A 56986-nucleotide genomic window follows, 5' to 3' on the forward strand; every position below is an offset into this window, starting at 1 on the left:
AGGCGCGCCGCATCGTTGTGGGTTTCGGTGAGCGCGATGCGCAGGGTGGCGACTGCCGCCGCGTAGGCGCCCTCCGCTTTGCCGATCGCCTCTCCCGCATCCTTGTCCGCTTTGCGGGCCTCCCGCTGCCGCTGCTTGCACGCCTCGATCCGGGCATGCGCTTCCTCGAGTTGAGCATCGATGTGTTCGGCGCTGGCGCCGAGGCTCTCGCGAAGGGTGTCCAGCCGTTGGACCTGTGTTGCGAGACTCTCTTCGGCGATAGCCGCCTCCTCGGCGAACTCCTCCGCGTTGCCGCGTGCTTCCGCGAGCCGCTCGTGCGTTTCGCGGGTGTGCTCGAGTTCCTTGAGATGCTCACGCCGACAGCGCAATACCAGCTCGCCCTGCTTCTCGAAGTGCCGGATGGCTGCGGCCAGTGAGTCGATCTCGCGTGCCACGTGTGGAGTTCGGTGCGTGACGGCCGCGGTGCGCAGCTGCTTCTCTTTGCCCGACAGGTCGGCGATGGCCTGATCGAGATCACGATCCGCCGCCGCAGACGCCTCGGTGCGTGAGCGGAGCATCCCCGCATTCTCGGTCACCGTTTTGAGTGCGCGGAGAACCGATGCGGTGCGGGGCAGTGACCGACTGGTCGTGGCGACCTGCGCGGACAGCGCGACGGCCTCCGCCTCGGCGGTGCGGGCGTCGGTCAGCGCTGCCTCGGACTCGTCGATGGTCCGATCGAGTTCGGCGATGCGGGCTGCACGCCTGCGCGCACGTGCCGTCGCGCCGATATACTCCGCGTCGCCCTTGGCATGCGAACCCTGTTGTACGCCTTGTCGATACCCGCCCGCACCATCGACGGCGACCGTTGTGCCGGACACCGAGGTGCTGTCGGGCACCCAGGCGATGGACTCGAGGACGGCCTGCACGCGATCGGCGGGGACGCCGGTGTCGGGCTCGACCTCGAGGACGTCGGCCAGGGTGGGACCGTTTGGGCGATCGCCCGTCGGTAGTGGCAGCAGAAATTGCTCGGACTCGGTATCCGGCAGCGGTCCGTCGCCGCCGAAGATCCACCCGTCGAGGAGGTTGGCGGCCTGTAGCGCGGACTCGACGCCGGTCGCGACTGCGGCCTCCACGTTGTCGCGGAAGCGGACCAGACGCCACAGTGGTGCGCCGGGCAAGTCCTTCCGCGAGCCCGTTCGGGCCGCGAAGGGCGCCGGGGCGTCGTCGTGCTCGGCGGCAACCTCCGCACGGGTGGCCCGCAGGTCCCTGATCCGTTCGGTCAGGGTCGCAATGTCCGATTCCGCGCGCCGACGACGGAATTGGAGCGACTCGACGGCGTCGGCGGTATGTGCGGTGAGCACTTCGGCCAAGGTGGGTGCGTCGTCGTCACCGACTCGGTGCAGCGCGGCGTCGAGTGCGTCGAACAGCGATGCGGGCACTCCGAGGGACGTGTAGAGCGGCGCATGTTCGACCCACCAGGACCGCAGGGCGACAGCGGTTTCGCTGCGTGCGAGCTCGACAGCCGCTTCGGCTTCGAGGACCGCGGCCCTGGCCTGCTCGAGTTGCTCGCGACTGCGACGCGCTGCGGCGTCGGCGCGGGTTCGTTCGGTGGCGGCTTTCTCGACCGTGCTCAACGCGGCCCGCACGGCCCGCACGTCGCCGTCCCGCTCCTCGGCGTGCCCGTGCAGCGCAGCAGTCAGCTGGTCGGAGCGGGCACCGGCGGGCAGTGGGGTCCACGTGATGCCGGCGTCCTCGGCAGCGACGTGCAGTTCGTCCTCGGCGCGCGCGAGCGCCTCCACCAGTTTCGCGACAGCGGCGTCTGCCCGTTCGGCTTCCTCGGTGCGCTGCGACAGCGTGGCCCGCGCTTTGGCCGCCTTGTCGACCTGTTGCTCGGTGGCCTTCTCGAGAGTGGCCACGGCTTGGGCGAGATCGTCGAGTTGTGTGCGTCCCTCGTAGGCGGTGGAACGCTTGAGGGCGTCGAGGTTTTCGGTCGCCTGATCCAGTGCCCGCTCGGCGTCGATGAAGCCCTGTTCGGCCGCTTCGCGTGCTTCCCGGCTGCGGGTCTGCTCGGCCGCAGTCTCCCGTAGTGCGGTAATCCCGTTCTCGACGGCGTCGAGTCGCCCGGCCAGCTGGTCGACATCCGAACGCGCCTGCTGGCGCAGGTATTTGGTGTACACACCGATGAACCGTTGGGTTGCCCCGTCCGCCGCGGCGAGGCCTTCGAGGGCACGTCCGACTTCTTCCATGTCGCTGAACGAGCGCGCAGCCTCGAGGACCAGTTGCTCGTCGAGGGGTCGCAGCCCGTCGGTCAAGGCCTGGGACAACCCCTTGGGATCGAGGTTCTTGGCAAGCTGTGGACGCCGGAGGGTGAGGATCAGGTTGATCAACTGGTCGTATCGCTCGGCGCCGAGGCCGAACATGCGTGCATCGATCGCAGCGCGATAGTCCACCGGCCGATCGGTCAGACAATCGGTTCCGATCTGCTCGCCCAACTGCTTCTTCGTCAGCGGGCGATCGTCTGCGCCGAGCAGGGAGAAGTCGTCGCCGACGCGACCGTCGGCGACGAAATACCACCGGGTGACCTTGTCGTTGGACCTCGTCGCGCGCATGCCGACACCGACCGTCACGGCCTCGGGATCATCCTTCGGCCCTCGACAGAACTCCATCCACACGTACGAATACGCGCTGTCCTGGCCACGGTAGAGAAGGTTCGACTTCATCGTCCGCTCCTCACCCGCAAATGGATTGAGGCGCCGCGGTTCGATGCGGCCGTCGAGGACGAACGGGAACAGGACTTCGAGCGCCTTGGTCTTGCCCGACCCGTTGGGTCCCCGCAACACCAATCGTCCGTCGGCGAAGGAGAACTCCTGGTCGCGGTAGTCCCAGAGGTTGATGATTCCGGCACGGGTGGGCCGGAAGCGCGCGCTGGTCATGCGAAGGTGTCCTTGCTGTCGTTCGAGGAATGGGGGAACAGATCGATTTCGGGGGTGCGGTCGCGAATGTTGACCACGACTCCGCGATACCGCGCCAGCGCCGGTAGTACGAGAATCCCGCCGGGAACGGCGGCGACCAGGCTGAGGCGGTCGAGCAGTGCGACTGCGGCACGTCCCAAACCCTCGGGATCTGCCTGCCACCCGGCAGCGAACGTCTTGCCGAATCGATCGACCAGCGACGCCATGGTCAGTCGAATCCGGCTGTCCTCGACGAACGGATACGCAACCGGTTCGGCGGCCGGTAGCGGCGCCGCGTTGTCGGGGGCATCTGTGGCCAGGCTGTCGAAAATTCCGGACAGGGGAACGGCACCGTCCAACTGCTCGATCAGAGCTGTCGCCTGTCGATCGGGCACCGGCAGCTGCACTGGTTCGGCCCCGTCGGGATCGAGCAGGTGATCCGCGAGTTCGCCCGCCAACAACAACGCGACCTGCGCGACGGTGCCGGTGCCCGGAAACCGGATGTCGGACAGACGTCCCGAGGAGTCGATCATGGCGACGCCCTCACGCCGCCTTTCGGCGACCAGTCCGGTGAGAAGTTCGACGTCGGCTGCCGTTCGAGGGAGGGCGAGCTGCAATTGTTCGTCCTCCTCGAGTTCGGCCGCGTAGACGACGGGACGCTCGATGAGGGCGCGTCGGACGCGCCGAGCTGCTTCCTTGGTGTCGACGGCGCGGTCGAACGCCGCGGGATCGGAGTCGCCGCCGCGCCCGGAAAGAAGTTCACGGACCGACCGGAGATGCTGGAGAGCGCGGGACGGCCGGAACAAGGCGATCACCACCGAGCGGTCGATGTCGTACAGCGCCTCACCCGCATCGGGATTGGCTGCCCAGCTACCCGCGTCACCGTCGGCCAGCGCTATCGCGCCCCGGGTCGCGAGCCAGCCGACCGCGTCGACGAAGGCGTCCCGGTCGGCGGTCCGCTCGGTGGCGAGTTCGATGCCCTCGACCTGCGCCGCGGAGGCGGCCACGTGGTCTGCAAGTTCGGACAGGGTGATCTGATTGCCCGCCCGCCCCAGCGCGGCCAGTGCCAGTGCAAGGTATGCATAGCGGTACCGGTCGAACGTTCGATCCGTCGCGGTCTTGGCCGGGGCCCCGGCGTCGAGTCGATCGGCAATGGTGAACAACCGCGCGGTCGTTTCGGTGACTTCGAGTCGATATCCGAACAGATCGAGCAGGTCATCGCGTAACTCGGTGGCCCACCGGCGGAGCAGCGGAAGCGCGATCCGATCCGGGTAGGTCTGTGTCACCAGATGATTGGACAGAATGATGCGGGCCGCCCGCTGGTAGGAGTCGAGTGCGAGCGGAGGTATCTCCCGTGCCCTCACTGGACCGTCACCCGCAGTCCGTCGAGGTGGAGCCGGCCGCGGGCCGTGTGTACCACCGTCGATTCCGAATGGGGAGTCAGTGTGAGTTTCACCCCGTTACCGGATCCGGACGCGCCGCCGACTTTCCCGCTCACGGGGACACGAGCAGTCAACGCAGCGTCGAGCAGGCTGAGAAGAACATCGGTTTCCGCGTTGTCGAGCACCCGTTCGTGCACTCCTCCCGACGCGAGCGATTTCGCCGCCGAGGCTCGGGCCCGCTGACCGGCCAGCTGCTCTTCTCGTAACCGTCTGATGCCGGCGTCGTTCCGCTGGACACGGGCGGGGGCGCCGGGGGAGGGCGCACGTCCCGTCTCGGCGAGCGTGCGGGAGATCTCGACGGGCGGTGCCTCCCACCACGACCGCGAGTCGGGAATGATATCGGCGTCCGGATGCACCATGGACAGATGGCGGGGGCGGCCGAGGTCGAACACGGCGCGGAACAGCGCGTGCGCCGCTTCCTCGGAGGGAGTGGCAGCGAACCAAGCGGCGAGGTGCCGCAGCTGGCTTTCCCGGCTGACGCCTCCCCGCCGCGTCTCGGTGACCCGGCGTAGCAGCGACAGCACGGCGGCGATAGCGCTCATGGTCCCTTCGCGGAGTCGTTCCGACTCACTCGGCCCGGACTCCGGTGGCAGAAACCAGTGTGTGAGGCCGTTCCATCGTGCTCGCCAGTCGGCTTCCCGCTCGGCGGGCGGCAGGAATACCCGCTCGTCGCTCATCGCGGCCCTCCGGAGGAGGTCGTCGATCCCGGTGTCCTCGACCTCTCTGATCGCTTCGGCCAGTTTCGGTGCGTAGCGGGACAAGTCGGAACTGAACTCGCGCATGTGGGTGAGGAGCGCATCTTTGTGGGACAGGAATGTTTCGGGCGTGATTTCGGTGGTGCGCACCAGATCGCCGAGTGTGAGATAGAAGTGAGCGGCACGGGTAGCCATGTCGGACAGCGTGGCGTCGAGGCGACTGAGTTTCCGGAAGATCACGTCGTTGTCGGCGGCCCTGTTGGCGGCAGCGAGTTCCTTCATGTCCGCCAGCAGTTCGGGTAGCGCGAGCCGGGAGAGTGAGGCGTCGTCGAGGCGGGCGGCGAGGACGTCCTCGACGGCCCGGAACACTTGGTAACCGGCCTGGCTGAATTGGTAGACGAAGTGCCGATTTCGGTACTCGGCGAGGCTGGCGGCCCGCGTTCCGTCGTAGCTGCGTTCGAGAACCTCCCATACGTGGAGTTGCTCGAGCAGGGGAGTGACCTCGGCAGGGGAGAGCTGCCCGGACGCGTCGTCGGCGGCGATGCGGCCGAGGATGGTGGCCACCTCTGCGGCATGCAGGAGCACGACGTAATTGGCGCGGGCATGGTCGAATGCCCGGAGCACCCACAGATACTCGACGCGTTTCTCGGCGGTGGCGAACGAGAACAGCTTCAACCGATCGTCGCGTACGAGGAGATCGGGGAGTGGCCCCTCGGGACGCGACCACTCACGGGAGTTGCCTGATTCGCTCACCGGAACAGGTTATGCGGTCGGGTACCCCGCGGCCGAACGCCGTGCCCACCTGCGCCTTCATCTTTCGATGATGAATCGGGCCGGGACGGAAACGCGGAATTTCGCGAACTGGCGATCCCGCGCGGGTAGGCGACAACAGCCGTCGCCGCCACCAGCGCAAGTCCCGACCGAACACACCCCGTCCGTAAGACCTCTAAGCGGAGAGCAGGTCGGCTGTCACAGGACGAACAGGACGAAGACGATGGCGACCAGCACGAGCGCCAAGCCGACTACCGCTGCGACCAACCAGGAACTGCGGGTGTCGGAGCCGGCAATGGGCGCGTCCTGCGCGACGGCGCGCGGTTCCGGCGGTGTTGCGACCGCCGTTGCACCCGTGGTGCGCGCAGGGGAGGCACCCACTGCCGCGGCAGATGCGGGGTCTGTTGTGCGCGCCGCGGATCCTCTCGGCGTCTCGGCCGCTGCGGGCAAAGGCTCGCCGACAACGGCGTCGATCACCTCGGTGACGTCGTAAGAGGGCGGGAGGCCGATCGGGGTGACCCGGTGCGTCGTCGGATTGAAGCCCGCCGCGCGAATAGCGGCGCCGAGGGCAGCTGTCTGTTCGGGGCCGGGGCCGACCACACACCGCACGTCGAACTTCTCGCTCACCGTGGTCGCGAAGCCTCGAATCGCTGCTGCATCCCGCGCAATCAGCCCGTCACCGGTGACCACGACCGCGTCGAGGTTGCTCGGAAGCCACCCGAACGCACCGAGTGCGGTGGCGATCTGGGCGGAGGGAGTTCCCCCCGACGCGAAGCGGAAGGCCTTTCCCGCCTCGACTCCTGAACGGATCAACGCAACCGTCGCACCAGTGTCGTCGACATGATAAATACCGACCAATTGTCCGGGACGTTCGGCAATTTCGGATTCGAACCAGGCGGCCGCGGCTTCGGCGTCCGATACCAAGGACAGGTACGACATGTCGGCGTAGTCCAGGGCGTCGCGGAGGGCGGCAACTGCTGTCGAGTCCCACCGAGTGGGGTACGACGCCATGATGTCGGGAGCGCCGCCGGTTCGCCCACCGTGGTCGGGCAGTGGTTCACACTCCCGGAGCAGGCAGCGCATCGCGCCCGCGACCAAGTCTTCGGCCCGGTAACGGGTGCCGTCACCCAGCGCGACGCCGGCAGGATCACCGACCCGAGGAAGAAATCCCGACACGGTGTGCGTCCGACCGAGGGTCTGTGGTGCCGAACCACCGAGGATCGCGGTGCCGTCCGGGCACATGTGCAGGACGGTGTCCCTGACGATGACGACAGGATCCGGTGACCCCGGGTCGTTCGACGCGACCACCGCTGTGGACACGACACTGCCGATCCTGAGCCCGACTCCCATGGACATGCAAGTACCCCTATTCGTGTGCGAACGGATTGTGAATTCCGCCTGGCCGTTCCGACGCGCTCGTCGCGGCCACAAGATGTACATCCTGCTACTCGGAGGGGCCTGTGCCCGCCATCACGCGCGGCGTGGCGGCGGCGTGTCGCTCGTATCGACCACTTTCCTCGATATTTGGGCGATCGCAGTCACGAAGGAGTGTGTGGGGCGAGTGGGGTTCGCCATTCGCTCTCGTGGTCGGCGAGCCAGCTGAGGAGATGCTCAGCCTCTTGGGGATGACGCCCGGTTCCGGCAAGCAAGTCGGCGAAGGCCTGCGTCGGGGCCACCAAGCGAACGTTCTCGCGGAACAGCGTGCGCTCGAACACGGCAGCTGACCGGGGAGTGGCGATGAGGACGTTGGCGCCTTCGTCGACGGGGCGCAAGTGGAGGGCCTTGGCGAGGGCCTCGCCGTGATCGGCATAGATCTGCACCTGGTGCGCCGGTGCGTAGTCGACGAATGCTGCCGCAGCGACCGAGCCCGTAACTGCATACAGCTGATCTGCGTGCTTTGCGAGACCGGCGAGGACGGAGGCGACGCCTTCGGGGGCGAAGTAACCGACAGTGGGGGAGTCCTTGAAACTGGCGTCGCTGCTCCAGGCACGCAACATGTGCTGCCACCGCACCCTCGTCACGGGTCCGCGGGGGAGTCGCTCCAGTAGATCGCGTTCTTCGAGCGTTTCGACGACTCGATAGGTGGCTCCAGTCGAGGCCCCGGAGAGCCGGACGAGTTGAGGGACGGTGAGTTGACCGGAGTGGTCGGCGAGCGCCCGCACCACCCGGGCGGCCGGGTCACCGGTCAACTGGGCCGCGGGCCGGCCGGGACCGCGCCAGGGGTCGGCGTCGGCACCACGATCACGTACCCAGATTGCCGGCCGGTCGGCAGACAGCGAGGTATTTCCTGTGGCATCCGCATAGGAGAGGCCACGCGCATCGAGTTGACGCCGAACCGGATCGGAAAGATAACGCGCGCAAACGAATCCGCGATCAGAATCGGAAAGGCTGTCTGCAAATCTGGCCGCGTCCCCAGCCAGCACACCGCGAGCGGGGATGACCGAGAAGGAGGCTACCTCGCCGTTCGGCGCACCCACGAGGAGGCGTTCCGGGGCGTCGGGGAGCGAGCGGGACTTACCGGACGTCAACGTCCAGCCGTGGGGGAGCGCCGCCTGGAGCGTCGCGATCGACCGGCGGTAGAGGTCGATGTCGCGCTCCGGCTTGGGAAATGGCACTTTTTGCTCGCGACCCGCGAATTCAGTGTTCTCCTGACCCGGCACGCCACAACAGTAACATCTGTCACAGACGGAACGCCCGGAAAGTCCGAATGGGGTCCCCGTTTCCGGTGCAGCTGAGGGGTCGGTTTTCGCAAGAACCTCACCGCGCCACCACGACGACTATCCAACAGCCACGGGGGAGTCGCCGATATGTTGTGCGGCGGATCTCGATGACCGGGCTTCCCATGGGGGGCGTAGAGCTCCATCGGGGAGGGCTTGGCACGGTGACTTCGTCCGCGGGGGAGCGCGCTTTACCGGCGTGCCTCGGTGCCCGCCGGTGAGGAGCGTCTGTGCGCCTTTCTGGTTGTCCCAGCTACCAGAAAGGCGCACAGGTGAAGCTAAATCTGTCCCGGACGGAACAACCCAATTTACCGAATAACCCCATTAGTGCTGTCAGCCCTAACCGACTGGCCAGCTCAGCCGAACACCTCACCTCCACTCGAACCACTATCGCAACCGCCACGACACCGGCCGACCCGAGCCGTACGTGCCGGTCGGGCTGGAAGGCCGCGTAATTCGGCATTCGGTCACCTGGGATAGCCTCGGCTTCACACGACGAGTTCGGGTGGCACGGTGAACGGGATGCGGGCCGAAGCGAGGAGAAACGACGATGAGTGAACGCACCCCCAGCCAATGGGAGGAACTAGCAGCCGCCGACCCAGCGCATTCCACGTGGTACGTGGAGCGGTTCCGGACGATGGCGGCCGAGGGAAAAGACATCTTCGGGGAGGCTCGGCTGGTCGACGCGATGCTCGGCCGTGGGGGCCGGGTTCTCGATGCCGGGTGCGGGCCGGGTCGCCTGGGTGGCTATCTGCACGAGGCTGGGCACGTCGTGGTCGGTGTCGATGTGGATCCGGTGCTGATTGCGGCTGCCGAGGAGGACTATCCCGGCCCGACCTGGCTGGTCGGTGATCTCGCCGAGTTGGATCTGCCGGGCCGCGGGGTGAAAGCGGACTTCGATGTCATCGTCTGCGCCGGGAACGTCATGACGTTCCTCGCGCCGTCCACGCGGGAAGCGGTGTTGGCGGGGTTCGCTCGCCACCTCGGCCCCGCAGGCCGGGTGGTTGTGGGGTTCGGTGCCGACCGCGGGTACGACTTCTCACAATTCCTGACCGACGCCGCGACTGCTGGTCTCGCCGTGGATCTGCGACTCTCGACGTGGGATCTGCGCCCGTTCACCGACGAGTCACAGTTTCTGGTGGCGGTGTTCTCGCGAGCAGGTGCCTAGACACACAGGGTGAGAATCCCGTCCCGCACCGATGCGGGGTAGGTGCGTACCGACTCGACGCCCTCGGACGTGCAGGCTCCGGTGTCGAAGGAGAACGCGTACTGATGCAGCGGGCACATCACGACCGCGTCGTCGATCTGCCCGTCGGCGAGGGGGCCACCCTTGTGTGGGCACACGGCGTCCATGGCCCGAACGGTGCCGTCCGACAGCAGGAATACGGCGACCTGTCGGCCCTGCACGACGTACGTGCGGCCCTCGCCGGGCGTGAGTTGGTGGACTGGGCCGAGTGCAATCTCCGATGCACCCTCGATGGTCGCGGTCATCGAACCGGCACCTGGGGGAGCGGGAGGAGAGGAAGCGACGGCGCGAACTGTGCCGGTGATTTCGGTGCGCTGCGTTCCTTCCATGGATCTCGGTAGCCGTCGACTGCCGTCTGCATGCGCTGATCCAACCCTGCCACGATGCCCTCCTCGTCTCGGACCAAAACCGCCTGAAGGTGCTCGAGTCCGACTCTCGGCACGAAGTCGTAGGTGCGCTCGAGCCATTTCGCGTTCTCGCGGTAGTACTGGATGAACCTTCCGCCCAATTCGACTACGGCTTCGGGCGATTCGACGGTCGACAAGAGATCACCCTTGCGCACGTGGGCGCCCGCTGCGCCGCCGACATATATTTCCCAGCGGCCGTCGCCCACTGCCACGACGCCGAAGTCTTTGCACAGCGCCTCGGAGCAGTTGCGCGGGCAGCCGGCCACAGCCAGTTTCAGTTTTGCCGGCGTTTCCAGGCCCTGGAAGCGTTCTTCGATCGCAATGCCGAGACTCGTCGAATCGCCCAGGCCGTACCGGCAGAAGTCAGTCCCGACACAGGTTTTCACCGTGCGCATGCTCTTTCCGTAGGCGAAACCGGAGGGCATGTCCAGATCACCCCACACCTTGGGGAGGTCTTCCTTCTTGATGCCCAGCAGGTCGATACGCTGTCCGCCCGTCACTTTCACGAGTGGCACGCCGTATTTGTCGGCTACATCAGCGATCTTGCGGAGCTGATCCGGGGTGGTGACGCCGCCTTTCATCTGTGGCACCACCGAGAAGGTGCCGTCACGCTGAATGTTCGCGTGCACCCGGTCGTTGATGAACAAGGCGCCGCGTTCGTCCACCCAGTCCGGACCCCAGACGGTCCGCAGCAGTGAAGCCAACGGCATCTTCGCCGCCGCGTCCTCCTTGCCGTCGGTCGCGAGTTCCGCGAACACCTGCGACACGGCCCGCAGGTCGCGTTCGCGGATTGTAGCGATCAAGTCGGGCTTGGACATCGGGATGCTGGGCACATACCAGTCGGCGGCCGGGTCGACCTCCAGTTCACCACCCGCTGCGGCTGCCACGATGTCGGCGACGAGTCCCTTGCAGGACCCGCAGCCCTTACCTGCCCGCGTCTGCGCGCACACTGCGGACAGTGTTGTGGCCCCGGAGTGCACACACGCGACCAGATCGCCCTTGCTGACTCCGTTGCAGTTACACACCTGCAGGTCGTCGGGCAGATCCGCGGCACTGGCCGCGACGCTGGGTGTGCCGAGGTCGAAGAGCATACTGATGCGTTCTTCGGGCAGCGGGACCTTCCCGTCGAATGCCTGAGTGAGGTAGCCGGCCTTGCTGATGTCGCCCATGAGGGTGGCGCCGATCAACTTTCCGTCGCGGACGACGAGGCTCTTGTAGGTGCCGCTGCGGGGTTCGTAGTACTGGACAAATTCGTCGTCGGCGGTTTCGGGACCTTTGACACCCATGGCCGCCACGTCGACGCCCGCGACCTTCAGTTGTGTGGTTGTGCGCGAACCGACATATGCGGCTTCGGGGTTCGTGCCGGTGAGAACCTCAGCGAGAATGACGGACTGCTCCCACACCGGGGCGACGAGACCGTACGTTTCGCCGCGGTGCTGTGCGCACTCGCCGACGGCATACACCGAACCCTCGTCCTCACACCGCATCTGGTCATCGACCACGATGCCCCGCTCGACCACCAGCCCGGCCGCCCGCGCCATTTCGACGTTGGGCCGAATACCGGCGGTGACCACGACCATGTCGGCGTCCAAAGTGCTGCCGTTGACGAACGAGACACCCGTGACACGTCCCGCATCGTCGCGCAGAACCGCGGTGGTCCGCATCGAGGTATGGACACCGACACCGAGTTTCTCGATCTCGGAGCGGAGCATGCTGCCGCCGCGCTCGTCGAGTTGCTGATTCATGAGGTGGCCGGGGGAGTGCACCACGTTGACCTCGAGGCCCTGGGTGCGGAGCCCGTAGGCAGCCTCGAGTCCGAGGAGTCCACCACCGATGACGACGGCGGACACGTCGTCGTGGGCCTGCGCCATCTGCAGCATGCCGTTGGTGTCGGCGATGTTCCGGAATCCGAACACACCGCGGGCGAGCCTTCCGTCGGCTTCCCGGAGACCGTCCATGTTGGGGAAGAACGTGTTGCTTCCGGTCGCGATGATCAACACGTCGTAGTCGACGACGCGGCCACTCTCACACGTGACGGTCTTCGCGAAGCGGTCGAGGGCAACCGCCCGATCGCCGGCGTGGAGGGTGACGCCGTTCGCGGTATACCAACCCATCGGGTTGAGGATCAGGTCCTCGTCGTCGACCGCCGCCTCGCCGGACAAGACGTGCGAAAGCATGATGCGGTTGTAGTTGCCGTAAGGCTCGTCGCCGATCATGGTGATCTCGAATCGCTCGCGGCCGCCACGGTTGATGATCTCCTCGACGGTGCGTGCGCCGGCCATACCGTTGCCGACGACCAGCAGCTTGCTCGAACTCGGTGTGTTGGCCATAGGACGAGGCTCCGCCCCCGCCGTGTCGTAACGGCTGCGCGGAAGTTACATGGGAATCAGGAACATCTCACAGGCTCCGCGGAAGTTGCGTCAGACGGAACTGTCGCGCGGCATGAGAAGGGGAGCCGCCACCGCGAGCAGCACGGCAGGAAGTAGAAACCCCGCTGCCGGGGAGATCGCATAGACGGGAGTGAGAGTAATGGGTGCCAGCGCATTGCCCGTGAACCTCAATGCCTGGACCACCGATACCGCCCCACCCCGATTCGGTCCGGAAGACCCGAGAACTGCAGCGTTGACGCCGACCAGGATGAACTGGCCCGCAGCTCCGGCCGCGAACCAGGCCACGGCCACGACGGCGAGGAGCGAGACGGTGCCGGCGGCGGTGATGAGCACGGCACCGGCAACGGCACCGATCACGACGGCCGTCCGTGCGCCGATCCTGTCGATCACTCCGCCGACGAGGCGGGCAGTGAGGATTCCGGCCACTCCGAAGCCGGTGAGCAGGAGGCCCCGCTGGGTCGGGCTCAGGCCGAAGACGTCCTCGGCACGGAACGCCACCAGAAAGCTGAGTCCCCCCAGGGCGCCCCAGCCGAGTAGTGCCACAACACCCATTCGCAGTACCGGCAGGGTCAGCGCGTCGCGCAGGCGTGGACGCGCGGCCCCCGGCTCGTCGCGGGCAGCGTCCGGTATCCCGATGAGGCCGAAGGCCGCGGCGACGAGGGCGATGACGAGGAACGACAGCCGCCAGTCGATCTCGGCGGCCAGTCCGCCGACGAGCGGCGCACTCGACTGACCTGCAGCTTGGAACGCGCCGAAGATCCCGAGTGCACGTCCGAGACGCTTCTTCGGCGTGGAGGCGGCGAGCGCAGCCAGCAGCAGGGGTGTGGTGAACGAGTTGGAGCATCCCTGCAACACCCGCGCGCCGAGAAACAACGGGAGCGTGGGGGCGAGGAAGCACGCGAGCGACGACACCAGGTAGACGGCGTAGGCGGCCCGCACGGTCCGAGTGCGACCCCAGCGCGCCCCTAGTGTTCCCGACACGAGCATCACCAGCGCGAATGGCAGCAGGTACGCCGTCAGGGAACTGGCGGCGGCTGCGGCGCCCACGCCCAGGTCGTCACCGATCTCGGGGAGGATCGAGACGACGACGCCGCCGCCGAAGGGTCCGAGGAAGCCCCCACCGTAGAGGGCGAGGCGTTGCAGTGCAGAACGAAGCGACTCCGGGGAGCGCTCCGTCACAGCCCGAAGCTGCCGGGCCCACGCCGGCGGAGGTACCGCTCGAACTCGGCCGCCAATGCGTCACCGTCGATCTTCGAGATCGCCTCGGAAATGTCGGTCTCGGCGTCTCCGCGTTCCTCGAGCGAGCGGACGTAGTCGCCGATCTCTTCGTCGTCGGCGGTCATCTCCGTGACGGCTTCCTGCCAGTCGTCGGCTTGGCTCGGCAGCTCACCGAGCGGAACCTCGATGTCGAGAACATCCTCGACGCGTTGGAGCAGAGCGACGGTGGCCTTCGGGTTCGGTGGCTGCGACACGTAGTGGGGCACGGCCGCCCAGAACGACACCGCGGGCACACCGGCCCGGACGCAGGCGTCCTGCAGCACCCCGGTGATGCCGGTAGGCCCCTCGTACCGCGTCTGCTCGAGCTTGAACCGCTCGGCGGCCTCACTGCTGTACGCGCTGCCGGTGACGGGGACCGGCCGGGTGTGCGGCGTATCCGCGAGGAGCGCCCCCAGGATGACGACGGTGCTGATCTCGAGTTGGTCGATCAGCTCGAGGAGGTCCTCGCAGAAGCTGCGCCAGCGCATGTTCGGTTCGATACCGCGAAGAAGGACGACGTCACGCTCACTGCCGGGTGGAGAGCACACGGACAGGCGGGTGGCCGGCCACACAATCTCCCGGGTGACGCCGTCGACCTGCCGGACGGTGGGGCGATTGACCTGGTAGTCGTAGTATTCCTCGGAATCCAGCTCGGCCAGCGGCTGGGCGTCCCAGGTCAACTCCAGGTGTTCGACGGCCCCGCTCGCGGCGTCGCCGGCGTCGTTCCAGCCTTCGAAGGCGGCGACCATGACAGGGTCACGCAGCACGGGAACGCCGTTGTCTTCGGCGCCGGCATCCGCGGTGTCGAAGGCGTCGTCGTCGCGGCCCGCGGGCGTGACAGGGAACTCACTGGAACTCACCCACCCAGCCTACGGCCAGCATCCGCCCCCGCGCCCATTAGTCTGGACGGCATGTCTGCGCCATTTCACTCTGCCCTGCTCGATGCGTTGAACCAGCGCGTTGTCATCGGCGACGGCGCCATGGGCACCATGTTGCAGGCCGCAGATCTCACCTTGGACGACTTCCTGGGCCTCGAGGGCTGCAACGAAATTCTCAACCACACCCGCCCCGACGTGCTGAAAGACATCCATCGCGCGTACTTCGAGGCCGGGGCCGACGCCGTCGAAACCAACACGTTCGGCTGCAACCTGCCCAACCTGGCGGACTACGACATCCAGGACCGGATCCGCGAACTGGCCGAGAAAGGTACTCGGCTGGCACGTGAGGTCGCCGACGAGATGGGGCCGGGGCGCGACGGCATGGGCCGGTTCGTGCTGGGGTCGATGGGCCCGGGCACCAAGCTGCCGACACTCGGTCACGCATCGTTCGCGAGCCTGCGGGACGCGTACGCCGAGGCGGCGATGGGAATGATCGACGGGGGCGCCGATGCGATCCTCGTCGAGACGTGCCAGGACCTTCTGCAGGTGAAAGCCGCGATTCTCGGCAGTCGCATGGCGATGGACAAGCTCGGCTCCCGGCTGCCGATCATGACGCACGTCACCGTGGAGACCACCGGAACGATGCTTCTCGGCAGTGAGATCGGTGCGGCGCTGACCGCCCTCGAGCCGCTCGGAATCGACATGATCGGACTCAACTGCGCTACCGGTCCGGCCGAGATGAGCGAGCACCTTCGGCACCTGTCGAAGTACTCGACGCTGCCGGTGTCGGTCATGCCCAACGCCGGTCTGCCGACGCTGGGGGCCAATGGCGCCGAGTACCCGCTCACGGCGGAGGAGCTGGCGGAGGCGCTCAGCGGGTTCGTCAGCGAGTACGGGCTCGCGCTGGTGGGTGGTTGCTGCGGCACCACCCCGGAGCACATCCGGCAGGTGGCCGAGGCGGTGCGCCTGGTCGAGAAGGCCGAGCGTAATCCGGTACGCGAGTCGGGGACGTCCTCGCTCTACACCGCAGTGCCGTTCCAGCAGGATGCGAGCATCCTGATGATCGGCGAGCGCACGAACTCCAACGGATCGAAGGCGTTCCGTGAGGCGATGATCGCCGAGGACTACCAGAAGTGCCTCGACATCGCCAAGGACCAGACCCGCGACGGCGCCCACATGCTGGACCTCAACGTGGACTACGTCGGCCGCGACGGTGCCGCAGACATGGCCGCTCTGGCGAGCCGGTTCGCGACGGCGTCGACGTTGCCGATCATGCTGGACTCCACCGAGCCCGCAGTGCTGCAGGCGGGCCTCGAACATCTCGGTGGTCGGTGCGCCGTCAACTCCGTGAACTACGAGGACGGCGACGGGCCGGATTCGCGGTTCCAGAAGATCATGCGGCTGGTGAAGGAACATGGCGCCGCCGTGGTGGCCCTGACCATCGACGAGGAGGGGCAGGCGCGTACCGCGGAGCACAAGGTCCGGATCGCCGAGCGGCTCCTCGAGGACATCACCAACAACTGGGGTCTCGACGAGTCCGACATCATCATCGACGCGCTCACGTTCCCGATCTCCACCGGTCAGGAGGAGGTGCGCCGGGACGGCATCGAGACCATCGAGGCGATCCGGGAGCTGAAGAAGCGGCACCCTGAGGTGCACTTCACCCTCGGTGTGTCGAACATCTCGTTCGGTCTCAATCCGGCCGCGCGGCAGGTGCTCAACTCGGTATTCCTGCACGAGTGCACCGAGGCCGGTCTCGACACGGCGATCGTCCACGCGTCCAAGATCTTGCCGATGGCTCGCATCCCCGACGAGCAGCGGGAAACGGCCCTCGACCTGGTCTACGACCGTCGCAGCGAGGGTTACGACCCACTGCAGAAGCTGATGCAACTCTTCGAGGGTGTCTCGGCGGCGTCGGCGCGTGAATCGCGCGCCCAGGAACTTGCGGCTCTGCCGCTGTTCGAACGGCTCGAGCGGCGCATCGTGGACGGGGAGCGCAACGGCCTCGACGAGGACCTCACCGAGGCCATGACGCAGAAGCCGCCGCTCGAGATCATCAACGAGACGCTGCTCTCGGGCATGAAGACCGTCGGCGAACTCTTCGGCTCCGGCCAGATGCAGCTGCCGTTCGTCCTCCAGTCCGCCGAGGTGATGAAGGCGGCGGTGGCGTACCTCGAACCACACATGGAGGCCACCGACGAGGACGGCAAGGGTCGCATCGTCATCGCCACGGTGAAGGGCGACGTCCACGACATCGGCAAGAACCTGGTCGACATCATCCTGAGCAACAACGGATACGACGTCGTGAACCTGGGCATCAAGCAGCCGATCGCCACCATTCTCGATGCCGCGATCGAGCAGCGGGCCGATGTGATCGGCATGTCCGGTCTGCTGGTGAAGTCGACCGTGGTGATGAAGGACAATCTGCAGGAGCTCAACGCCAAGGGCGTCGCGGAGAAGTTCCCTGTGCTCCTCGGGGGAGCGGCCCTTACCCGGTCTTATGTGGAGAACGACCTCGCCGAGGTGTACGAGGGTGAGGTCAGCTACGCGCGGGACGCTTTCGAGGGCCTGCACCGGATGGACGAGATCATGGCCCTCAAGCGCGGCGGTGGACCCGATCCGGACAGCCCGGAGGCGATCGCGGCCCGCGAGAAGGCGGCTGAGCGCAAGGCCCGCCACGAACGATCGAAAAGGATCGCCGAGAAACGCAAGGCCGCCGAAACGCCGATCGAGGTGCCCGAGCGGTCCGACGTGGCCACCGACATCGACGTCCCGAATCCGCCCTTCTGGGGTAACCGGATCGTCAAGGGCGTCTCGCTGTCCGAGTATTCGGGACTCCTCGACGAGCGTGCCCTGTTCCTCGGACAGTGGGGCCTGCGCGGACAGCGGTCCGGCGACGGTCCTACCTATGAGGAGCTGGTGGAGACCGAGGGCCGCCCACGACTGCGGTATTGGCTCGATCGCCTGAGCACGGAAGGAATCCTCGCGCACGCCGCGGTGGTGTACGGGTACTTCCCGGCCGTGTCCGAGGGTGACGACGTGGTGGTGCTCACCGAACCGAAGCCCGATGCGGACGAGCGTTTCCGGTTCACGTTCCCGCGTCAGCACCGTGACCGCTTTCTCTGCGTCGCCGACTTCGTCCGCTCGCGGACCGAAGCGAAGGAAACCGGGCAGGTTGATGTGTTCCCGATGCAGTTGGTCACCATGGGGCAGCCCATTGCGGACTTCGCGAACGAGCTGTTCGCTGCAAACGCGTATCGCGACTACCTCGAGGTGCACGGCATCGGTGTGCAGTTGACGGAATCGTTGGCCGAGTACTGGCATCGCCGCGTGCGGGAGGAACTGGTGCTGCCCGGCGGACACAATGTGGCGGAACAGGACCCGTCGGAGGTGTCCGGATTCTTCGACCTGGCGTATCGCGGTGCCCGCTACTCGTTCGGCTACGGCGCGTGCCCCAACCTGGAAGACAGGGCCAAGATGGTAGCTCTGCTCGAGCCCGAGCGGATCGGTGTGAAGTTGTCCGAGGAGTTGCAGTTGCATCCGGAACAGTCCACGGATGCGTTCGTTCTGCACCATCCCGAGGCGAAGTACTTCAATGTCTGAGGCGGGCAACGAACTCGCAGGTGTTCTGTGGGACATGGACGGAACGCTGCTCGATTCGGAGAAGATGTGGGACGTCGCGGTGCGGGAGTTGTCGCTGCACCTCGGCGGTCCCATGACCGAGGAGACACGGCTGAAGACGATCGGTGCATCCAGTGCCGATGCGCTCGGCGTCATCTTCGACGCTCTCGGCCTCGAGCAGGACCCGGTTTCGCTCGCCGAGGCCAAGGAGTGGATGTTCACTCGCGTCGAAGAGTTGTTCGCCGACGGCATCCCGTGGCGTCCCGGCGCACTTCGGGCATTGCAGGCGGTGCGTGAACACGGCCTGAGTACAGCCCTGGTGACCAACACCGAGCGTCGTCTCACCGAGCGCGCACTCGACACGCTCGGGCGGCAGCACTTCGACCATTCGGTGTGTGGTGACGAGGTGCCGTTCGGCAAGCCGGACCCCGGCCCGTATCTGCGAGGTGCTGAACTGCTGGGGCTGGACCCTGCTCAGTGTCTCGCCATCGAGGACTCTCCCACCGGTGCCGCGTCGGCGCAGGCCGCCGGATGCGTCGTGCTCGTCATCCCCTGCGAGGTCGTCGTACCGCAGGGCCCGGGCAGAGTGTTCCGGGACAGTCTCGAAGGGCTCACGGGCGTAGAACTCGGCGCACTGTGGTCGCAGCCGCAAGCGCAGCTGAGCGGCCTGCAGCTTTAGGTATCCTGGTTTCCCGTGGCTGTGCCGAAGATTGTGCTGTTCTATGTGTTCACACCGCTCGCCGACCCGGACGCGATCCGGCTGTGGCAGCACACCCTCGCCGAGGCCCACGGCCTCACCGGCCGAATCCTGATCTCCGAGCACGGCATCAACGCCACGGTGGGCGGCGACATCCGGGACGTCAAGAAGTATGTCAAGGGCACCCGGAGTTACGCACCCTTCCGCGACGCCGACATCAAATGGTCCGATGGGCGCGGCGCCGACTTTCCCCGGCTCAGCGTCCGGGTACGGCCCGAGATCGTGTCCTTCGGTGCGCCCGACGAGCTGAAAGTCGACACGACCGGGGTGGTGGGCGGCGGCACCCACCTGGCGCCACACGAGGTGCACGAACTGGTCGAGGGTAGGGGCGAGGACGTCGTGTTCTTCGACGGCCGCAACGCCTTCGAGGCCGAGATCGGCCGATTCCGGGGGGCCGTCGTCCCCGAAGTGTCGACGACCCGGGACTTCGTCCACGAACTCGACAGCGGCAAGTACGACCACCTCAAGAACAAGGCGGTGGTGACGTATTGCACGGGCGGGGTGCGCTGTGAGGTGCTGTCGTCGTTGATGCGCTCGCGCGGTTTCGGGGAGGTATATCAACTCGAGGGCGGCATCGTCCGGTACGGCGAAGCCTTCGGTGACAGCGGTCTGTGGGAAGGGTCGCTGTATGTCTTCGACAAGCGGATGTCCGTGAACTTCAGCGAGCGGGCGAGCGTCCTGGGAACCTGCACCGTATGCGGGGATCCCACGTCCCGTTACGAGAATCTGCCCGAGAATCAGGGGCGTGCGCTTGCGTTGGTGTGTGAGGGCTGCACCGCCGACAGTCGGGTCGGCTGACGTGGCCGGCGCCCCTCTGCCCGTCCGTAACGGGCTCGGCCCGGACCGCATACGGATGCCCGCCGACCTCGACACGAAGACCGTTGCCGACTTTCTGCTGCGGACCTACCCGGACGACAGTGCGCACTGGCTCACGCTGATCGACAGTGGTGGTGTGGTCGACGAACACGGGCGGGTGGTCGATCGCCGAACACGGTACTCGCCGACGCGATTCGTGTATTTCTACCGTGATCCTGCCCCCGAGATCCCGGTGCCGTTCGACATCGACATCCTCCACCACGACGACCGGCTCGTCGTGGTCGACAAACCGCACTTTCTCGCGACCATCCCGCGTGGCGCCCACATCACCGAGACTGCGGTGGTACGACTGCGTAAGGCCCTCGACCTCCCCGAACTGACGCCGGCGCACCGGCTCGACCGGATGACGGCGGGTGTGCTCGTGTTCCTCGTCCGGCGTGAGGATCGTCGACCGTATCAGGAGTTGTTCGTCTCCCGGCAGGTGACGAAAGAGTATGAGGCGCTTGCCGGTACCGCTTCGGCGTTGACCTTTCCGCGCACCGTTCGCAGCCGTATCGTGAAGGAACACGGGGTGATGACGGCAACGGAGGAACCGGGGGAGCCGAACAGTGAAACCGTGATCGACCTGCTCGAGTCGAGGAATGGTCGCGGACGTTACCGCCTGCTGCCGAGAACAGGTCGCACGCACCAGCTGCGGTTGCACATGTCGTCGCTGGGATTGCCGATCGAGGGCGACAACTACTACCCGACCTTCCGCCGCTCGGTGCCCGGTGACTTCTCTTCGCCCCTGCAGTTGCTCGCGCGGGCTATTGAGTTCATCGACCCGGTGTCGGGTGGGGTCCGCCGGTTCGAGAGTCGCCGCACTCTCGGGTGGTGACCGGTTCCGAGGGGACCGCGGTGGCGTGAAACAATGGGTCCTCGTGAAGACCTTCGAATCCCTGTTCGCCGAGCTGACTGAACGCGCCGCCACCCGTCCCGAGGGCTCCGGCACCGTTGCCGCCCTGGACGCCGGCGTCCATTCGCAGGGAAAGAAGATCCTCGAAGAGGCCGGTGAGGTGTGGATTGCCGCCGAGCACGAGAGCGACGACGCGCTCTCCGAGGAGATCTCCCAGCTGCTCTACTGGGTTCAGGTGCTGATGGTGGGTAAGGGGCTGAAACTCGAGGACGTCTACCGACATCTGTGATCGGTCGATCGAGCCTTCCCTCACTCCGCGTCGTCTCCGAAAGGACCCCTCCCATGCTGCGCGTTGCAGTCCCGAACAAGGGCTCGCTGTCCGAGTCCGCCGCCGAAATCCTCAGCGAAGCCGGTTACCGGCGCCGCACCGACTCCCGCGATCTGACCGTTCTCGACCCGTCGAATCAGGTCGAATTCTTCTTCTTGCGGCCCAAGGACATCGCGATCTACGTCGGTTCGGGTGAACTCGACCTCGGGATCACCGGCCGCGACCTCGCCCGCGATTCGGGCGCCCCTGTCTCCGAACGGCTCTCACTCGGCTTCGGCCGGTCCACCTTCCGGTACGCCGCCCCTGCCGGGAAGGATTGGTCCGTGGAGGACCTCGCGGGGCTGCGGATCGCCACGTCCTACCCCAACCTGGTGCGCGACGATCTGTCGGCCCGCGGCATCGAGGCCTCGGTGATCCGCCTCGACGGCGCGGTCGAGATCTCGATTCAGCTCGGTGTCGCGGACGCGATCGCCGACGTGGTGGGGTCGGGACGCACACTGCGCCAGCACAACCTGGTGGCCTTCGGGGACATCCTCTGCGACTCTGAGGGTGTGCTCATCGAACGCGCGGGTTCGCCCGCCGACAATTCGGCCCGCAACCAGTTGGTGGAGCGGGTGCGGGGCATCGTGTTCGCGCAGCAGAATCTCATGCTCGATTACGATTGCCCCAAGACGATCCTCGACGACGCGTTGAAGATCACCCCGGGTCTGGAATCCCCGACACTGTCCCCGCTGGCCGACGAGAACTGGGTGGCAGTGCGGGCGATGGTGCCGATCAAGGGGCACAACGGTGTGATGGACGAGCTCGCCGAACTGGGTGCCAAGGCGATTCTGGCCTCGAACATCCGGTCGTGCCGGGCTCTGTGAGTCCGCGTTCCGCTTCGGTTCGCGCTCGTTCCGAGTTCAGGGGCGGGCGCGGACCTGTACGGATTGGGTGATGCGCCCGACCGCACCGGCGTCGTCGTAGAGCACGCCTGCGCACATGCCCACCCCGTCGGGGCCGATCGACGTTTCCGCGCTGACACCCACCCAGCTCCCCGACGGCACCCGGAACACGTGCACCGTGAGGTCCGTGTTCAGGAACGTCCACTGCGTCGGGTCGAGTTTGGATCCGACGCCGTTGGCGATATCGGCCACCGAGAACAACCGCTCGAGCGGAGTCATCTGCTCACCCCGGACGAGGGCGGCTTTCGGCCTCGCCCACATCGCGGCGGGACCTTCGCCGCCGATCTCGGTGATCCACCGGTAGTCGAGGGTGTCGAGGTAACCGGATGCGGGGAAACGCCACACGGCACCGTCGCGGCCTGCTTCCGGCGGTGGGAGAGGCGTGTCGGCGGTGTGCACCGTGGCGGCGGTATCGACGGTCTCCATTCGCCACCCGGTAGCCCTGGCCACCGCGCGCGGTCGGCCGGCGGTATCGGTGCTCCACAGTTCCGCGACCACCAGCTCCACCCGCCGCCCGGGACGCTGTACCCAGGAGCGGACCTCGAGTTCGGCGATCGGGATGGGGCCGAGGATGTCGACGGCGACCCGGGTGACCCGCACGTCGGTTCGGGCGTCGCAGCGCTCGAGCGCGCGAAGGAGGAGGGCGGACGGGGGCGCGCCGTGTTGCATGGTGTCGGCCCACACGCTGACGGTCAGGTCGGTACTCGCGAACCGCTCGATGGTGACCTTCCGATCCGGATCGGACGCCGCAGCGCTCAGCGACTCCGAACCGACCGGAACGTAGTAGGACTCCGCACTCATTCGACGATCTCCTCGAATCCAGGTGTCTCCTCGGCAGGCCCCTCGGGCCATCCCGGATAGGGCGGCGGTGTTCCGCCGAACGACGGGCACAGGGCCTTGTGGTCGCACCAGTCGCACAGTCGGCTGGGCTTGGGGCGGAAGTCCCCGGTCGCACCCGCTGTCAGAATCGCTTTCCAGATGGCCGAGAGCGTGCGTTCGAATCGCAGCAGTTCGTCCTCGTCGGGCGCGTAGGTGAGCACGATGCCGGAGGCGAGGTACAGCAGGCGCAACTGGGCGGGCACGATCCCCCGGGTCCGGAGCAGCACCAGGGCGTAGAACTTCATCTGGAACAGGGCCTTGGACTCGCTCATTTCCCGCGGGGCGCGACCCGTCTTGTAGTCGACCACCCGCACCTCGCCGGTGGGCGCGACGTCGATGCGGTCGACGAAGCCGCGCAGCAACACCCCGTCGGCGAGTTCGGTCTCCACCCGCAGCTCACACGACTCGGCCTCGAACCGCGTCGGATCTTCCAGACCGTAGTAGGCGGTGACCAGGGAGCGGGCCTCGTCGAGGAACCCTTCACGCTCCTCGGCGGGTACCAATTCGATCAGTTCGGGGGTCTCGGCGAGCATCCGTTCCCATGAGGGATGGACGAGGTCGACGGCGCGCTCGGGCACACGCTCAGCGGCGGGTAACCCGAACAGGGTTTCCAGCGCCGCATGCACCACAGTGCCTTTCACCTGCGCCCGCGAGGGCGCCTCGGGGAGTCGGTCGACGGCCCGGAACCGGTAGAGCAACGGGCACTGCTTGAAGTCGCCGGCCCGGGAGGGGGAGAGCGCGGGGCGCCTGCGGGTTGCCGTTCCCGCTCCGAGCTGCAATGGGGAACCTTTCGTCTGTGATGGGGGACCCTCTGTCACAGGGGCTGCCGACTCTGAGATGCTCACACCTGGCAGGGTAGGCGCCTGGTCCGACAGTCTCGTCGCGGCCGCCGGCGAGTACGACGGCCGGAACGAACAGGCTGAGGAGTCGTTGACACATGGTAGGACGCGAAACGCGACCGAGCGGACCGTTTCGGGTGGGCGATCGCGTCCAGCTGACCGACGCCAAGGGCCGGCATTACACGGTCAACCTGGAGGCGGGCAAGGAGTTCCACACCCACCGCGGCGGCATCCTGCACGACGACCTGATCGGCACCGACGAGGGCAGTGTCGTCAAGTCCACCAACGGCACCCCCTACCTGGCGTTGCGGCCGCTGCTGGTCGACTACATCCTGTCGATGCCGCGCGGCGCCCAGGTGATCTACCCGAAGGACGCCGCGCAGATCGTGCACGAGGGTGACGTGTTCCCCGGTGCGCGGGTGCTCGAGGCGGGCGCCGGATCCGGGGCGCTGACCTGTTCTCTTCTCCGTGCGGTGGGACCGCAGGGCCGGGTCATCTCCTACGAGGTTCGGGACGACCACGCCGAGCATGCGGTGCGCAACGTCGAGACCTTCTTCGGGGAACGACCGGACAACTGGGATCTGACCATCGCCGATGTCGCCGAGTTCGACGCCGAGGCGGCCGGCGGACAGGTGGATCGGGTCGTTCTCGACATGCTGGCGCCGTGGGACGCCCTGCCCGCCGTGTCGAAGGCGCTGGTTCCCGGCGGCGTTCTCGTCGTCTACGTCGCTACTGTGACGCAGCTCTCAAAAGTCGTCGAGGCGATGCGGGAGCAGGAGTGCTGGACCGAGCCCCGGTCGTGGGAGTCGATCGTGCGGGGCTGGCACGTGGTCGGCCTGGCGGTGCGCCCCGAGCACCGGATGCAGGGCCACACCGCGTTCCTCGTCAGTGCCCGGCGTCTCGCCGAGGGCACCGTCACCCCCAAGCCGCAGCGCAGGTCCGGCAAGGGCTGACCGACGAAAGCGGCGGCGCCCGAAGGGACGCCGCCGCGGAAACGGTCTCGCAGGTCTGTTCTAGCTGCAGCCGGTGCGGGCCATGCCCAGCAACGCGCAGGTGCTCTCGTCCGACACCTTCCAGGTGCCGTCGACGTTCTCCCATGTCCACGGGGTGGGAGCGGCGGTGCCGTGCGGGCTCGTCACCGCCACCTTCGCGGTGGCAATATCACCGTCTACCTGCACGTCCGTGACAGTGAACGACACCGGGTAGTTGGCGGTGGCGGCGGTCATGGCCTCGATGTTGGTGCGGCGCTCGTCACCCTCGACCACCACGGCGGTCTTCTCGTCGACCGGGCGTGCGGGATCGACGAGAACCTGCAGCGTGGTGAGCAGTTCGTCCGAGCTGGGCGCGGCCACGGAGTCCTCGGCCGACGTCGCGGCCGCGGCCGTCGTGGCGGTGGCCGGTGTGGTGCCCGCGGTGTCGTCGGACGAGCACGACGCCAGGCCCAGCGCGAGGACGACGGCGCCGGTGGCGACCGCAGTCCTGCCGACGAGGGAAGTGCCGATCAGCGATGTGCGGATTATCACGACGAGCCCTTTCGTTACACAGAAGAGAGACACTGCTCAGCAGGTAGGCAAGGCTAACATGATGGAACTGGAGGTTCGGGTCTCTCGTTGGCCGATTCGCAATCGGCAGATTCCGTGTCACGGCGCAGAATTCGGGCGGTGCCGGTAGCGTTGATAGATCTTCATTGGGAGGAGACGCACATGAGCTCGACAGAGAACCCCGATTCGGTTGCGGCCGCACGAGAGCTCGAGGCGTTGCGCGCAGAGGCGTCGGCATTGCGGAGGCAGCTCGCGGAGTCGCCGGAACAGCTCCGTGAGATGGAATCACGAGTGGACTCGTTGTCCATCCGTAACACCAAGCTGATGGACACCCTCAAGGAAGCACGCCAGCAGCTCATCGCTCTTCGAGAGGAAGTCGATCGCCTCGGCCAGCCGCCGAGCGGATACGGCGTCCTCCTCGGAGTGCACGACGACCAGACCGTGGACGTGTTCACCTCCGGTCGCAAGATGCGGTTGACGTGCTCACCGAACGTCGAGGCCGAGACGCTCAAGCTCGGTCAGACCGTGCGCCTCAACGAGGCCCTCACCATCGTCGAGGCCGGCACCTTCGAGCGTGTGGGCGAGATCAGCACCCTGCGCGAGATCCTCGACGACGGCCAGCGTGCCCTCGTGGTGGGTCACGCCGACGAGGAACGCATCGTCTGGCTGGCCGAACCCCTCGCCGCGGTCTTCGCCGACAGTGAGCGAGAGTCGGTCGCGTACGACGCGGAGTCACCCACCCGCAAGTTGCGGCCCGGTGATTCTCTGCTGGTCGACACCAAGGCCGGGTACGCGTTCGAGCGGATCCCGAAGGCGGAAGTCGAGGATCTCGTCCTCGAAGAGGTCCCGGACGTGCACTACGACGACATCGGCGGGCTCGGACGGCAGATCGAGCAGATCCGCGACGCGGTGGAGTTGCCGTTCCTGCACAAGGACCTCTTCCACGAGTACGCGCTCCGCCCACCCAAGGGTGTGCTCCTGTACGGCCCGCCCGGTTGCGGTAAGACACTCATCGCGAAGGCTGTCGCGAACTCGCTGGCCAAAAAGATCGCCGAGGCCCGCGGTGAGGACAGCAAGGAAGCGAAGTCCTTCTTCCTCAACATCAAGGGTCCCGAACTGCTCAACAAGTTCGTCGGCGAGACGGAACGGCACATCCGGCTCATCTTCCAGCGGGCTCGCGAGAAGGCATCGGAGGGTACTCCCGTCATCGTGTTCTTCGACGAGATGGACTCGATCTTCCGTACCCGCGGATCGGGTGTCTCGTCCGACGTCGAGACCACCGTCGTCCCGCAGTTGCTCAGCGAGATCGACGGAGTCGAGGGGCTCGAGAACGTCATCGTGATCGGCGCCTCCAACCGCGAGGACATGATCGACCCCGCGATCCTGCGTCCGGGCCGCCTGGACGTGAAGATCAAGATCGAGCGTCCCGACGCGGAATCGGCACAGGACATTTTCTCCAAGTACCTGACCGAGACGCTGCCCGTCCACGCCGACGACCTGGCCGAGTTCGGTGGGGACCGCACCGCCTGCATTCGGGCGATGATCGAGCGGGTCGTCGACCGCATGTACGCCGAGAGTGAGGAGAACCGCTTCCTCGAGGTCACCTATGCCAACGGTGACAAGGAGGTGTTGTACTTCAAGGACTTCAACTCGGGTGCGATGATCCAGAACATCGTCGACCGGGCCAAGAAGTACGCGATCAAGTCGGTGCTCGATACCGGGGCCCCCGGCCTGCGGGTCCAGCACCTGTTCGATTCGATCGTCGACGAGTTCTCGGAGAACGAGGACCTGCCGAACACCACGAACCCGGACGACTGGGCACGCATTTCCGGCAAGAAGGGCGAGCGGATCGTCTACATCCGCACGTTGGTCACCGGCAAGAACGCGAGCGCGAGCCGCGCCATCGACACCGAGTCCAACACCGGCCAGTACCTGTAGCGGATTGCCCATACCGGCACGGCGGGAACGTCATTCGTTTCCCGCCGTGCCGGTCTGTTCTCCGGGCCGGTTCTCGTCCGGGGCGACACGGTTTCCGAGCAGTGCGCGGGTGTCGGGAGCGAACGGCCATGCCGGGTCGCGGAGGTGGGTGAGCAGCTCTTCGGGGGTCCACCACCAGCCGGCCGCGATTTCGCTCTCCTGGTGAACGATCGGGCCGTCCCAGTGGGTTTCGTAGGCGTAGAGGTGGCAGCGCAGGCGCAGCCCCTGCCACCGGCCGTTCCAGGACACCCTAGCGATCGGGGTGAGCACGGCACCGGTAATGCCCAGCTCCTCGGCCAATTCCCGGCCGGCGGCCTGTTCGGGGGTCTCGCCGGGATCGAGCACACCGCCCGCCAGGCAGTCGTGATGACCGGCGAACACCCTCTTGGTGTCGGACCGCCGGTGCACGTAGAGACGTTTTCCGTCGCCCGACCGCACGAGCACTCCGGCGCTGGCATGCCACAGCCCCTCGTCGTAGACCCGTGATCGTTCGGCGGACCCGACAGGGTGGCCTGCGTCGTCGAACACCGCCACCACTTCGTGTGCCTGTCGTGAAGTGTCCGGCGCGGAATCCATGCGTCCGATCCTGCCAGCAGCACGGTGACCCCGTCCCCGTCGGCGTCGGGGTATTCAAGGCATTGCCACAGCCGGTCGCTCGATTTCGGTGGAGGCCGGGGGCACGTTCCGTCGACCCCTACCGGGAGTGCGCGCAGGCCTGACCGTCTCGGGAACCGGTGATCGCATAGGCTCGCAGCATGCAGCGGATCATCGGTGTCGAAGTCGAGTACGGAATCTCCTCGCCCAGCGAGCCGTCGGCCAATCCGATTCTGACCTCGACCCAGGCGGTGCTCGCCTATGCGGCAGCGGCCGGGGTGCCCCGGGCCAAGCGGACACGGTGGGACTACGAGGTGGAGTCGCCCCTGCGCGACGCCCGCGGATTCGACCTCGGCCGGCTCAGCGGTCCGGCACCGGTCATCGACGCCGACGAGGTCGGTGCCGCCAACATGATCCTCACCAACGGCGCGCGCCTGTACGTCGACCACGCCCATCCGGAGTATTCCGCCCCCGAGGTCACCGACCCGCTCGACGCGGTGATCTGGGACAAGGCGGGTGAGCGGGTGATGGAAGCCGCCGCCCGGCACGCGTCGAGTGTGCCCGGTGCACCGCGGCTGCAGCTGTACAAGAACAACGTGGACGGCAAGGGCGCCTCCTACGGCACCCACGAGAATTACCTCATGTCGCGGGCTACCCCGTTCTCCGCGGTGATCAACGGCCTCACCCCGTTCTTTGCGTCCCGTCAGGTGATCACCGGGTCCGGGCGGGTGGGCATCGGTCAGTCCGGCGACGAGGCCGGTTTCCAGTTGTCGCAGCGGGCCGACTACATCGAGGTGGAGGTCGGCCTCGAGACGACGCTCAAGCGTGGGATCATCAACACCCGCGACGAACCCCATGCCGATGCGGACAAGTACCGCCGGCTCCACGTCATCATCGGTGACGCCAACCTGGCCGAGATGTCGACGTACCTCAAGGTCGGCACCACCGCCCTGGTTCTCGATCTCATCGAGGCCGGCGTCGATCTCACCGACCTCCAGCTGGCGCGCCCGGTGACCGCCGTGCACCACATCAGTCACGACCCCACCTTGCGGGCCACTGTGGCGTTGGCCGACGGCCGGGAGCTGACCGGGCTTGCCCTGCAGCGGATCTATCACGACCGGGTTGCGAAATTCGTCTCCGCCGAGGGCAACGACGACCCCCGCGTCACCGATCTGCTCGAAAAATGGGCCATGGTGCTCGACCTGCTCGAGCGTGATCCGCTGGAGTGCTCACACCTACTGGACTGGCCGGCGAAGCTGCGTCTCCTGGAGGGTGCGCGCAGCCGGGAGGGCCTCGGATGGGCCGCCCCCAAATTGCACCTGATCGACCTCCAGTACTCCGACGTGCGTCTCGACAAGGGGCTGTACAACCTCCTGGTGTCGCGCGGGTCGATGGAACGGCTCGTCACCGAGCAGCAGGTCCTGGACGCCGTCGATGCACCGCCGATCGACACCCGCGCGTACTTCCGCGGCGAGTGCCTGCGCAAGTTCGGTGCCGACATTGCGGCTGCGAGCTGGGATTCGGTGATCTTCGACCTGGGTGGAGACTCCCTGGTCCGTATCCCGACTCTCGAGCCGCTCCGGGGCAGCAAAGCCCACGTCGGAGCGTTGCTGGAGTCGGCGACCACCGCGAGGGAGCTCGTCGACGAGCTCACGAACTGAGCCCTCCAGTCGGTCACGGTGGGCCCCGCCGGTGAACTCGCCGCCGCGTCGGCACACGTGGGGCGTCGGCGCTCGGTAGGGTGAAGGTCCGAGCGGATGATCAGTCAGACTGCTTGGCAGAACAGGACGCTCGGAAGAAGAGCTCCCTTTACACAAGGAGGTCGGCGGCGATGGCACAGGAGCAGACCAAACGTACTGGTGGCGGCGATGAGGACGACACCCCCGGCGGTGACGGAGCTGCAGGTCAGGAACGTCGTGAAAAGCTGGCAGAAGACACCGACGACCTCCTCGACGAGATCGACGACGTGCTCGAGGAGAATGCCGAGGACTTCGTCCGGGCCTATGTCCAGAAGGGCGGCCAGTGACGGCGGATCGACCGGCACTGCGGATACACAACGGTGACACGAGGCTCAGCTTCGGCTCGAACCTGTCCTCGTTCACCGAGTATCTGCGTGGTCATGCACCAGAATTGCTGCCGGAGAATCGGATCGGCCTTCGCTCGCACTCGACCGCACGGGGTGGTGACGGGATGGACAGCGGTGATCTCGCACCGCACGGAACGACGATCGTGGCGCTCACCTACAAGGGTGGGGTGCTCATCGCCGGTGACCGGCGAGCGACACAGGGAAACCTGATCGCCAGTCGCGACGTGGAAAAGGTGTACATCACCGACGAATACTCGGCTGCCGGAATCGCAGGCACCGCCGGTATCGCGATCGAGTTGGTGCGGCTCTTCGCCGTCGAGCTCGAGCATTACGAGAAGATCGAGGGCGTTCAGCTCACGTTCGACGGCAAGGCGAATCGCCTGGCGTCGATGGTGCGCGGCAATCTCGGGGCCGCGATGCAGGGCCTCGCCGTGGTGCCGCTCCTCGTCGGCTACGACCTCGACGCGGACGACGACGCGCGGGCGGGCCGCATCGTGTCCTACGACGTGGTCGGCGGTCGCTACGAGGAACGCTCCGGATACCACGCGGTCGGTTCGGGTTCGTTGTTCGCGAAGTCGTCGCTGAAGAAGCTGTATACGCCGGAGAGTGACGAGGAGACCGCGTTGCGCGCGGCCATCGAGTCGCTGTACGACGCCGCTGACGACGACTCTGCCACCGGCGGGCCGGATGTGACCAGGGGTATCTACCCGACAGCGGTGACGATCACGCAGGCCGGGGCGGTGCACGTGTCCGAAGACACGACGTCGGAGTTGGCGCGGCGCATCGTCGCCGAGCGGACCGAAGAAGGGGGGTCGGCGCGATGACCATGCCGTACTACGCATCAGCCGAGCAGATCATGCGGGATCGCTCGGAGCTGGCGCGCAAGGGCATCGCCCGGGGGCGCAGCGTCGTGGTGCTCACCTTCCACGACGGTGTGCTGTTCGTCGCGGAGAATCCGTCGACCGCCCTGCACAAGGTGAGCGAGCTGTATGACCGCCTCGGGTTCGCGGCGGTGGGGAAATACAACGAGTTCGAGAATTTGCGCCGGGCCGGCATCGTGCACGCCGACATGCGCGGTTACTCCTACGACCGCCGCGATGTGACGGGTCGGTCGCTGGCCAACGCCTATGCGCAGACGCTGGGCACGATCTTCACCGAGCAGCCGAAGCCCTACGAGGTGGAAATCTGCGTCGCCGAGGTGGGGCGGGTGGGAAGCCCCAAGGCGCCGCAGTTGTACCGCATCACCTACGACGGATCCATCGTCGACGAGCAGGACTTCGTGGTGATGGGTGGCACGACGGAACCGATCGCCACTGCCATGCGTGAGTCCTATCGCGCCGATCTGGGCCTCGAGGACGCGGTCGGGGTCGCGGTCAACGCCTTGCGGCAGGGCGGTGCGGGCGACGGTGAACGCCGCAACGTCGATGTGTCGGCTCTCGAGGTGGCGGTACTCGATCAGACCCGTCCCCGGCGCGCGTTCCGGCGGATCGTCGGGAGTGCGCTCGAGGGGCTGCTTCCGGAGCCGCCCGCCGCCCCGTCGGAATCGGCCGCAGAGCCGACTCCGGACAACGGGACGACGTCGACCGAATCTCAGGGTTGAGGGCGGTACACCGCGAGCGCTTCGGGCTCGGCCAGGAAGTCAAAGGTGCGGGCGTCGGCGACTACTTCGCCGTCGGTCGCCAGAGCGACCGGTGATCCGTCGACCTGCACGGTCAGCCTCGGCACCAGCGACCGGACGTACACCGGTGTGGTGCCGAGGGTGCCGGTCGCCGCGGCGAACAGCAGCCGGGATCGTGAGGCGCGGCGGTCTGCCCGCACATATCGCACATCGAGCATTCCGCCGGTGATCGCCGGGCGTGACATCGGAACCTGATCGGCCGGCGAGTACCGGCCGTTGCCGACGAACAGCATCCAGATCAGCACCGGTTCCTCGTCGATGGTGACGGCAAGGGGTGCGGCGGCGGACAGGATCCGGATCATTGCGGCGCAGGCGGCCGGCCATTTCCCGAGCCGCGGCTGCCACTTTTCCCGTAGTCGCACGGCGTCCGGGTATCCACCCAGGCTGGCAGTATTGAGGAACGGGGCCGGCGCTGCGACGTCGGTGACGACGACGGCCTTGTCGACGTGCCGGGCGCGCCCCTCCTCGACAGCCTTCGCCGTTCCGGCGATGTCGGTGACGCCCGCGTCTCGGGCGAAGTGATTGAGAGTGCCCCCGGGGAAGACCGCCAGCGGCAGCGTGTGGCGGACCGCTGCCGCTGCCACCGCGACCACCGTGCCGTCGCCGCCGTAGACCCCGAGCGCCTGCGGTCGGGTCCCGCCGATCCAGGTGTCGAGCTGCTCGGCGAAACTCTGGTCCATGTCGAGGGTGCGCACCAGTGCACTCGGCAAGGCGGCGCCGATCTCGTCGATCGGCGCATCGTCGCCGGGTCCGGATCCGGGATTGACCACCACGAGTAGTCCTTCGCCACCAGGCAGTGCGGGAACGTCGGCCGCGGAACCGAGGTCGGCCGGGTCCTCCGAGCGGACCGCCCACCAGCGTCGGGTGCTCGAGGCCACGACACCACCGAACGCGAGCCCGACGAGCACGTCACTCGGCCAGTGGACTCCGTTGTGGACGCGGGAGTAGGCGACTGCCGCCGCGAGGGGTGCCAGCACGGCCCCGGTGACCGGCGACTCGAGGGCGACCCCGGTGGTGAAGGCGGCCGCGGATGCGGCATGCCCGGACGGGAACGACGACGACAGCGGAATGCGCACCCCCCGCAGCACGCTGGCCCATTGCCGGGCGGTGGGCCGCCGCCGAGGGAACAGCGGTTTCAGGATCCCGTTGGCCAGCATGCTGGCCAGGGCGAGGGACAGCAGACCGCGGACACCGCCGCGCCGCGCCCGCCCGCCGACGGCGGTGAGTACTGCTGCGGCTGCCCACCACAGCACCCCTTTGTCGGCGGCACGGCTGAGGAAACGCATCACCCGGTCGGCCTCGGACGGACGTAGATTGGCGCTGCGATCGAACACGAATTCGTCGGCTCGGTGGATCCGGTGTAACGGTGGCTTCACGACCTCAGAGTATGCGTGCGGTGTCGCCGATGGTTTTCTCGCTCCGCCGCGTGATCCGCGTTGTACTGTCGAGGTGTGCAGCGACGAATCATGGGTATTGAGACTGAGTTCGGTGTGACCTGCACCTTCCATGGTCACAGGCGACTGAGCCCCGACGAGGTTGCGCGCTACCTGTTCCGGCGGGTGGTGTCGTGGGGCCGTAGTTCCAACGTGTTCCTCCGGAACGGTGCCCGCCTGTATCTGGACGTCGGCTCGCACCCCGAGTACGCGACGGCGGAGTGCGACAACCTGATCCAGTTGGTCAATCACGACCGGGCGGGGGAGCGGGTCCTCGAGGAACTGCTCATCGACGCGGAGCAGCGGCTCGCCGAAGAAGGCATCGGCGGCGACATCTACCTGTTCAAGAACAACACCGACTCCGCCGGTAACTCGTACGGCTGCCACGAGAACTTCCTGGTGGCGCGGGCCGGGGAGTTCTCCCGGATCTCCGACGTCCTGTTGCCGTTCCTGGTGACGCGGCAGCTGATCTGCGGTGCCGGCAAGGTCCTGCAAACTCCCAAGGCGGCCACTTTCTGCCTGTCGCAGCGGGCGGAGCACATCTGGGAGGGGGTGTCCTCGGCGACTACCCGGTCGCGGCCCATCATCAATACGCGCGACGAACCGCACGCCGACGCCGAGAAGTACCGTCGCCTCCACGTGATCGTCGGTGATTCCAACATGTCGGAGTCGACCACCATGCTGAAGGTGGGAACCGCGGCCCTCGTCCTGGAGATGATCGAGGCCGGGGTCTCGTTCCGCGATTTCGCGCTCGACAACCCGATCCGCGCCATCCGCGAGGTCAGTCATGACGTCACCGGACGTCGCCCGGTGCGGTTGGCCGGCGGCCGGCAGGCCAGTGCACTGGCCATTCAGCGCGAGTACCACGCGCGCGCGGTGGAACACCTGCAGAACCGCGAACCCGACGCACAGGTCAGCCAGGTGGTGGATCTGTGGGGCCGGATGCTCGATGCGGTGGAGTCGCAGGACTTCGCCAAGGTGGACACGGAGATCGACTGGGTGATCAAGCGCAAGCTGTTCCAGCGCTACCAGGACCGGGACGGGTTCGAGCTCGCCGACCCGAAGATCGCGCAACTCGACCTGGCGTACCACGACATCAAACGTGGTCGCGGTGTGTTCGACCTCCTCCAGCGCAAGGGGCTGGTGAAGCGGATCACCGAGGACGAGACGATCGAGGCTGCCGTGGACACCCCGCCGCAGACGACCCGCGCGAAGCTGCGCGGTGAGTTCATCACCGCAGCTCAGGAGGCCGGCCGCGACTTCACGGTCGACTGGGTGCACCTCAAGCTCAACGATCAGGCGCAGCGGACCGTCCTGTGCAAGGACCCGTTCCGGTCGGTCGACGAACGGGTGGAGCGGTTGATTGCCTCGATGTAACCGCGCTGCGGGAGTTCGGAACCAACCCACCCACTAGGCTTCCGGGCGTGCCGACATCCAAGATCGAGCGCTTGATGAACCTGGTGATCTGTCTGCTGTCCACCAGGCAGTTCCTCACGGCCGAGAAGATTCGCGAGAGCGTAGCCGGATACGCCGACTCCGCCAGCGACGAGGCCTTCAGTCGCATGTTCGAACGCGACAAGAACGAACTCCGTGACCTCGGTGTGCCCCTCGAGACCGGGCAGGCGTCGCGTTTTTCCACGGTCGAGGGCTACCGCATAAACCGCAACGCGTACGAACTTCCCGACATCGACCTCACCCGGGAGGAATCGGCGGCCGTGGCGGTGGCGGTGCAGTTGTGGGAGTCGCCGGAATTGACCTCGGCAGCACAGGGTGCGTTGCTGAAATTGCGGGCGGCGGGGGTGCAGGTGGATCCCGACTCTGCGGCCACCCCCGTTACCGCCGTCCCGGCACGCACACGAGGGTCGGAACCGGCGCTGGGCAAGCTGCTGGCCGCGATCGATGCCGGTCGTGCGGTGCACTTTCCCCACCGGGGTGCGCTCAACGAGCCGTACACCGAACGCACGGTGGAGCCGTGGGGTGTCGTCACAGCGCACGGTCGCTGGTATCTCGTCGGCCACGACGTCGACCGTGGTGCCGTGCGGACGTTCCGGCTCTCGCGGATCGGTGACGAGGTGACGGCGTTCGGTCCGGCCGGTGTGGTGCACAAGCCGGCCGACGTCGATCTTCGTGCAATCGTGGATCGGGTCACCGGATCGGGTGCGGTCACCGGCACCGCAACGGTGTGGGTGGCCGAGGGGCGCGCCCAGGAGTTGCGGCGGCTGGGCACCACGACCGGGGAACAACAAGTGGCCCAGCGCAGCGGCAGTGTTCTGCAGATTCCGGTGCGGTCGCGGGACTGGATCGCCCGGCTGATCGCCGGACACGGGGCGGATGCATTGGTCCTCGACCCACCGGAACTGCGCGACGACGTGCTGGCCAAGCTGCGGGACGCGGCGGAACAGGGGGCGCGGAGTGAGTAACAGATTGTCGTCGAGACTCTCGCGGCTACTCAATCTGGTGCCGTACTTCATCGCGAATCCGGGAATGAGCGCAGCGGAAGCCGCCGCCGAACTCGGGGTGACGACCACCCAGCTGATGACCGACCTCAATCAATTGTGGGTGTGCGGGTTGCCGGGGTACGGCCCCGGCGACCTGATCGACCTCTCGTTCTCCGAGGAAAGCATCGAGGTGACGTTCTCGGCAGGCATCGACCGTCCGTTGCGGTTGACGTCCACCGAGGCGACCGCGCTGCTGATTGCTCTGCGTTCGCTGGTCGAGATGCCCGGCATGGTCGACCCGTCGGCGGCGCACAGCGCGATCGCGAAGATCGAGGACGCCGCCGGCACGGCCGCGGCGCGTACCCCGGCAACGGTGTCGCCAGGCCGGGAGACTGCCGAAGACGTGGAGGAAGACCCCATCGCCGCAACGGTCCGCGCCGCCCTCCATCATCGCCGTGCACTCGACCTCACCTACTATTCCGCCTCGCGGGACCGGGTGAGTGAGCGCACGGTGGATCCGGTCCGCATCGTGCTGGTCGACAACCACAGCTACCTGCAGGCGTGGTGCCGTCAGGCCGAAGGGGTGCGTCTCTTCCGGCTCGACCGCATCGACGCCGCCACCGAACTGGAGGAGCCCTCCACACCGCCGGCGCAGGCGCTGGTGCGGGATTCGAATTTGGAACTGTTCAGTGGCGACCCCTCCCTTCCGCATGCCCGGCTGCACATCACCGCCGAGTGCGTGTGGGTGCTCGACTACTACCCGATGGATGTGCTGGCCGTGGGTGCGGACGGTGCCGTCGAGGCGAGCATGAGCTACGGGGCACTCGAGTGGATGGCGCGGCTCGTCCTCGGCTTCGGTGGTGGCATCACCGTCCTCGAACCGGTCGAGCTCGTCGAGGAGGTGCGGCGCCGCGCGGTCGAGGCCCTCGCGGCGTATGAGGCCGTGGACGTCTGAGTCAGCGTTCGGTGAGGAAACCGACAGTCGAATCGCAGCGTGACTAGCCGGTTTCGACGCGGCTGGTCCGGGGCCGGTCCGGTAGCATCGGGATCACCTGATCTTTTGGAGGTTTCATCATGGGAGCCATGAGCCCCTGGCACTGGGCCATCGTTGCGTTGGTCGTTGTCATCCTTTTCGGTTCCAAGAAGCTGCCCGACGCAGCTCGTGGACTCGGCCGCTCGCTTCGCATCTTCAAGAGCGAGGTCAAGGAGATGCAGAACGACAACAACGCTCCGGCGCCCACCGCGCAGCAGAGCGCACCCGCCGAACTGCCCGTGGCGGATACCACCACCACGCCCGTCACGCCTCCCGCTCCGGTGCAGCCGCAGCACCCCGAGCACAAGTCGGCGTAGTCCGAGCCGTCCGGCAACCGGGGTGACCTCGTCACCCCGGTTGCTTGCTGACCGAGACCGGTTCGCCTGCTGATCAAGACTAGGGCCCATAGTGCGTATTCCGTTCGATCCGCGACACAGCAAGCGGAGGACCAATCCCGACGGCACCATGTCGTTGGTCGATCACCTTTACGAGTTGCGCACGCGACTGCTCCTGTCCGTGCTGGCGATCCTCGTCACTACCGCGGTCGGCTTCTTCTGGTATTCCCATCAGCTTCTCGGCATCGAGAGCCTGGGTGAGCTGCTGCGCGGGCCGTACTGTTCACTGCCCGACTCGAGCCGGGCGGATCTCAGTAGCGACGGCGCGTGCCGGCTGCTCGCCACCGGACCGTTCGAGCAGTTCATGTTGCGGTTCAAGGTGGCTTTCACCGCGGGCATCGTTCTGGCGTGCCCGATCTGGCTGTACGAGCTGTGGGCCTTCATCACGCCCGGCCTGTATGCGAAGGAACGCCGCTACGCCATCGGCTTCGTGGTGTCGGGGGCGCTGCTGTTCGTCGCCGGCGCGGTGCTGGCGTACGTGGTGGTCGCCAAGGCGTTGCACTTCCTGTTGACGATCGGCGACAACGTTCAGATCACGGCGCTCGGTGGTGCCGAGTACTTCGGGTTCATCGTCAATCTCCTGATCATCTTCGGTGTCAGTTTCGAGATTCCGTTGCTCATCGTCGCGCTGAACTTCGTCGGCATCTTGCCGTACGCCAAGCTCAAGGCATGGCGGCGCGGGTTGATCTTCGCGTTGTTCGTCTTCGCCGCGATCGCCACGCCCGGGCAGGACCCGTTCTCGATGCTGGCGCTCGCGCTGGCCCTGACGGTGCTGTTCGAAATCGCCGTGCAGATCGCCCGCCTCAACGACCGAAGGAAGGCGCGGCGCAGCGAACAGGAATGGGGGGCGCTGGACGACGACGAAGCGTCGCCGATCGCCGCCCCGAAGGATCTGGACGAGGCCTTCGACGCCGCGCCGACCCCGGTTCCCGAGCCCGCCGGCCGCTTCCGGCGTGGCCGCAAATCCGGCCGGTCCGGTTCAGCTATCCAGGGTGACGGCGCCACCACGACCGGCCCCAACACACCGGGTCAGGACTTTTCCGACACCCTGTGACAATCTGACGGGGTGGCTGTAACAACAGGCGAGGCAACCGGCGGCACCGAGCTCGACGTGTTCTCGGCGCTGCTCGGTTTCGTCCTCGACCCCTTCCAGATCAATGCCTGCCGCGCGCTCGAGGCCGGGCACGGTGTCCTCGTGTGCGCACCGACCGGTGCCGGCAAGACGGTGGTCGGTGAGTTCGCCGTGCACCTGGCCCTCGCGTCGGGGCGCAAATGCTTCTACACCACGCCCATCAAGGCGCTGAGCAACCAGAAGTACGCCGAGTTGGTGCGCAGGTACGGCAAGAATTCGGTGGGTTTGCTGACCGGCGATTCGAGCATCAACTCCGACGCCCCCGTGGTGGTGATGACCACCGAGGTCCTGCGCAACATGCTGTACGCCGACTCGCCGGCGTTGCGCGGTCTGTCCCATGTGGTGATGGACGAGGTGCACTTTTTGGCGGATCGGTTCCGCGGCGCGGTGTGGGAAGAGGTGATCCTGCACCTGTCCGAGGACGTGCGGCTGGTCAGCCTGTCGGCGACGGTCAGCAACGCCGAGGAATTCGGTGCCTGGATGGAAACCGTCCGGGGTGACACCACCGTGGTCGTCGACGAAACCCGCCCGATCCCGCTGTGGCAGCACATCATGGTCGGCCGTCGACTGTTCGACCTCTTCGACACCCGGGCCCGCACCACGGACGGCCGCCGCGACCTGGTGGTCGACCAGGACCTGGTCCGGCACGTCAAACAGCGGCAGGCACTCGACCGGGCCGACCCTTGGGAGTCCCGTGAACGTGGGCGGCGAGGAGGCCGCGGTGGGGTTCCGAGCGACTTCCGCCCGCTGCCGCGTCCGGAGGTCATTGCCCGCCTCGACGACGAGGGACTGCTCCCGGCCATCACCTTCATCTTCAGCAGGGCCGGCTGCGACGCCGCCCTGGCGCAATGCCTGCGGTCGCGGCTCGACCTGACGACTGCCGAGCAGGTAGCCGAGATCCGCACGATCATCGACGCCCACACCGGTGACCTACCGAAGGCGGATCTCGAAGTGCTCGGCTACTGGGAGTGGCGGAAGGCGCTCGAGCGGGGACTCGCCGCGCACCACGCCGGCATGCTGCCCGCGTTCCGTCAGACCGTCGAGGAGTTGTTCGTCAAAGGTCTGGTCCGCGCGGTCTTCGCCACGGAGACATTGGCGCTCGGCATCAACATGCCCGCCCGCACGGTGGTCCTGGAACGGCTCGTGAAGTACAACGGCGAAGCGCACGCCGAATTGACGCCGGGGGAGTACACCCAGCTCACCGGCCGCGCCGGTCGCCGCGGCATCGACGTCGAGGGGCACGCGGTGGTGCTGTGGCAGCCCGGGGTGGAGCCGGTGGACGTCGCGGGCCTCGCCTCCACCCGTACCTTCCCGCTACGCAGTTCGTTCCGTCCCGGCTACAACATGACGATCAACCTGATCGACCGGATGGGTGCTGCCGAATCGCGGGCCCTGTTGGAGAGGTCGTTCGCTCAGTTCCAGGCCGACCGTTCCGTGGTCGGGCTGACGCGGGGTATCGAACGCAACGAGGCGGCGATGGCCACCCTGCGGGAGCGGCTCGGCGGCGAAGACGGCGAGTACTTCGAATACGCGCGGCTGCGGGAAGAACTGAGCAGCAGGGAGCGGGCCCTCGAGCGACAGGGCCGCAGCGAGCGCCGCGACGCCGCCGTCGAGTCCCTCACCTCGTTGCGGCGCGGTGACGTGATCGCGATTCCGGTGGGCAGGCATTCGGGTCTGGCCGTCGTCCTGGAACCCGACCGGGACCCGACCGATCCGAAGCCGCTGATTTTGACGGAAGGGAAGTGGGCGGGCCGGGTGTCGGCCGGCGACTTCCCCGAGCCCGCGCGGTCGCTGGGCTCGATGCGGATGCCTCGCCGAGTCGACCATCACACCGCCCGGGTTCGCCGCGATCTGGCTTCGGCGTTGCGCAGCACCGGCATTGTCGTGCCGGGACGCCGCAAGAAGAAGAAAGCGGGCGCCGCCGACGACGCGGAGATCGCGCGGCTGCGGCGGGCGATCCGTCAACATCCCTGCCACTCCTGGCCCGACCGTGAACAGTTGAGCCGGATCGGTGAGCGGTACAACCGGCTGGCCCGCGAGACCGAGACCATGCGGCAGAAGGTGGCCGCCACGACCAACTCGTTGGCCCGCACCTTCGACCGCATCCTGGCGCTGCTGACCGAACGTGGGTATGTCACTGCGGGTGAGCATCCGGAGGCCACCGAGGACGGCGCCCGACTGAGCCGAATCTACTCGGAGAGTGACCTTCTCGTCGCCGAGTGCCTACGCCAGGGTGTGTGGAAGGGGCTGGGTCCTGCCGAGCTCGCCGCCGTCGTCTCGTCCGTGGTCTTCGAATCGCGGCGCGAAGGCGACACCATCGAACAGGGTGGGCCCGGGGCGTTGCGGTACGCGCTCGACGAGACGGTGCGGGTGTGGCGGGATCTGCGGGCCGAGGAGATCCGGTACAAACTGCCGCCGACGCGTGAACCCGATTTGGGGTTCGCCTCGGCCATTTTCCAATGGGCCAGCGAGAATTCGTTGGTCGACGCGTTGATCGCCGCCGGCGATCAGGGACGTGCTCTCTCGGCGGGTGACTTCGTCCGCTGGTGCCGACAGGTGATCGATCTGCTCGAGCAGGTCCGCTCGACGTCACCGGACCCCGGGGTGAGCAGGGCGGCCGGCCGCGCGGTGTCCGCGATACGTCGTGGTGTCGTCGCGGTGGATGCAGCGTGACCCGGCGACTGTGTGGTTCGATTCGCACGCCGTCCGACGACCCGAATGCGGGTGCGGGGCGCTACGGTATGACGACAAGTGACACGTGAGCGGGAGGCGACGATGAGCGGCCCTTACGGACCGAACGACCCGAACGGACAGTGGGGCCCGGGTCAGGGTAACCCTGACCAGACCGGCGGCCAGTACGGGTCGCCCCAGTACGGTCAGCAACCACCCGCCCAGCCGTGGGGACAACCGGCACCCGGGGGTCAGCCGGGGCAACCGCAGTGGGGTCAGCAACCGCAGCAGCCCGGCCAACCCCAGCAGCCCGGCCAACCGCAGTGGGGTCAACAGCCGCAACCCGGCCAGCTCGGTCAACCGGGTCAGCAGCAATGGGGTCAACAGCCCGGCCAGCCCCAGTGGGGTCAGCAGCCCGGGCAACCTCAGCAGTGGGGACAGGCACCCGGTCAGCAGCAGTGGGGTCAGCCGCCGGCGTCGTCCGGCAAGTCGAAGGTGCCGTGGATCATCGGCGGTGTGGTGGCGCTGCTGGTGGTCGTGGGCGTGGCACTGGCCCTCGCGTTCACCGTGTTCGGCACCGACACCCTCGACCAGAAGGCCGCCGAGGAGGGTGTCGAGCGCATCGTCACCGAATCGTACGGTGCCGAGAACGTGTCCGGCGTGTCCTGCCCGGCTGACCAGGAAGTGAAGGAGGGCAACAGCTTCGAGTGCACACTCACAGTCGATGGTGAGAAGAAGCAAGTCACCCTGACCTTCACCGACGACAAGGGCACCTACGAGGTCAGCCGTCCCAGTTAGATCCGGTAATCCGCCGCGGTCGGTTCCTACGGGACCTGCGCGGCGGCCACCGACTGCATCGCCGCCGTGAGGCGGGCAACGGAACTGCCGATTCCGAGTTCTTCCGCCAGTCCGCCGAGCCGGTCCGCATCGACCGGTTCGGCGGGCAACGTGTCTTCACGGGACAACACGACGTCGGCGTCGCGTACCACCCGTACCACCGGCAGGGCGGCGTCGAGATAGTCCGCTGCCGCAGCGAATTTCGCGCGCGCCCCCTTCGCCATGTCCGATTCCGGATCGAGTGCGGCGGCCCGCAGATTCGCGAGCGATCCGTACTGCATGATCAGGCTCGATGCGGTCTTCTCGCCGATGCCCTTCACCCCGGGCAACCCGTCCGAGGAGTCGCCGCGCAGCAGGGCGAGTTCGGCGTAGGCGTCGCCGGCCCGGTCCGCCGGTACCCCGTATTTGGCGGCCACCTCCGCCGGACCCAGAAGTTCGGCCTTCGCCAGGCCGCGCACCACGTACAGGACGCGGACCGGCACCGGTTCGTCGGCCACCACCTGCAGGAGGTCGCGGTCTCCGCTGACCACGATGGTCGGGTCGCGGGTCTCGGTGGCGGCGAGGGTGCCGAGCACGTCGTCCGCCTCGAGACCCTCGGCGCCGGCCGTTGCGATCCCGGCGGCGGCGAGGACGTCGAGGATCATCGGCACTTGAGGGGACAGCGTGTCGGGCACCTCTTCCTCGGCCCCATCGCTCTCCTCGGCGACCCGGTGCGCCTTGTAGGTGGGCACTGCGGCCACCCGGAACGCCGGCCGCCAGTCGAGGTCGAGGCATACGGCGAGCCGGGCGGGCCGGTGGGTGGTGATCAGCGCGGCCATCATGTCGGTGAATCCGCGTACGGCGTTGACCGGTCGGCCGTCCGGGGACGTGATGGAATCGGGCAGCGCGTAGTAAGCGCGAAACCACAGGCTGGCACCGTCGAGGAGAAGCAGGGGCTTACTCATGGCTCACATACTGCCAAACGGCATTAACCTGAGCGCATGAGTTCCCTCGGAGCGTCCACGTCCCGCTTCCCCGCAGCCAGTTACGCCGACCGGATTGCCCGGGCCGGCGCGCTCGCCCGCGAGTCTGGACTCGATGGCCTGCTCATCACACCCGGCCCCGATCTGCGGTATCTGCTCGGTTCCCGCGCCGAATCGTTCGAAAGGCTCACCTGCCTGGTGATTCCGGCGAACGGTGAGACCGCCTCGGTGGTCGTGCCGCGCCTCGAATTGGCATCGCTCACCGAGTCGGCGGCGTCCGAACTCGGCGTGAGGGTCCTCGACTGGGTCGACGGGGTCGACCCGTATGCCCTGGTCGCCGGAGCGCTTCCGGCGCCGGCGCGAACCGCCGTCACCGACGCCATGCCGGCGTTGCATCTGCTGCCCCTGGCCCAGGAGCTCGGCGCGCTGCCCGTTCTCGCAACCGGGGTGCTGCGCGAGTTGCGGATGGTCAAGGACGAGGCCGAGATCGAAGCCCTTCGCCGGGCAGGTCGGGCGATCGACCGGGTGCATGCGCGGATGGACGAGTTTTTGACGGTCGGCCGCACCGAAGCCGAGGTCGCCGCGGACATCACCGCCGCCATACTCGACGAGGGGCACACCGAAGCTGCCTTCGTGATCGTCGGATCGGGCCCGCACGGCGCCGATCCTCATCACGAGGTGTCGGACCGGGTAATCGAATCGGGTGACGTGGTGGTCATCGACATCGGCGGCCCCGTGGACCCGGGGTACAACTCCGACTCCACCCGCACCTACTGCATGGGCGAACCGGATCCGGCGGTGGCGGCCCGGGTGGCCGTCCTCGAGGCGGCGCAGGCGGCGGCCGTCGACCTCGTTCGTCCGGGGGTGGCGGCGGAGGCCGTCGATGCGGCCGCGCGGGACCTGCTGGCGGCGGAGGGCCTGGCCGACGCCTTCGTCCACCGCACCGGTCATGGCATCGGTCTTTCCGTACACGAGGAGCCGTACATCGTGTCCGGCAACGCGATCGAGCTGACGGAGGGGATGGCGTTCAGTGTGGAACCGGGAATCTACTTCCCCGGGCAGTGGGGGGCTCGCATCGAGGACATCGTCGTCGTCACCGCCGGCGGCTGCGAATCCCTCAACACCCGGCCGCACGGGTTGACGGTCCTTCCCGGCTGATCCGGCTCGGCCGATCCGGACGTGCGGCAGGGCCTGCCGCCACGGGTAGTAACATCTACCCTTTGTTCGCGACCGCACTCGCCGCCGCCCGTCGGCGGCGGGTCGGGATCACAGATCAATCGAAGGTGTCATGGAGAGCGTCGCCCCGAAGGTAACCGTCGTCGTACCGACGTACAACGAACGCGACAACCTGCCCAAGCTCGTCGAATTTCTCGACGCGTTGCAGATCGCGAACATGCACGTGCTCGTGGTCGACGACAACTCGCCGGACGGCACCGGTGACGTCGCCGAAAAGCTCGCGATCGACGCGCCCATCCCGGTGGGCGTCCTGCACCGCACCGTCAAGGACGGGCTCGGGCGCGCCTACGTGGCCGGGATGACACGGGCGCTCGACGAGGGCGCCGACATCGTCATTCAGATGGACGCCGACCTGTCGCACCCCGCCGAGGCGATCCCGCGGATGGTCGAGACGCTGACGCAGACGGATGCCGCGGTGGTGCTCGGTTCTCGCTACGTGGCCGGCGGTGCGGTTGCCAGCGACTGGCCCTGGCACCGTAAAGCGCTGTCGGCGTGGGCCAATTTCTACGTCAACGCGATTCTGCGGCTGCGGGTGAAGGATGCCACCGCCGGGTTCAAGGCCTGGCACGCCGACACTCTGCGGGCGATCGACGTTCACGGGGTGCAGAGCAACGGCTACGCCTTCCAGGTCGAGATGAACTACCGGACCGTGCAGCGCGGCATGCGCATCGCCGAGGTGCCCATCCGTTTCGAGGAGCGCACCGATGGTGTGTCGAAGATGAGCCTGGGTGTGCAGATGGAGTCGGCGCTGGTGCCGTGGAAACTGCGGTTCAGTGGCCGCGCAGCGAAGCGGAACCGAGCACGCGGCTGACCGCGATCTCGACCACCACCCGGGTCGGATTCTCGCGCGGCTGCCGGTAGCGGGCCGCGTACCGCGCGACCGCATCCGCCACCGCCTCCGGGTCGGTGAGCACCCGGGACGGCCCCTCGAGGGTCATCCACCGCGGGCCGTCGACCTGGCTCACTGCGGCATACCCGCCACGGTCGGCGTTGAGCGCCTTTTGTGACGAACCGTTGGTGATCACCCGTGCGATGCCGTGCTCCTGATCCCAGGTGAAGCCGACGGCCACCACATGGGGGGTGCCGTTCTTGCGCAGTGTGGTGAGGGTGCCGAGGTGATATTCACCGAGGAAGGTGAGCGCTGAATCGGTGAGGCGAATCGGTGCCTGGGGGGTGCGGTCCATGACCCGACGGTAATCCAGGACACTGGACCGGTGAGCCTGGGATCGAAGAGGAACAGCCGACAGCATGTGGACGACGGGGCGGTACTCCTGCTGGGCGGGCGCAGCGAGATCGGTCTCGAGATCGCGACCCGGCTGGCGCCCGGCCGCACGATCGTCCTGGCGGCGCGCCGAAGCGGCGACCTCGCCGCCGAACGGCAAGCGTTGCTCGACGCCGGTGCGTCGGCCGTGGAGTGCGTGGAATTCGATGCCGACGACCTCGGCAGCCACGAGGGCCTCCTCCGGTCCGTCGTGACCGCGCACGGCCCGGTGTCGGTGGCGATCCTCGCGTTCGGCATTCTGGGCGATCAGGCGCGCGCCGAGCGGGACGCACCACACGCCGTGGCGGTGGTGCACACCGATTACGTCGCACAGATCAGTGTGCTGACTCATCTGGCCACCCTGCTCCGCGCCCAGGGGTCGGGACGCCTGGTGGTGTTCTCGTCCGTCGCCGGAGTGCGGGTACGGCGGGCCAACTACGTGTACGGGTCCGCGAAGGCCGGGCTCGACGGATTCGCCTCCGGACTCGGGGACGCCCTCCACGGCAGCGGGGTGTCCCTCATGCTGGTCCGGCCGGGTTTCGTCGTCGGACGGATGACGGAGGGGATGTCCGCGGCACCGATGTCGAGTACGCCCGGGCAGGTCGCGGACGCTGTGGTCCGCGGGCTGCGCCGAGGGTCGGCCCGGGTGTGGGTGCCGGGACGGCTGCGCCCGGTGTTCTTCGTTCTGCGGCTGCTGCCGCAGGCACTTTGGCGCCGGATGCCGCGATGAGTGATGTCGTCGTCGTGGTGGGTATCGGCGCGGACGGCTGGGACGGGCTGTCCCCGCGCGGGCAACGGGAGATCCGGGAAGCCGACGTGCTGATGGGCTCGAGCAGGCAACTCACGCTGATCCCCGAATCTCCTGCGCTGCGGGTTGCATGGCCGTCGCCGCTGGTGCCGGCGCTCGGTGGTCTGTTGGACGCTCATGCCGGCCGGAAGGTGTGCGTGCTGGCGAGCGGCGACCCGATGTTCCACGGCATCGGGGTGACACTGGTCGAGCTGCTGGGTCCGGAACGGGTGCGTGTCGTCAGCCATCCGTCTTCGGCGACGCTGGCCTGCGCCCGGTTGGGCTGGCCGGCGCACGACACTCCCGTGGTGAGCCTGGTGAACCGGCCGCCGGAGACTGTGTTGCCCGCCCTGCACGATCAGGCGCGCATTCTGGTGCTCAGCCGCGACGAACACACCCCGGCCGCGGTGGCCGCGCTGCTGCGAGGTCACGGGTTCGGCGACTCGCGCCTCACTGTGCTGGGGGAGCTGGGCGGGCCCGGGGAATCCCGGGTCGACGGGACGGCGTCGATGTGGAACCACGACGCCGGGGCCCGGCTGAACGTGATCGCCGTGGCGTGCCGCGCGAGCGCAGACAGCCCACGGCTGACCAGGCTTCCCGGCCTTGCCGATGCGGCGTACTCGGGTGACGGCCAGATGACCAAGCACGAGATCCGGGCACTGACGCTGTGCGCCCTGGCGCCCGCTCCGGGAGAGGTTCTCTGGGATGTGGGCGGCGGGTCGGGCACGATCGCGATCGAATGGATGCGCAGTCATCCCCGGTGCCGGGCCGTCGCGTTCGAGCGGGAGCGCGCGCGCGTCGCCCAGATCGAGGCGAACGCAACCGCACTCGGGGTGCCCGCCCTCGCCGTCCACGGTGCCGCGCCCGCGGCGTTCGGTGACGTACGGGAACAGGAGGGACGCGTGCCGGACGCCATTTTCGTCGGAGGCGGCCTCACCGAGGACGGTGTTCTCGACGGGTGCTGGTCCCGGCTCCGTGACGGCGGCCGATTGGTGGCCAACGCCGTGACGGCGGAATCGGAGGCGCTGCTGCTGCGGTGGTTCTCCGTGCACGGCGGGCAGCTTCGCAAATTCCAGGTGTATCGCGGCCAACCGCTCGGCGGATTCACCGCCTGGCGTCCACAATTGCCGGTCGCGCAATGGTCGGTGACGAAGCAGGCGAAAGGTGACTCAGCATGACGGTCTACTTCATCGGGGCCGGTCCGGGAGCGGCCGACCTCGTCACCGTGCGGGCGCAGCGCATCATCGCGGCCAGCCCGGTGTGCCTCTACGCGGGAAGTCTCGTTCCCCGAGAGTTGCTCGCCGAATGCCCTGACGACGCACGGGTGATCGACACCGCCCGCCTGAGTCTCGACGAAATCGTCGCCCTGCTGATCGAGGCCGACGCCGCCGGTCAGGATGTGGCGCGGCTGCATTCGGGGGATCCGTCGATCTTCAGTGCGGTCGCCGAGCAGGCGCGCAGGCTCGACGCCGCGGGCGTCGAGTACACCATGGTGCCCGGAGTTCCCGCGTTCACCGCTGCGGCAGCGTCGCTCGGTCGGGAACTGACGGTGCCCGGCGTGTCCCAGTCGATCGTGCTGACCCGGGTGTCCACGTTGTCCACCGCCATGCCGGAGGGAGAGGATCTGCGGTCGCTGGGTCGCAGTCGCGCCACCCTCGTGGTGCATCTCGGGGCGCACCGGATCGAGCAGATCGCCCTGGAACTGACCGAGAACTACGGTCGCGACTGCCCGGCCGCCGTCGTCGCCTTCGCATCCCGACCCGACGAGATCGTGTTGCGCGGCACCCTCGCCACCATCGCGGACCAGGTAAATGCTGCCGGCGTCACGAAGACGGCTGTTGTGATCGTCGGCAAAGTCCTTGCTGCCGAGGGCTTCCCGGACAGCTACCTGTATTCGGCCGCCCGCGAGCGCACCACCCACTGACCGTGCGGCGGATACTGATCCTCGGAGGTACCGGGGAGGCGAGGTCGCTGGCAGCGGCGTTGGCGGATGATCCGTCGATCGACACCGTGTCCTCCCTCGCCGGCCGGGTTCGGGATCCGCGGATCCCCGCCGGCGACGTCCGGATCGGCGGATTCGGTGGAGAGGGCGGCCTCGCGGACTGGTTGCGGGGCAACCCCGTCGACGCGATCGTCGATGCCACCCACCCGTTCGCCGCACGCATCACCGAGAACGCGGCCGAGGCGGCCCGGCGCTGCAGAATTCCCCTGGTCGTGCTGCGACGACCCCAGTGGTCACCCATCCCGGGTGACGACTGGCGCCGCGTCCCGGACCTCTCCGCGGCGGCCGCACTCCTTCCCGGGCTCGGAACGCGCATCTTCCTCACCGTGGGACGGCAGGGTGTCGGGGCATTCGCCGACCTGCGTGCACTGTGGTTCCTCGTGCGCGCGATCGATCCACCGGACGTCGACCTTCCCGCGCGCTCGACTCTGCTTCTGGCCCGCGGGCCGTTCACCGTGCCGGCGGAAATCGACCTCATGCGGGAGCACCGCATCGACGTACTCGTCACCAAGAACAGCGGTGGTGAGCAGACCGCCGCGAAACTGCATGCGGCGCGCGACCTCGGGCTTCCCGTGGTGATGATCGACCGCCCACCGTTACCCTCCGCCGCCGCGGTCGTCGGCGACGTTGCGGGAGCACTCGACTGGATCCGCTCGGACCGGTAGGTCCCGGCACAGCGTCAACACGTGACGGCGGGCGCGTCCTCCGACAGGGGTTTGCCCGCCGGTTCGGTGTAGAACGCCAGCAGAACCAGTGGAACCTCACCCAGATTGGAACCGATGTGCACGTGGTCGCTGCCGAAGTTCTCGGTGATCGCCTGCCCGGCGGCGGTCACCACTGTGGTGCAGTCGTCCAGAGTTCTTGTGAGAACCCCTGATTCGACGAACGCGTAGACAGGACCGTCGTGGTAGTGCCACCCCGTGGTGCCGCCGGGTGCGATTTCGATGCGGCGCAGGGTGAGATCGGTGGCACCGGTCTCCGCGGAACCGGTCATGGCGGGCACGGTGGTTTCGAACAGGATCTGCGCCGTCACGCCCGACGACGGAGTGGCCTGCGCAGGGGAAGGAAGAAGCACTGCCAGGGCCACGCAGGACAACGCAGCCAGACTCGGTTTGACGGACATCGCCACCACCTCTCGGGGCACGGAAGTGCCCGAACACCCCAGCCTACGGTTGACGGGGTGACCCACGGGCCCGTTTCGGGATCGGATACTTCGGGCCCATTTTCGCCTCCCGCTCCCATCACACCGGGTTAGAGTCGGAACGGTTTTTCCTTCGTCAGCAGGGTGGGATCACGATGAACTTGGTGAAGAAGACAGTAGCGTCGGCTCTCGTTGCGGGAGCGTTGACCATGGGAGCGGGTACGGCGCACGCCGATCCGGTGGAGCCGAGCGGTATCGTCCCCGCTCAGGTTGTTCCCTTCCGGCAGGAGGTCGACAAGCAGAAAGCCCTCGAGAACATGCTCAACGAGCTCGGCGTCGGCTGGGCCAACGGCGGAGCGGCGGGGACGGCGATCGGCGCCCTGATCGGTCTCGGGGTGGGGTGTGTGTCGATGTTCCCCGGTAGCCTCGCCGGTTGCATGATCGGGACCCCCATCGGTGCCATTACGGGCGCCATCGTGGGTATCGGTAACGGAAATCCCAGGGCGCAGCAGGCCATTCAGGAGTACATCACCACGCCGTAGCGGTGAGCGGTGGCCCGGACGGTGACCGTCCGGGTCACCCACGCTTGCGGAGAGCGTCGATGACGGGCGCGAATACCTCCATGTAGGGGTCGTGGACGGTGATGTACGAGAAGCCGTACCGTTCGCGGTGCCGCGCGAGTTGTTCGGCCATCTCGTCGACGGTTCCCAACAGCAGGTACGGCGTATCGAGCACAGCGTCGGCTGTCATGCTTCCGGTCATCCGTTCGGCGATGCGCTGCGCCGCGGATTCTCGGTCGTCCGTCTCGACGACCATCTGCACGAGCAGGTGCCATTCGATGCCGTCCGCCCGACTTCCGGCGTGCTTGCGCACGAATCGGATTCGTTCGTCGGTTTCTTCTGCTGTGGCGAGTCGGAATGTTCCCGGCGGCTTACCGGGAATCTGGAATGTGCCCGCCACCCCGACGGTGTCCGCGTGTGCCGCAGCGATGCGCAGCACACGATCACCGGTGCCGCCGATCAGCAGGGGCGGCCCCGACCCTTCGAAGCCCGACCGCTGGAGTGGTCGGGGTGCGTCCCGTTCTTCGGGGAGTTCGTCGAAATCGGTGGTGAAGAACGTGTGCAGGTCGTCGACCGTGGCCGCCAACTGTTCGACCCGCCCACCGAACGGTTTCCACTCGATGTCGGCGGCGTCGAACTCCCACTTCATGTGCCCCGCGCCGAGACCGATCTCGAGCCGGCCGTCGGTGAGGACGTCGGTGGTCGCGATCTCCCGCGCGAGGAGGGCCGCGTTCCAGAACGGTGCATTGAGCACCAGGGTGCCGACCCGCTGCGGGGTGGCGTCGGCGATGGCCACCAGCAGCGGAAACGGTGCCGGTGCGCCGAGATGGTCGGCGGCGAGCACGACGTCGTAGCCCAGTTCCGCGCTGCGGCGACAGCGATCGATCAGCGCGTCGCGGGAACCGACATCGAGGATGTTGAAGGAGAACCGGAAATCGCGCATGACCACCACGATGCCTGATCGGCGGGGGAGTGCGCAGGAAATCCGGGACCGCTGTCGTGAAGCGATGGTAACGATAGCTCTGCGGTGAACGACCTAACGGCACAGAACTGTCGTGTCCGCGCCACGTGAAGGAGCTTTCGTGCAGAAGAAGTCCGTTCGGCGAACCGCAGCACTCGTCGGCCTCCTGGCCGCACCCCTCGTTCTCGGATCCACCGTCGGGGCAGGCACGGCCGGGGCCGACCCCTGGCATGTCGGCCCCGTCTATCGCGCCGAGACGTCCGGTGAAGGTGGCGAGTACTTCTGCAACAAGGCAGCAGCGCTCGAGAAGACCACCGGTTACATCATCATCCCCTGCACCTTCTATTCCGCGGCGGACGTGTGGTATCGGGTGGTGTTCAACCCGGTCAACTGGGCTTTCGACATCTGACCCGTGACGAGCAGGGTCGGCACACCTGACGAAGCGGCAGCTTTGTGTGCCGGGCACACTCCACTTCGGCGAGTGTGCCCGGGTGAGGGTCTCGAGCAGACTGTCGAGCATGGCAGAGCGTAGAGCGACATGAGTATCGACATGAGTATCGACATGGTCCGGACCTCGTCGGCCGATATCCTGATGGCCCGCAGCTGGTTTCTGGTTCCCGCAGTCGATTCCGAAACAATCACCGCCGCAGCACAGTCCGGAACCGACTGCCTCGTCGTCGACCTGGAGGACGGGCTGCCTTCGGCCGCAAAGGACGACGGACGTGCCTGCGTTGCCGGATGGCTCGACAGTCAGCGCGGCTGGGTACGTCTCAATGACGCGACCACCGACCACTGGCAGCGTGACCTGGAGTCGATCCAGGGGTCGAAGGGCCTGCAGGGGGTGATGTTGTCGAAAACGGATTCGCCCGAACAGGTTCGTGCCACCGCCGCCGCACTTCCCGGTGTGCCGGTGGTTGCCCTGATCGAATCGGCCGCCGCGGTGGTGGCCGCCGACGAGATCGCCCGCACTGCGCCGGTGGTGCGGCTGGCATTCGGGATCGGCGACTACTGCCGCGACATCGGCGCGGGCCGCAGCCCGATGGCGCTGGCGTACGCGCGATCACGGCTGGTCAACGCCAGTCGCGCCGCGGGCATCGGTGCGCCCGTCGACGGGCCGACACTCGTGCTCGACGCCGAGGTGACGCGGTCCGATGCCCGGCTTGCTCTCGACATGGGTATGACGGGCAAGCTGACCTTGTCGAGCGAGCAGGTCCCGGTGATCAATTCGGCCTTGGCCCCGGATGCGGACGAGGTGGTCTGGGCCGAGACGATCATCGACCGTCTCGGCGCCGACGGCAGTCGCGCCACCCATGGCGGTCACCGACCTCAGCTCGCCCGTGCCCATGACATCTTGCGGCGATCCGCGCACTTCACGGGGCGTCGAGTGCTCCGATGACCGCGGTTGTGGTCTCGGCAATGGCGTCGCTGTTCGGTTGAGCTGCTTCTTGATTGGTCGAACTGTCGGTCAGGATGACGAGCACGAGGGGGTTGCCCTCCCGATCCCACACCACGCCGGCGTCGTTGGCGGTTCCGAATCGTCCGGTTCCGGTCTTGTCGGCGGCGGACCACCCCGGCGGCAGCCCTGCCCGGATACGGGTGTCGGAGGTGGTGCTGGCGCGTAGCCAGTCGAGCAACTGCCGTCGGTGGGTGGGCTCGAGCTCGTCGCCGAGGAGCAGTGCCCGGTAGCCCTCGGCGAGGCCGTCTGTCGTGGACGTGTCGCGGGGATCGCCGCGGAGGGCGGTGTTCAGTTCGGTCTCCCAGCGGTCGAGTCGGGTGGTGTCGTCACCGATGCGGCGAGCGAGTGCGGTGATGGCCTGCGGACCCCCGATTTCCGTCAACAGTAGGTTTCCGGCGGTGTTGTCGCTGCGAGTGAGGGCCGCTTCGGCGAGCTCCGCCAGCGTCATCGAGGTGCCCACTGCCGCCGCGGTGACCGGTGAATTCTCCACCAGAGCAGAGGCTTCGACGGGAACCGCCTTGTCGAGTGACGAGGTGCCTTCACTCGTGCGGCGGAGAACCTCTGCGGCGGCGTACGTCTTGAACGTCGAGCACAGGGCGAACCTTTCGGCGCCGCGATGCCGGTACACGGCCCCGGTGGTGGGATCGACTGCCGTGACACCGATGCGGGTCGAGTGTCGCGCCTCCAGCTCAGCGATGCGTGAGTCGAGGAAAGCTGCCTGCGCCGACGAGACCGCCGACGCGACGGCCGGTGCCGACGTGGCGGGTGGAACGGATTCCGCGGCGTCCGTGCAGGCGCCGAGCAGCAGAGGCAGTGCGAGCGCGAGGGTGTAGGCGTGGCGAGGAAATCGTGGTCGGGTCATGCACACAATCTCGGGCTGATGGGGCGCGAACGCAAAGACGCGAAAGCCGCCCCGCCGAGTCGTCTTCGATATCACCGCAGCGTGGCACCCGTCCGCACAGGACCTTTTTGGTGGACGCACGCGGCCGCGTTGTTCGCCGCTGGTTCAATGGTGGGCATGGATCTTCTCCGCCATCTCAGTTTCTTTGTCGCCGTTGCGGAAGAGGGTCACTTCGGAAACGCCGCAACCCGGCTGGGGATGACACAGCCGCCGCTGTCGCAGGGAGTTCGGCGGCTCGAACAGCGACTCGGCACCGAACTCGTGTCCCGCAGCGCGCGCGGTGTCGGGCTGACGGAGGCGGGACGGCACCTGTTGCCGCGGGCGCGGCTGCTCGTCAACGATGCCGCCCGGTTCGAGGACGAGGCGCGCCGCCTCGCCGGCGGAAGGGACGCGGTGGTGCGATGGGGTGTGACGCCCGCGCTGGGCGACGATGTCGTGGTGCGGTGTGTTCGTGCCCTCCGCGACGCGGACCGCGCCCACCGGACGAGGGTGGTGACGCGAACAGCGGCAACGACCGACTTGGTGGAAGAGGTCCGCAGCGGCAGTCTCGACGTGGCGGTGATCGAACATCCCGCGCTGCTCACCGGGCTCGGCAGTGGGCCTGTCCTGAAGTTCCGGCGCTGGGTGGTGGTTCCGGACGATCACCCCGCAGCGACCGCCCGACAGCCGCAGGTCCGAATGTTGCGGGGGTTGACGCTGTCGACCGGCCCACGCTCGGACAACCCACCGGCGCACGATCTGTTCGTCGACATGTGGCGGGCCCGCGGCCTCGACCCGGACGTCGTCGTCGCGCCGGGACCACGGGAGGTGCTCGCCCACGTGGCGGCCGGTGGCTGTTTCGGCGTGACCACGACTTCGCCGACGGACATGCCGGGGGTGGCCTGGCTCGACCTGGTCCGCCACGACCTGGCCTTGCGCGTGCGCATCGTCTGGCGGTCGGGCAGCGACGTCTCCGTCTCCGCAGGCGCACTCGACCGGGTGCTGTTCAAGGGTGGGCGATGACTTCGCCGCCCGAGAAACGGATCCGTGACGTCTTCGCCGACGCCGGGTGCATCGGCTGGCTCCACGCGCGCCGGGTCGGCCCGACCGATGACGGCGTTCCGGCCGTCTCCGTCGACGGTGACGACCTGGTCGTCACCGCGTCGGTGTACAAACTGCCGCTGCTGGTCGCCCTCTGCCGTGCCTTCGACGCGGGCACTCTGTCGCCGACGTCGACGGTACGTGTGAACCCGGGGGACTGCACGCCGGGGCCGACCGGGGTGTCGATGTTCCGCGATCCCGTGGTGATGAGCTGGCGGGATCTCGCGCTGTCGATGATGACCGTCTCCGACAACGCCGCGGCTGATCTCGTTCTCGGCGGAGTCGGTCTCGACGCCGTCGAGAGGGTGCTCACCGACCTGTGTCTGACACGGACCCGCATCGTGGGCGGGACAGCGGACGCGCATCGGAAACTGGTGATCGACTCCCACGCGCACACCACTGCGGAAGCGTTCGCCGCGCTCGCCGACAACGACGATGCGTGGACGGTGTCGGCCTACGACCCGTCGTACGCGAGTGCCACCACCCCGCAAGAGATGACGGCGCTGCTCGACGCGATCTGGACGGACCGGGCGGTGTCGCCGGTGCAGGGCGAGTTCATCCGGCAGGTGATGGCCGCGCAGGTGTGGCAACACCGAATCCGCTCGGGATTTCCCTATGCCGACGTCACGGTGGCAGGGAAGACCGGCACCATCGGGGCGATCCGCAACGAGGCGGCCGTGGTCACCTTCCCGGGCGAGATCCCGGTGGCCGTGGCCGTGTTCACCCGGGCAGCGCGGGCGGATCCCCTTCTGCCCGTGGTGGATCAGGCGATCGGCCGCGCCGCCCAGATCGCGGTGTCCGAACTTCGGTCCGGACGCATCGAGTGAGACCCGGTGTCGATGTGCTGCGTCCGCTCAGCCGGGGTAGCGGCGGGGGGTGAAGACCCGGGTGCCGTGTTCGTTCTCGACGACGGTGGTCATCGAGGAGCCGACGATCAGCAGGCACCGCATGTCGATCTCGGCGGGGTCGAGATCGGCGAGGCGGACCACCCGCACCGATTCCTGCACGCCGGCCACATCGCGTCCGATGATCACGGGGGTGTCGGGGGAGCGGTGCTCGAGCACGAGGTCGCGCATCGCGGCCACCTGCCAGGTCCGTGACTTCGACGCCGGGTTGTAGACGGCGAACGCCATGTCGGCGCTCGCGACCGCGGAAATACGTTGCGCCACGATGTCCCACGGCTTCAGCCGGTCCGACAGGGACAGGACGGCGTAGTCGTGGCCGAGGGGAGCACCGACACGGCTCGCCACCGCGTTGGCGGCGGTCATGCCGGGGAGCACGCGGACGGGAACGTCACGCCACTGGTCCTCGGCAGCCACCTCGAGCACGGCCGCGGCCATGGCGAACACCCCCGGGTCACCGGAGGACACCACGGCCACCCGGGCACCGTTCTTGGCCAGGTCGAGCGCCATCGCCGCGCGTTCGGCTTCGACGCGGTTGTCGCTGGCATGCCGGCGTTGACCGGGCCGTTCGGGCACCCTGTCGATGTACGGACCGTAGCCGACGACATCGGTGGCGAGGGACAATTCGTACTGCACTTCGGGGGTGGTCCAGGCCTGATCGCCGGGACCCAGCCCGACGACGACGAGTTCGCCGGTGGGTGCCGTGGTGTCCCCGCGGCTGTTGGACGGGCTCGGGATCACGGCGATCGAGAAGTAGGGCACGTCGCTGTCCGACACCTCGTCCGCGGAGGCGATCCGTTCCCGGTCGGTGCTGGCCCGCTCGACATACCAGGCCTCGTCGATGCGGCCGGAATCTTTCAGCGCCTGGCGGACCGCCGGATAGGTGCGCCCGAGCTTGAGGATCGCGGCGGCGTCGGTCTCGCGGAGGCGCCGGGTCAGTTCCGCCTGCGGCAACGTTCCGGGCAGGACGGTGAGCACTTCCTCACCTTCGACCAGCGGCATGGCCAGGGCGGCCGAGGCGGCGCTCACGGCAGTGACACCGGGAATCACCTCGGCCTCGAACCGCTGCGCCAACCTTTTGTGCATGTGCATGTACGAGCTGTAGAACAGCGGATCACCCGCGGCGAGCAGCGCGACCGAACGACCGGCCTCGAGATGCGCGGCGAGCCGCCCCGACGCGTCCTCGTAGAACTCGTCCATCGCCCCCTGATAGCCGCCGGGGTGATCGATCGTCTCGGTGGTGACGGGGTAGACGAGGTGCTCCTCGATCTGGTCCTCACGCATGTACGGGGCCGCGACACCGCGGGAGATACTCTTGCCGTGCCGGGCGCTGTGGAACGCCACCACGTCGGCCTCGGCGATGACCCGCGCCGCCTTGACCGTCATCAGTTCGGGATCGCCCGGACCAATTCCAACTCCCCACAGTTTGCCGTGCGCACTCGTCTCGGCGCTCATTCCACTTCACTCGCAATCGCGTTCAGGGCGGCCGCCGTGATGGCACTGCCACCCCGCCTGCCGCGCACCACCAGGTAGTCGAGGCCGCTGGGATGCTCGATCAGTGCCTCCTTCGATTCGGCCGCACCGATGAAACCGACTGGACCACCGATCACGGCAGCGGGACGCGGCGCGCCCGACTCGATCATGTGGAGCAGGTAGAAGAGGGCGGTGGGGGCGTTCCCGATGGCGACGACGGCACCCTCGAGTTTGCTGCCCCACAACTCCAGCGCGGCGGCCGACCGGGTGTTCCCGATCTGCGCGGCCAAGACGGGGACCCGGGGGTCGCGGAGCGTGCACACCACTTCGTTGTCCGCGGGTAGCCGCTTGCGGGTGACGCCGGCCGCCACCATCTGCGCATCGCAGAAGATCGGGGCGCCGTTCGCGAGGGCCTCCCGCGCGGCCTTGACGACACCGGGGGTGAATGCGACGTCGTCCACCAGATCGACCTGGCCGCTCGCGTGGATCATGCGGACCACGGCCTGCGAGACGTCCGCGGGGAAGGCGCTGAGATCTGCTTCGGCGCGAATCGTGGCGAAGGACTGGCGGTAGATCTCCGCGCCGTCTCGGATGTACTCGATCATGGCCTCACGATAGAGGCAGTGCTGTCAGCGGTG

53 protein-coding genes (2 of these 53 cut by a window edge) are annotated in these 56986 nt (G+C 67.4%); 31 read left to right on the forward strand and 22 right to left on the reverse strand.

Annotated elements, in window-relative coordinates; translation table 11 throughout:
- The 5 genes from ACH49N_RS26615 to ACH49N_RS26635 all read right to left on the reverse strand — a co-directional run.
- On the reverse strand, positions 1–2912 hold the 5' portion of the coding sequence (locus ACH49N_RS26615; protein WP_358275466.1) for a TIGR02680 family protein. Its footprint begins 1261 nt before the window's first position; the window shows 2912 of its 4173 coding nt (coding positions 1–2912); it begins with the start codon at positions 2910–2912; the stop codon falls past the left edge of the window.
- Positions 2909–4294 (reverse strand): DUF2398 family protein, encoded by a 1386-nt coding sequence (locus tag ACH49N_RS26620; protein WP_358275467.1) that lies wholly within the window; start codon positions 4292–4294, stop codon positions 2909–2911. Before ACH49N_RS26620 ends, ACH49N_RS26615 begins: the two co-directional genes overlap by 4 nt.
- Positions 4291–5742 (reverse strand): TIGR02677 family protein, encoded by a 1452-nt coding sequence (locus ACH49N_RS26625; RefSeq protein ID WP_358275534.1) that lies wholly within the window; start codon positions 5740–5742, stop codon positions 4291–4293. Before ACH49N_RS26625 ends, ACH49N_RS26620 begins: the two co-directional genes overlap by 4 nt.
- A gap of 294 nt (positions 5743–6036) precedes the next feature.
- Entirely contained in the window at positions 6037–7194 is a 1158-nt protein-coding gene (locus ACH49N_RS26630) for a hypothetical protein (RefSeq protein ID WP_358275469.1), read from the reverse strand.
- A 182-nt stretch (positions 7195–7376) separates the two neighbouring features.
- Positions 7377–8498 (reverse strand): helix-turn-helix domain-containing protein, encoded by a 1122-nt coding sequence (locus ACH49N_RS26635; protein WP_358275471.1) that lies wholly within the window; start codon positions 8496–8498, stop codon positions 7377–7379.
- 607 nt (positions 8499–9105) lie between these two features.
- On the opposite strand from ACH49N_RS26635, the gene ACH49N_RS26640 reads away from it, so the two are divergent.
- On the forward strand, positions 9106–9723 hold the full coding sequence (locus tag ACH49N_RS26640; RefSeq protein WP_250768496.1) for a bifunctional 2-polyprenyl-6-hydroxyphenol methylase/3-demethylubiquinol 3-O-methyltransferase UbiG: 618 nt from the start codon (positions 9106–9108) through the stop codon (positions 9721–9723).
- Here the strand turns inward: ACH49N_RS26640 and ACH49N_RS26645 are convergent.
- From ACH49N_RS26645 to ACH49N_RS26660, 4 genes are all read right to left on the reverse strand, one after another.
- Complete coding sequence (locus ACH49N_RS26645) at positions 9720–10046, reverse strand: Rieske 2Fe-2S domain-containing protein (protein WP_358275473.1); 327 nt, start codon at positions 10044–10046, stop codon at positions 9720–9722. The genes ACH49N_RS26640 and ACH49N_RS26645 overlap by 4 nt on opposite strands.
- The gene (gene nirB / locus ACH49N_RS26650; RefSeq protein ID WP_358275475.1) at positions 10043–12538 is read right to left on the reverse strand and encodes a nitrite reductase large subunit NirB; all 2496 of its coding nucleotides are present in this window, start codon (positions 12536–12538) and stop codon (positions 10043–10045) included. The genes ACH49N_RS26645 and nirB overlap by 4 nt, the downstream gene beginning before the upstream one ends.
- 90 nt (positions 12539–12628) lie before the next feature.
- Positions 12629–13777: an MFS transporter gene (locus ACH49N_RS26655; protein WP_358275477.1), complete on the reverse strand. Its 1149-nt coding sequence runs from the start codon at positions 13775–13777 to the stop codon at positions 12629–12631.
- Positions 13774–14715, reverse strand: coding sequence for a PAC2 family protein (locus tag ACH49N_RS26660; protein WP_159922007.1), 942 nt, complete (start codon positions 14713–14715; stop codon positions 13774–13776). Before ACH49N_RS26660 ends, ACH49N_RS26655 begins: the two co-directional genes overlap by 4 nt.
- A 51-nt stretch (positions 14716–14766) precedes the next feature.
- Between ACH49N_RS26660 and metH the strand changes: the two genes are divergently transcribed.
- From metH to hisG, 6 genes are read left to right on the forward strand one after another with little or no spacing between them, the layout of a single operon-like run.
- Positions 14767–18336, forward strand: coding sequence for a methionine synthase (metH, locus tag ACH49N_RS26665; RefSeq protein ID WP_358275479.1), 3570 nt, complete (start codon positions 14767–14769; stop codon positions 18334–18336).
- Entirely contained in the window at positions 18329–19033 is a 705-nt protein-coding gene (locus tag ACH49N_RS26670; RefSeq protein ID WP_358275480.1) for an HAD family hydrolase, read from the forward strand. Before metH ends, ACH49N_RS26670 begins: the two co-directional genes overlap by 8 nt.
- 15 nt (positions 19034–19048) lie before the next feature.
- Positions 19049–19909, forward strand: a complete 861-nt coding sequence (locus ACH49N_RS26675) for a rhodanese-related sulfurtransferase (RefSeq protein WP_358275481.1) — start codon at positions 19049–19051, stop codon at positions 19907–19909.
- Position 19910: 1 nt separating this feature from the next.
- Positions 19911–20804 (forward strand): pseudouridine synthase, encoded by an 894-nt coding sequence (locus tag ACH49N_RS26680; protein ID WP_213578043.1) that lies wholly within the window; start codon positions 19911–19913, stop codon positions 20802–20804.
- A gap of 25 nt (positions 20805–20829) precedes the next feature.
- Positions 20830–21111, forward strand: coding sequence for a phosphoribosyl-ATP diphosphatase (locus ACH49N_RS26685; RefSeq protein WP_201453570.1), 282 nt, complete (start codon positions 20830–20832; stop codon positions 21109–21111).
- Positions 21112–21164: 53 nt separating this feature from the next.
- Positions 21165–22016: an ATP phosphoribosyltransferase gene (gene hisG / locus ACH49N_RS26690; RefSeq protein ID WP_358275483.1), complete on the forward strand. Its 852-nt coding sequence runs from the start codon at positions 21165–21167 to the stop codon at positions 22014–22016.
- 36 nt (positions 22017–22052) lie between these two features.
- Here hisG and ACH49N_RS26695 read toward each other — a convergent pair whose 3' ends face one another.
- The gene (locus ACH49N_RS26695; protein ID WP_250768477.1) at positions 22053–22895 is read right to left on the reverse strand and encodes a thioesterase family protein; all 843 of its coding nucleotides are present in this window, start codon (positions 22893–22895) and stop codon (positions 22053–22055) included.
- Positions 22892–23818, reverse strand: coding sequence for a RecB family exonuclease (locus tag ACH49N_RS26700; protein ID WP_250768475.1), 927 nt, complete (start codon positions 23816–23818; stop codon positions 22892–22894). Before ACH49N_RS26700 ends, ACH49N_RS26695 begins: the two co-directional genes overlap by 4 nt.
- A 92-nt stretch (positions 23819–23910) precedes the next feature.
- On the opposite strand from ACH49N_RS26700, the gene ACH49N_RS26705 reads away from it, so the two are divergent.
- Positions 23911–24765, forward strand: a complete 855-nt coding sequence (locus ACH49N_RS26705) for a tRNA (adenine-N1)-methyltransferase (protein ID WP_317763819.1) — start codon at positions 23911–23913, stop codon at positions 24763–24765.
- Between the two features lie 60 nt (positions 24766–24825).
- Here ACH49N_RS26705 and ACH49N_RS26710 read toward each other — a convergent pair whose 3' ends face one another.
- Positions 24826–25335 (reverse strand): hypothetical protein, encoded by a 510-nt coding sequence (locus ACH49N_RS26710; protein ID WP_358275485.1) that lies wholly within the window; start codon positions 25333–25335, stop codon positions 24826–24828.
- A 180-nt stretch (positions 25336–25515) separates the two neighbouring features.
- Between ACH49N_RS26710 and arc the strand changes: the two genes are divergently transcribed.
- Positions 25516–27291, forward strand: coding sequence for a proteasome ATPase (gene arc, locus ACH49N_RS26715; RefSeq protein ID WP_159922025.1), 1776 nt, complete (start codon positions 25516–25518; stop codon positions 27289–27291).
- Between the two features lie 30 nt (positions 27292–27321).
- Here arc and ACH49N_RS26720 read toward each other — a convergent pair whose 3' ends face one another.
- On the reverse strand, positions 27322–27906 hold the full coding sequence (locus tag ACH49N_RS26720; RefSeq protein WP_159922027.1) for an NUDIX domain-containing protein: 585 nt from the start codon (positions 27904–27906) through the stop codon (positions 27322–27324).
- A 179-nt stretch (positions 27907–28085) separates the two neighbouring features.
- Between ACH49N_RS26720 and dop the strand changes: the two genes are divergently transcribed.
- The 4 genes from dop (at position 28086) to prcA (ending at position 31610) form a co-directional block, all read left to right on the forward strand.
- Entirely contained in the window at positions 28086–29585 is a 1500-nt protein-coding gene (gene dop, locus ACH49N_RS26725) for a depupylase/deamidase Dop (protein ID WP_358275487.1), read from the forward strand.
- A 170-nt stretch (positions 29586–29755) separates the two neighbouring features.
- Positions 29756–29950, forward strand: a complete 195-nt coding sequence (locus ACH49N_RS26730) for a ubiquitin-like protein Pup (RefSeq protein ID WP_005242990.1) — start codon at positions 29756–29758, stop codon at positions 29948–29950.
- Positions 29947–30834 (forward strand): proteasome subunit beta, encoded by an 888-nt coding sequence (gene prcB / locus ACH49N_RS26735; RefSeq protein WP_159922031.1) that lies wholly within the window; start codon positions 29947–29949, stop codon positions 30832–30834. Before ACH49N_RS26730 ends, prcB begins: the two co-directional genes overlap by 4 nt.
- The gene (gene prcA, locus ACH49N_RS26740; protein ID WP_109329571.1) at positions 30831–31610 is read left to right on the forward strand and encodes a proteasome subunit alpha; all 780 of its coding nucleotides are present in this window, start codon (positions 30831–30833) and stop codon (positions 31608–31610) included. The genes prcB and prcA overlap by 4 nt, the downstream gene beginning before the upstream one ends.
- Here prcA and ACH49N_RS26745 read toward each other — a convergent pair.
- Positions 31601–32974, reverse strand: a complete 1374-nt coding sequence (locus ACH49N_RS26745) for a bifunctional phosphatase PAP2/diacylglycerol kinase family protein (protein WP_397504797.1) — start codon at positions 32972–32974, stop codon at positions 31601–31603. The two genes, prcA and ACH49N_RS26745, sit on opposite strands and share 10 nt — an antisense overlap.
- Before the next feature lie 165 nt (positions 32975–33139).
- On the opposite strand from ACH49N_RS26745, the gene pafA reads away from it, so the two are divergent.
- The 7 genes from pafA (at position 33140) to ACH49N_RS26780 (ending at position 41587) form a co-directional block, all read left to right on the forward strand.
- Positions 33140–34498: a Pup--protein ligase gene (gene pafA, locus ACH49N_RS26750; protein ID WP_358275492.1), complete on the forward strand. Its 1359-nt coding sequence runs from the start codon at positions 33140–33142 to the stop codon at positions 34496–34498.
- A gap of 47 nt (positions 34499–34545) precedes the next feature.
- The gene (locus tag ACH49N_RS26755) at positions 34546–35541 is read left to right on the forward strand and encodes a YafY family protein (RefSeq protein WP_201453572.1); all 996 of its coding nucleotides are present in this window, start codon (positions 34546–34548) and stop codon (positions 35539–35541) included.
- Positions 35534–36514 carry a YafY family protein gene (locus ACH49N_RS26760; protein ID WP_159922035.1) on the forward strand — a complete coding sequence of 327 codons (981 nt, stop codon included), beginning with the start codon at positions 35534–35536 and terminating at the stop codon, positions 36512–36514. The genes ACH49N_RS26755 and ACH49N_RS26760 overlap by 8 nt, the downstream gene beginning before the upstream one ends.
- Before the next feature lie 119 nt (positions 36515–36633).
- Positions 36634–36909 carry a Sec-independent protein translocase subunit TatA gene (gene tatA / locus ACH49N_RS26765; RefSeq protein ID WP_159922037.1) on the forward strand — a complete coding sequence of 92 codons (276 nt, stop codon included), beginning with the start codon at positions 36634–36636 and terminating at the stop codon, positions 36907–36909.
- A gap of 91 nt (positions 36910–37000) precedes the next feature.
- Positions 37001–38041 (forward strand): twin-arginine translocase subunit TatC, encoded by a 1041-nt coding sequence (tatC, locus tag ACH49N_RS26770; RefSeq protein ID WP_109329579.1) that lies wholly within the window; start codon positions 37001–37003, stop codon positions 38039–38041.
- 12 nt (positions 38042–38053) lie between these two features.
- Complete coding sequence (locus ACH49N_RS26775) at positions 38054–40792, forward strand: DEAD/DEAH box helicase (protein WP_358275495.1); 2739 nt, start codon at positions 38054–38056, stop codon at positions 40790–40792.
- A 102-nt stretch (positions 40793–40894) separates the two neighbouring features.
- On the forward strand, positions 40895–41587 hold the full coding sequence (locus ACH49N_RS26780; RefSeq protein WP_159922043.1) for a DUF4333 domain-containing protein: 693 nt from the start codon (positions 40895–40897) through the stop codon (positions 41585–41587).
- Between the two features lie 26 nt (positions 41588–41613).
- On the opposite strand, the gene ACH49N_RS26785 is transcribed toward ACH49N_RS26780, so the two are convergent.
- The gene (locus tag ACH49N_RS26785) at positions 41614–42570 is read right to left on the reverse strand and encodes a 5'-3' exonuclease (protein WP_358275497.1); all 957 of its coding nucleotides are present in this window, start codon (positions 42568–42570) and stop codon (positions 41614–41616) included.
- A 36-nt stretch (positions 42571–42606) separates the two neighbouring features.
- Between ACH49N_RS26785 and ACH49N_RS26790 the strand changes: the two genes are divergently transcribed.
- Positions 42607–43746 (forward strand): Xaa-Pro peptidase family protein, encoded by a 1140-nt coding sequence (locus ACH49N_RS26790; RefSeq protein WP_358275498.1) that lies wholly within the window; start codon positions 42607–42609, stop codon positions 43744–43746.
- Between the two features lie 130 nt (positions 43747–43876).
- Entirely contained in the window at positions 43877–44635 is a 759-nt protein-coding gene (locus ACH49N_RS26795; protein WP_159922049.1) for a polyprenol monophosphomannose synthase, read from the forward strand.
- Here ACH49N_RS26795 and ACH49N_RS26800 read toward each other — a convergent pair.
- Entirely contained in the window at positions 44595–45008 is a 414-nt protein-coding gene (locus tag ACH49N_RS26800; protein ID WP_159922051.1) for a TIGR03618 family F420-dependent PPOX class oxidoreductase, read from the reverse strand. The genes ACH49N_RS26795 and ACH49N_RS26800 overlap by 41 nt on opposite strands.
- Positions 45009–45038: 30 nt before the next feature.
- Here ACH49N_RS26800 and ACH49N_RS26805 point away from each other — a divergent pair, with 30 nt between their 5' ends.
- Genes ACH49N_RS26805 through ACH49N_RS26820 form a run of 4 tightly spaced genes read left to right on the forward strand, consistent with a single transcriptional unit; the run spans position 45039 to position 48539 of the window.
- Complete coding sequence (locus ACH49N_RS26805) at positions 45039–45815, forward strand: SDR family NAD(P)-dependent oxidoreductase (protein WP_358275501.1); 777 nt, start codon at positions 45039–45041, stop codon at positions 45813–45815.
- On the forward strand, positions 45812–47050 hold the full coding sequence (cbiE, locus tag ACH49N_RS26810; protein WP_159922055.1) for a precorrin-6y C5,15-methyltransferase (decarboxylating) subunit CbiE: 1239 nt from the start codon (positions 45812–45814) through the stop codon (positions 47048–47050). The genes ACH49N_RS26805 and cbiE overlap by 4 nt, the downstream gene beginning before the upstream one ends.
- Positions 47047–47796 (forward strand): precorrin-4 C(11)-methyltransferase, encoded by a 750-nt coding sequence (gene cobM / locus ACH49N_RS26815; protein WP_358275502.1) that lies wholly within the window; start codon positions 47047–47049, stop codon positions 47794–47796. The genes cbiE and cobM overlap by 4 nt, the downstream gene beginning before the upstream one ends.
- A gap of 2 nt (positions 47797–47798) precedes the next feature.
- Positions 47799–48539, forward strand: coding sequence for a cobalt-precorrin-6A reductase (locus tag ACH49N_RS26820; RefSeq protein WP_358275504.1), 741 nt, complete (start codon positions 47799–47801; stop codon positions 48537–48539).
- A gap of 14 nt (positions 48540–48553) precedes the next feature.
- Here the strand turns inward: ACH49N_RS26820 and ACH49N_RS26825 are convergent, their stop codons facing one another.
- Positions 48554–48997 (reverse strand): cupin domain-containing protein, encoded by a 444-nt coding sequence (locus ACH49N_RS26825; protein WP_159922061.1) that lies wholly within the window; start codon positions 48995–48997, stop codon positions 48554–48556.
- A gap of 173 nt (positions 48998–49170) precedes the next feature.
- Between ACH49N_RS26825 and ACH49N_RS26830 the strand changes: the two genes are divergently transcribed.
- Complete coding sequence (locus ACH49N_RS26830; protein WP_358275506.1) at positions 49171–49557, forward strand: hypothetical protein; 387 nt, start codon at positions 49171–49173, stop codon at positions 49555–49557.
- 34 nt (positions 49558–49591) lie between these two features.
- Here the strand turns inward: ACH49N_RS26830 and ACH49N_RS26835 are convergent, their stop codons facing one another.
- Positions 49592–50518, reverse strand: a complete 927-nt coding sequence (locus tag ACH49N_RS26835; RefSeq protein WP_358275508.1) for an LLM class F420-dependent oxidoreductase — start codon at positions 50516–50518, stop codon at positions 49592–49594.
- Positions 50519–50657: 139 nt separating this feature from the next.
- On the opposite strand from ACH49N_RS26835, the gene ACH49N_RS26840 reads away from it, so the two are divergent.
- Both ACH49N_RS26840 and ACH49N_RS26845 read left to right on the forward strand, forming a co-directional pair.
- A complete protein-coding gene (locus ACH49N_RS26840) occupies positions 50658–50945 on the forward strand; it encodes a hypothetical protein (protein WP_358275509.1) in 288 nt (95 codons plus the stop codon).
- A gap of 129 nt (positions 50946–51074) precedes the next feature.
- Positions 51075–51932 (forward strand): HpcH/HpaI aldolase/citrate lyase family protein, encoded by an 858-nt coding sequence (locus ACH49N_RS26845; protein WP_397504796.1) that lies wholly within the window; start codon positions 51075–51077, stop codon positions 51930–51932.
- Here the strand turns inward: ACH49N_RS26845 and bla are convergent.
- Entirely contained in the window at positions 51907–52854 is a 948-nt protein-coding gene (gene bla, locus ACH49N_RS26850) for a class A beta-lactamase (protein ID WP_358275511.1), read from the reverse strand. The genes ACH49N_RS26845 and bla overlap by 26 nt on opposite strands.
- A gap of 147 nt (positions 52855–53001) precedes the next feature.
- Between bla and ACH49N_RS26855 the strand changes: the two genes are divergently transcribed.
- Positions 53002–53895: a LysR family transcriptional regulator gene (locus tag ACH49N_RS26855; RefSeq protein ID WP_358275513.1), complete on the forward strand. Its 894-nt coding sequence runs from the start codon at positions 53002–53004 to the stop codon at positions 53893–53895.
- Positions 53892–54800 (forward strand): serine hydrolase, encoded by a 909-nt coding sequence (locus ACH49N_RS26860; protein ID WP_358275514.1) that lies wholly within the window; start codon positions 53892–53894, stop codon positions 54798–54800. Before ACH49N_RS26855 ends, ACH49N_RS26860 begins: the two co-directional genes overlap by 4 nt.
- Before the next feature lie 27 nt (positions 54801–54827).
- Here the strand turns inward: ACH49N_RS26860 and ACH49N_RS26865 are convergent, their stop codons facing one another.
- The 3 genes in view from ACH49N_RS26865 to cobG are tightly spaced (at most 24 nt apart) and all read right to left on the reverse strand, a layout consistent with a single transcriptional unit that may run on beyond the window.
- A complete protein-coding gene (locus tag ACH49N_RS26865; protein ID WP_159922077.1) occupies positions 54828–56330 on the reverse strand; it encodes a precorrin-2 C(20)-methyltransferase in 1503 nt (500 codons plus the stop codon).
- Complete coding sequence (locus ACH49N_RS26870; RefSeq protein ID WP_159922079.1) at positions 56327–56953, reverse strand: precorrin-8X methylmutase; 627 nt, start codon at positions 56951–56953, stop codon at positions 56327–56329. The genes ACH49N_RS26865 and ACH49N_RS26870 overlap by 4 nt, the downstream gene beginning before the upstream one ends.
- A 24-nt stretch (positions 56954–56977) precedes the next feature.
- Positions 56978–56986, reverse strand: the 3' portion of a protein-coding gene (gene cobG, locus ACH49N_RS26875) for a precorrin-3B synthase (protein WP_358275516.1). 1125 nt of this gene lie beyond the right edge of the window; only the last 9 of its 1134 coding nucleotides appear in the window; its start codon lies off the right edge, out of view; it ends in the stop codon at positions 56978–56980.

The sequence above is a fragment of the Rhodococcus sp. NPDC019647 genome, from assembly GCF_044389235.1.
In the GTDB taxonomy this organism is placed as follows: domain Bacteria; phylum Actinomycetota; class Actinomycetes; order Mycobacteriales; family Mycobacteriaceae; genus Rhodococcus_F; species Rhodococcus_F oxybenzonivorans.

What these genes read in the sequence shown, in the direction of transcription:
- arc (WP_159922025.1), top strand. Translation starts at nt 25,516, where the DNA reads ATGAGCTCGACAGAGAACCCCGATTCGGTTGCGGCCGCACGAGAGCTC.
- ACH49N_RS26745 (WP_397504797.1), bottom strand. Translation starts at nt 32,974, where the DNA reads ATGCGTTTCCTCAGCCGTGCCGCCGACAAAGGGGTGCTGTGGTGGGCA.
- ACH49N_RS26630 (WP_358275469.1), bottom strand. Translation starts at nt 7,194, where the DNA reads ATGTCCATGGGAGTCGGGCTCAGGATCGGCAGTGTCGTGTCCACAGCG.
- ACH49N_RS26845 (WP_397504796.1), top strand. Translation starts at nt 51,075, where the DNA reads ATGAGTATCGACATGAGTATCGACATGGTCCGGACCTCGTCGGCCGAT.
- ACH49N_RS26825 (WP_159922061.1), bottom strand. Translation starts at nt 48,997, where the DNA reads ATGTCCGTCAAACCGAGTCTGGCTGCGTTGTCCTGCGTGGCCCTGGCA.
- ACH49N_RS26640 (WP_250768496.1), top strand. Translation starts at nt 9,106, where the DNA reads ATGAGTGAACGCACCCCCAGCCAATGGGAGGAACTAGCAGCCGCCGAC.
- ACH49N_RS26860 (WP_358275514.1), top strand. Translation starts at nt 53,892, where the DNA reads ATGACTTCGCCGCCCGAGAAACGGATCCGTGACGTCTTCGCCGACGCC.
- cobM (WP_358275502.1), top strand. Translation starts at nt 47,047, where the DNA reads ATGACGGTCTACTTCATCGGGGCCGGTCCGGGAGCGGCCGACCTCGTC.
- ACH49N_RS26670 (WP_358275480.1), top strand. Translation starts at nt 18,329, where the DNA reads ATGTCTGAGGCGGGCAACGAACTCGCAGGTGTTCTGTGGGACATGGAC.
- ACH49N_RS26835 (WP_358275508.1), bottom strand. Translation starts at nt 50,518, where the DNA reads ATGCGCGATTTCCGGTTCTCCTTCAACATCCTCGATGTCGGTTCCCGC.
- metH (WP_358275479.1), top strand. Translation starts at nt 14,767, where the DNA reads ATGTCTGCGCCATTTCACTCTGCCCTGCTCGATGCGTTGAACCAGCGC.
- ACH49N_RS26695 (WP_250768477.1), bottom strand. Translation starts at nt 22,895, where the DNA reads ATGAGTGCGGAGTCCTACTACGTTCCGGTCGGTTCGGAGTCGCTGAGC.
- ACH49N_RS26780 (WP_159922043.1), top strand. Translation starts at nt 40,895, where the DNA reads ATGAGCGGCCCTTACGGACCGAACGACCCGAACGGACAGTGGGGCCCG.
- ACH49N_RS26795 (WP_159922049.1), top strand. Translation starts at nt 43,877, where the DNA reads ATGGAGAGCGTCGCCCCGAAGGTAACCGTCGTCGTACCGACGTACAAC.
- ACH49N_RS26720 (WP_159922027.1), bottom strand. Translation starts at nt 27,906, where the DNA reads ATGGATTCCGCGCCGGACACTTCACGACAGGCACACGAAGTGGTGGCG.
- ACH49N_RS26785 (WP_358275497.1), bottom strand. Translation starts at nt 42,570, where the DNA reads ATGAGTAAGCCCCTGCTTCTCCTCGACGGTGCCAGCCTGTGGTTTCGC.
- ACH49N_RS26730 (WP_005242990.1), top strand. Translation starts at nt 29,756, where the DNA reads ATGGCACAGGAGCAGACCAAACGTACTGGTGGCGGCGATGAGGACGAC.
- dop (WP_358275487.1), top strand. Translation starts at nt 28,086, where the DNA reads ATGCAGCGGATCATCGGTGTCGAAGTCGAGTACGGAATCTCCTCGCCC.
- bla (WP_358275511.1), bottom strand. Translation starts at nt 52,854, where the DNA reads ATGACCCGACCACGATTTCCTCGCCACGCCTACACCCTCGCGCTCGCA.
- hisG (WP_358275483.1), top strand. Translation starts at nt 21,165, where the DNA reads ATGCTGCGCGTTGCAGTCCCGAACAAGGGCTCGCTGTCCGAGTCCGCC.
- prcA (WP_109329571.1), top strand. Translation starts at nt 30,831, where the DNA reads ATGACCATGCCGTACTACGCATCAGCCGAGCAGATCATGCGGGATCGC.
- ACH49N_RS26645 (WP_358275473.1), bottom strand. Translation starts at nt 10,046, where the DNA reads ATGACCGCGACCATCGAGGGTGCATCGGAGATTGCACTCGGCCCAGTC.
- ACH49N_RS26705 (WP_317763819.1), top strand. Translation starts at nt 23,911, where the DNA reads ATGGTAGGACGCGAAACGCGACCGAGCGGACCGTTTCGGGTGGGCGAT.
- ACH49N_RS26790 (WP_358275498.1), top strand. Translation starts at nt 42,607, where the DNA reads ATGAGTTCCCTCGGAGCGTCCACGTCCCGCTTCCCCGCAGCCAGTTAC.
- tatA (WP_159922037.1), top strand. Translation starts at nt 36,634, where the DNA reads ATGGGAGCCATGAGCCCCTGGCACTGGGCCATCGTTGCGTTGGTCGTT.
- ACH49N_RS26870 (WP_159922079.1), bottom strand. Translation starts at nt 56,953, where the DNA reads ATGATCGAGTACATCCGAGACGGCGCGGAGATCTACCGCCAGTCCTTC.
- nirB (WP_358275475.1), bottom strand. Translation starts at nt 12,538, where the DNA reads ATGGCCAACACACCGAGTTCGAGCAAGCTGCTGGTCGTCGGCAACGGT.
- ACH49N_RS26865 (WP_159922077.1), bottom strand. Translation starts at nt 56,330, where the DNA reads ATGAGCGCCGAGACGAGTGCGCACGGCAAACTGTGGGGAGTTGGAATT.
- ACH49N_RS26830 (WP_358275506.1), top strand. Translation starts at nt 49,171, where the DNA reads ATGAACTTGGTGAAGAAGACAGTAGCGTCGGCTCTCGTTGCGGGAGCG.
- cbiE (WP_159922055.1), top strand. Translation starts at nt 45,812, where the DNA reads ATGAGTGATGTCGTCGTCGTGGTGGGTATCGGCGCGGACGGCTGGGAC.
- ACH49N_RS26855 (WP_358275513.1), top strand. Translation starts at nt 53,002, where the DNA reads ATGGTGGGCATGGATCTTCTCCGCCATCTCAGTTTCTTTGTCGCCGTT.
- ACH49N_RS26800 (WP_159922051.1), bottom strand. Translation starts at nt 45,008, where the DNA reads ATGGACCGCACCCCCCAGGCACCGATTCGCCTCACCGATTCAGCGCTC.